General features: G+C 72.7%; 50 protein-coding genes, 1 pseudogene and 1 riboswitch (1 of these 52 running past the window's edge). Of the genes and pseudogenes, 7 read left to right on the top strand and 44 right to left on the bottom strand.

Annotation, left to right across the window (positions count from 1 at the left end; genetic code table 11):
- From ACWGKU_RS00255 to pyrR, 14 genes are all read right to left on the bottom strand, one after another.
- Positions 1-1,479: the 5' portion of a primosomal protein N' gene (locus ACWGKU_RS00255; protein ID WP_452178347.1), read on the bottom strand. It extends 606 nt beyond the left edge of the window; 1,479 of the gene's 2,085 nt are visible here — the first part of the coding sequence; it begins with the start codon at positions 1,477-1,479; the stop codon falls past the left edge of the window.
- A 148-nt stretch (positions 1,480-1,627) separates the two neighbouring features.
- On the bottom strand, positions 1,628-2,836 hold the full coding sequence (gene metK / locus ACWGKU_RS00250) for a methionine adenosyltransferase (RefSeq protein WP_359897416.1): 1,209 nt from the start codon (positions 2,834-2,836) through the stop codon (positions 1,628-1,630).
- 152 nt (positions 2,837-2,988) lie between these two features.
- Positions 2,989-4,218, bottom strand: a complete 1,230-nt coding sequence (gene coaBC, locus ACWGKU_RS00245) for a bifunctional phosphopantothenoylcysteine decarboxylase/phosphopantothenate--cysteine ligase CoaBC (protein WP_452178346.1) — start codon at positions 4,216-4,218, stop codon at positions 2,989-2,991.
- Positions 4,219-4,434: 216 nt separating this feature from the next.
- Complete coding sequence (gene rpoZ, locus ACWGKU_RS00240; protein WP_030240625.1) at positions 4,435-4,701, bottom strand: DNA-directed RNA polymerase subunit omega; 267 nt, start codon at positions 4,699-4,701, stop codon at positions 4,435-4,437.
- A 37-nt stretch (positions 4,702-4,738) separates the two neighbouring features.
- Entirely contained in the window at positions 4,739-5,296 is a 558-nt protein-coding gene (gene gmk / locus ACWGKU_RS00235; protein WP_359897418.1) for a guanylate kinase, read from the bottom strand.
- A 48-nt stretch (positions 5,297-5,344) separates the two neighbouring features.
- Positions 5,345-5,671, bottom strand: coding sequence for an integration host factor, actinobacterial type (gene mihF / locus ACWGKU_RS00230; RefSeq protein WP_030056187.1), 327 nt, complete (start codon positions 5,669-5,671; stop codon positions 5,345-5,347).
- A 349-nt stretch (positions 5,672-6,020) separates the two neighbouring features.
- Positions 6,021-6,854, bottom strand: coding sequence for an orotidine-5'-phosphate decarboxylase (gene pyrF / locus ACWGKU_RS00225; protein ID WP_380453397.1), 834 nt, complete (start codon positions 6,852-6,854; stop codon positions 6,021-6,023).
- 32 nt (positions 6,855-6,886) lie between these two features.
- Complete coding sequence (locus ACWGKU_RS00220) at positions 6,887-7,990, bottom strand: quinone-dependent dihydroorotate dehydrogenase (RefSeq protein WP_359897420.1); 1,104 nt, start codon at positions 7,988-7,990, stop codon at positions 6,887-6,889.
- A 141-nt stretch (positions 7,991-8,131) separates the two neighbouring features.
- Positions 8,132-11,440, bottom strand: coding sequence for a carbamoyl-phosphate synthase large subunit (gene carB / locus ACWGKU_RS00215; RefSeq protein WP_452178345.1), 3,309 nt, complete (start codon positions 11,438-11,440; stop codon positions 8,132-8,134).
- On the bottom strand, positions 11,433-12,590 hold the full coding sequence (carA, locus tag ACWGKU_RS00210; protein WP_452178344.1) for a glutamine-hydrolyzing carbamoyl-phosphate synthase small subunit: 1,158 nt from the start codon (positions 12,588-12,590) through the stop codon (positions 11,433-11,435). Before carA ends, carB begins: the two co-directional genes overlap by 8 nt.
- On the bottom strand, positions 12,587-13,150 hold the full coding sequence (locus tag ACWGKU_RS00205; protein ID WP_401052508.1) for a PH-like domain-containing protein: 564 nt from the start codon (positions 13,148-13,150) through the stop codon (positions 12,587-12,589). Before ACWGKU_RS00205 ends, carA begins: the two co-directional genes overlap by 4 nt.
- Positions 13,150-14,454 (bottom strand): dihydroorotase, encoded by a 1,305-nt coding sequence (locus ACWGKU_RS00200; protein ID WP_452178343.1) that lies wholly within the window; start codon positions 14,452-14,454, stop codon positions 13,150-13,152. Before ACWGKU_RS00200 ends, ACWGKU_RS00205 begins: the two co-directional genes overlap by 1 nt.
- Positions 14,451-15,428 carry an aspartate carbamoyltransferase catalytic subunit gene (locus ACWGKU_RS00195; protein ID WP_401054179.1) on the bottom strand — a complete coding sequence of 326 codons (978 nt, stop codon included), beginning with the start codon at positions 15,426-15,428 and terminating at the stop codon, positions 14,451-14,453. Before ACWGKU_RS00195 ends, ACWGKU_RS00200 begins: the two co-directional genes overlap by 4 nt.
- A gap of 5 nt (positions 15,429-15,433) precedes the next feature.
- Positions 15,434-16,057 (bottom strand): bifunctional pyr operon transcriptional regulator/uracil phosphoribosyltransferase PyrR, encoded by a 624-nt coding sequence (pyrR, locus tag ACWGKU_RS00190; RefSeq protein WP_359897432.1) that lies wholly within the window; start codon positions 16,055-16,057, stop codon positions 15,434-15,436.
- Positions 16,058-16,387: 330 nt separating this feature from the next.
- On the opposite strand from pyrR, the gene bldD reads away from it, so the two are divergent.
- Positions 16,388-16,891: a transcriptional regulator BldD gene (gene bldD / locus ACWGKU_RS00185; RefSeq protein WP_030056198.1), complete on the top strand. Its 504-nt coding sequence runs from the start codon at positions 16,388-16,390 to the stop codon at positions 16,889-16,891.
- A gap of 154 nt (positions 16,892-17,045) precedes the next feature.
- On the opposite strand, the gene ACWGKU_RS00180 is transcribed toward bldD, so the two are convergent.
- The 6 genes from ACWGKU_RS00180 to ACWGKU_RS00155 form a co-directional block, all read right to left on the bottom strand.
- On the bottom strand, positions 17,046-17,963 hold the full coding sequence (locus tag ACWGKU_RS00180; protein ID WP_401054707.1) for a hypothetical protein: 918 nt from the start codon (positions 17,961-17,963) through the stop codon (positions 17,046-17,048).
- A gap of 133 nt (positions 17,964-18,096) precedes the next feature.
- Positions 18,097-18,921 carry a thioesterase family protein gene (locus tag ACWGKU_RS00175; protein WP_401054706.1) on the bottom strand — a complete coding sequence of 275 codons (825 nt, stop codon included), beginning with the start codon at positions 18,919-18,921 and terminating at the stop codon, positions 18,097-18,099.
- A gap of 142 nt (positions 18,922-19,063) precedes the next feature.
- Positions 19,064-19,501: a transcription antitermination factor NusB gene (nusB, locus tag ACWGKU_RS00170; RefSeq protein ID WP_359897437.1), complete on the bottom strand. Its 438-nt coding sequence runs from the start codon at positions 19,499-19,501 to the stop codon at positions 19,064-19,066.
- A 4-nt stretch (positions 19,502-19,505) separates the two neighbouring features.
- Positions 19,506-20,069: an elongation factor P gene (efp, locus tag ACWGKU_RS00165; RefSeq protein WP_359897438.1), complete on the bottom strand. Its 564-nt coding sequence runs from the start codon at positions 20,067-20,069 to the stop codon at positions 19,506-19,508.
- A gap of 78 nt (positions 20,070-20,147) precedes the next feature.
- Positions 20,148-21,254, bottom strand: a complete 1,107-nt coding sequence (locus tag ACWGKU_RS00160; protein WP_380542680.1) for a M24 family metallopeptidase — start codon at positions 21,252-21,254, stop codon at positions 20,148-20,150.
- A 380-nt stretch (positions 21,255-21,634) separates the two neighbouring features.
- A complete protein-coding gene (locus ACWGKU_RS00155; RefSeq protein ID WP_401054638.1) occupies positions 21,635-22,750 on the bottom strand; it encodes a Nickel transporter NicT in 1,116 nt (371 codons plus the stop codon).
- A gap of 31 nt (positions 22,751-22,781) precedes the next feature.
- A riboswitch (cobalamin riboswitch) is annotated at positions 22,782-22,994 on the bottom strand.
- An 82-nt stretch (positions 22,995-23,076) separates the two neighbouring features.
- On the opposite strand from ACWGKU_RS00155, the gene ACWGKU_RS00150 reads away from it, so the two are divergent.
- Complete coding sequence (locus tag ACWGKU_RS00150) at positions 23,077-23,460, top strand: ArsR/SmtB family transcription factor (RefSeq protein WP_359897441.1); 384 nt, start codon at positions 23,077-23,079, stop codon at positions 23,458-23,460.
- Between the two features lie 58 nt (positions 23,461-23,518).
- On the top strand, positions 23,519-25,192 hold the full coding sequence (locus ACWGKU_RS00145; protein ID WP_452178342.1) for a hypothetical protein: 1,674 nt from the start codon (positions 23,519-23,521) through the stop codon (positions 25,190-25,192).
- 8 nt (positions 25,193-25,200) lie between these two features.
- On the opposite strand, the gene ACWGKU_RS00140 is transcribed toward ACWGKU_RS00145, so the two are convergent.
- From ACWGKU_RS00140 to ACWGKU_RS00065, 16 genes and pseudogenes are all read right to left on the bottom strand, one after another.
- On the bottom strand, positions 25,201-26,679 hold the full coding sequence (locus ACWGKU_RS00140; RefSeq protein ID WP_452178341.1) for a hypothetical protein: 1,479 nt from the start codon (positions 26,677-26,679) through the stop codon (positions 25,201-25,203).
- Positions 26,680-26,923: 244 nt separating this feature from the next.
- Positions 26,924-27,205 (bottom strand): annotated as a pseudogene (locus ACWGKU_RS00135) (AAA family ATPase); the annotation flags it as partial.
- Between the two features lie 70 nt (positions 27,206-27,275).
- Positions 27,276-27,602: a putative quinol monooxygenase gene (locus tag ACWGKU_RS00130; protein ID WP_359897444.1), complete on the bottom strand. Its 327-nt coding sequence runs from the start codon at positions 27,600-27,602 to the stop codon at positions 27,276-27,278.
- A 137-nt stretch (positions 27,603-27,739) separates the two neighbouring features.
- Positions 27,740-28,549 (bottom strand): Fpg/Nei family DNA glycosylase, encoded by an 810-nt coding sequence (locus ACWGKU_RS00125; protein WP_452178340.1) that lies wholly within the window; start codon positions 28,547-28,549, stop codon positions 27,740-27,742.
- A gap of 147 nt (positions 28,550-28,696) precedes the next feature.
- Entirely contained in the window at positions 28,697-29,341 is a 645-nt protein-coding gene (locus tag ACWGKU_RS00120; protein ID WP_452178339.1) for an AAA family ATPase, read from the bottom strand.
- A 295-nt stretch (positions 29,342-29,636) separates the two neighbouring features.
- Positions 29,637-30,065 (bottom strand): type II 3-dehydroquinate dehydratase, encoded by a 429-nt coding sequence (gene aroQ / locus ACWGKU_RS00115; RefSeq protein ID WP_049653999.1) that lies wholly within the window; start codon positions 30,063-30,065, stop codon positions 29,637-29,639.
- An 8-nt stretch (positions 30,066-30,073) separates the two neighbouring features.
- The gene (gene aroB, locus ACWGKU_RS00110; RefSeq protein WP_359897446.1) at positions 30,074-31,165 is read right to left on the bottom strand and encodes a 3-dehydroquinate synthase; all 1,092 of its coding nucleotides are present in this window, start codon (positions 31,163-31,165) and stop codon (positions 30,074-30,076) included.
- The gene (locus ACWGKU_RS00105) at positions 31,158-31,679 is read right to left on the bottom strand and encodes a shikimate kinase (RefSeq protein WP_380351178.1); all 522 of its coding nucleotides are present in this window, start codon (positions 31,677-31,679) and stop codon (positions 31,158-31,160) included. The genes aroB and ACWGKU_RS00105 overlap by 8 nt, the downstream gene beginning before the upstream one ends.
- The gene (gene aroC, locus ACWGKU_RS00100) at positions 31,676-32,860 is read right to left on the bottom strand and encodes a chorismate synthase (protein ID WP_380351179.1); all 1,185 of its coding nucleotides are present in this window, start codon (positions 32,858-32,860) and stop codon (positions 31,676-31,678) included. The genes ACWGKU_RS00105 and aroC overlap by 4 nt, the downstream gene beginning before the upstream one ends.
- A gap of 234 nt (positions 32,861-33,094) precedes the next feature.
- On the bottom strand, positions 33,095-33,925 hold the full coding sequence (locus ACWGKU_RS00095; protein ID WP_452178338.1) for a shikimate dehydrogenase: 831 nt from the start codon (positions 33,923-33,925) through the stop codon (positions 33,095-33,097).
- Positions 33,926-33,967: 42 nt separating this feature from the next.
- Positions 33,968-35,911: an endolytic transglycosylase MltG gene (gene mltG / locus ACWGKU_RS00090; protein WP_452178337.1), complete on the bottom strand. Its 1,944-nt coding sequence runs from the start codon at positions 35,909-35,911 to the stop codon at positions 33,968-33,970.
- Positions 35,912-36,119: 208 nt separating this feature from the next.
- A complete protein-coding gene (gene mltG / locus ACWGKU_RS00085) occupies positions 36,120-37,370 on the bottom strand; it encodes an endolytic transglycosylase MltG (RefSeq protein WP_452178336.1) in 1,251 nt (416 codons plus the stop codon).
- Positions 37,371-37,518: 148 nt separating this feature from the next.
- Positions 37,519-37,998 carry a Holliday junction resolvase RuvX gene (gene ruvX / locus ACWGKU_RS00080; protein WP_387691946.1) on the bottom strand — a complete coding sequence of 160 codons (480 nt, stop codon included), beginning with the start codon at positions 37,996-37,998 and terminating at the stop codon, positions 37,519-37,521.
- A complete protein-coding gene (gene alaS / locus ACWGKU_RS00075) occupies positions 37,998-40,667 on the bottom strand; it encodes an alanine--tRNA ligase (protein WP_452178335.1) in 2,670 nt (889 codons plus the stop codon). Before alaS ends, ruvX begins: the two co-directional genes overlap by 1 nt.
- Positions 40,667-41,119: a DUF6167 family protein gene (locus ACWGKU_RS00070; RefSeq protein ID WP_401048289.1), complete on the bottom strand. Its 453-nt coding sequence runs from the start codon at positions 41,117-41,119 to the stop codon at positions 40,667-40,669. The genes alaS and ACWGKU_RS00070 overlap by 1 nt, the downstream gene beginning before the upstream one ends.
- A 4-nt stretch (positions 41,120-41,123) precedes the next feature.
- Positions 41,124-41,603: a DUF948 domain-containing protein gene (locus ACWGKU_RS00065; protein WP_359897457.1), complete on the bottom strand. Its 480-nt coding sequence runs from the start codon at positions 41,601-41,603 to the stop codon at positions 41,124-41,126.
- Between the two features lie 243 nt (positions 41,604-41,846).
- On the opposite strand from ACWGKU_RS00065, the gene ACWGKU_RS00060 reads away from it, so the two are divergent.
- Both ACWGKU_RS00060 and ACWGKU_RS00055 read left to right on the top strand, forming a co-directional pair.
- A complete protein-coding gene (locus ACWGKU_RS00060) occupies positions 41,847-44,096 on the top strand; it encodes an ATP-binding protein (RefSeq protein WP_452178334.1) in 2,250 nt (749 codons plus the stop codon).
- Positions 44,097-44,148: 52 nt separating this feature from the next.
- Positions 44,149-44,475: a tetratricopeptide repeat protein gene (locus ACWGKU_RS00055; RefSeq protein ID WP_359897459.1), complete on the top strand. Its 327-nt coding sequence runs from the start codon at positions 44,149-44,151 to the stop codon at positions 44,473-44,475.
- A 96-nt stretch (positions 44,476-44,571) separates the two neighbouring features.
- On the opposite strand, the gene rpsD is transcribed toward ACWGKU_RS00055, so the two are convergent.
- The 7 genes from rpsD to ACWGKU_RS00020 all read right to left on the bottom strand — a co-directional run bounded on the left by rpsD (position 44,572) and on the right by ACWGKU_RS00020 (position 52,356).
- Positions 44,572-45,186 (bottom strand): 30S ribosomal protein S4, encoded by a 615-nt coding sequence (gene rpsD / locus ACWGKU_RS00050; RefSeq protein WP_030240707.1) that lies wholly within the window; start codon positions 45,184-45,186, stop codon positions 44,572-44,574.
- 309 nt (positions 45,187-45,495) lie between these two features.
- Positions 45,496-46,938, bottom strand: coding sequence for a replication-associated recombination protein A (locus ACWGKU_RS00045; protein WP_401050590.1), 1,443 nt, complete (start codon positions 46,936-46,938; stop codon positions 45,496-45,498).
- A 57-nt stretch (positions 46,939-46,995) separates the two neighbouring features.
- A complete protein-coding gene (gene ppk2 / locus ACWGKU_RS00040; protein WP_452178333.1) occupies positions 46,996-47,814 on the bottom strand; it encodes a polyphosphate kinase 2 in 819 nt (272 codons plus the stop codon).
- A gap of 170 nt (positions 47,815-47,984) precedes the next feature.
- Positions 47,985-48,491: a GNAT family N-acetyltransferase gene (locus ACWGKU_RS00035; protein ID WP_380546469.1), complete on the bottom strand. Its 507-nt coding sequence runs from the start codon at positions 48,489-48,491 to the stop codon at positions 47,985-47,987.
- Between the two features lie 96 nt (positions 48,492-48,587).
- Positions 48,588-50,378, bottom strand: a complete 1,791-nt coding sequence (gene aspS / locus ACWGKU_RS00030; RefSeq protein ID WP_380546471.1) for an aspartate--tRNA ligase — start codon at positions 50,376-50,378, stop codon at positions 48,588-48,590.
- A complete protein-coding gene (hisS, locus tag ACWGKU_RS00025) occupies positions 50,375-51,637 on the bottom strand; it encodes a histidine--tRNA ligase (protein WP_359897464.1) in 1,263 nt (420 codons plus the stop codon). Before hisS ends, aspS begins: the two co-directional genes overlap by 4 nt.
- 11 nt (positions 51,638-51,648) lie before the next feature.
- Positions 51,649-52,356, bottom strand: coding sequence for an MBL fold metallo-hydrolase (locus ACWGKU_RS00020; protein ID WP_380351198.1), 708 nt, complete (start codon positions 52,354-52,356; stop codon positions 51,649-51,651).
- Between the two features lie 250 nt (positions 52,357-52,606).
- On the opposite strand from ACWGKU_RS00020, the gene ACWGKU_RS00015 reads away from it, so the two are divergent.
- Together ACWGKU_RS00015 and ACWGKU_RS00010 are read left to right on the top strand one after the other, a co-directional pair.
- Entirely contained in the window at positions 52,607-53,452 is an 846-nt protein-coding gene (locus ACWGKU_RS00015) for a peptidylprolyl isomerase (protein ID WP_380546473.1), read from the top strand.
- Between the two features lie 265 nt (positions 53,453-53,717).
- A complete protein-coding gene (locus ACWGKU_RS00010) occupies positions 53,718-54,947 on the top strand; it encodes a DUF349 domain-containing protein (protein ID WP_452178332.1) in 1,230 nt (409 codons plus the stop codon).
- Between the two features lie 67 nt (positions 54,948-55,014).
- On the opposite strand, the gene ACWGKU_RS00005 is transcribed toward ACWGKU_RS00010, so the two are convergent.
- On the bottom strand, positions 55,015-57,525 hold the full coding sequence (locus tag ACWGKU_RS00005) for a RelA/SpoT family protein (RefSeq protein WP_452178331.1): 2,511 nt from the start codon (positions 57,523-57,525) through the stop codon (positions 55,015-55,017).
- Positions 57,526-57,671 lie beyond the last annotated feature (146 nt).

Raw genomic sequence — 57,671 nt, 5'->3', positions numbered from 1 at the left:
GGTCCGCACCGGGAGGCGCGGGAACGCCTTGCCGAGTTCCTCCGCCGTCCGCCGGGCCCCGACCACCTGGGCCCGCAACCGGAAGGACCCGCACTCGGGGCAGTGCCAGTCGTTCTCCGCCTCCCCGCACCAGCCGCAGCACAGCGGGGCGTCCGCCGAGGGCGCCTCCAGCGGCCCTTCGCAGCGCCGGCAGCGCGCGGGGGTCCGGCAGCGCCCGCAGGCCAGCCGGGGCACGTAGCCGCGCCGGGGCACCTGGATGAGCACCGGGTGCCCGGCGGCCAGCGACTCCCGGGCGGCCTCCCAGGCCACCGAGGGCAGCCGGGCGGCCTGGGCGGCGGCGTCCCGGTGCTGGTCCTGGTCGGTGACGGTCCGCACCCGGGGCGCGACCTGCCGCACCGTCTCCCGGTCCGCGACCAGCGGGCGCGCCCAGCCGGTGCTGACCAGTTGGGCGCCCTCCACCGTCACCGCGTGCCCGCCGAGCAGCACCGCCGCGCCCTCCTCGGCGGCGCGCAGCAGCGCCACCTCGCGCACGTGCGGGTGCGGGGCGCGCGGGTCGCTGTGGCTGCCGTCCCCGTCCGACCAGACGACGACCAGCCCGAGGTCCCGGACCGGCGCGAACATGGTGGCCCTGGTCCCGATCACCGCGTGCACCGAGCCGCGGCTCACCGCGAGCCAGCGCTTGTAGCGCTCGCGCGGGCCGAGGTCGGCCTCCAGCGCGACGTGCATCCCGGGGCCGAGCAGTTCGGTCAGGGCCTGGTCGACCCGGGCCACCGAGCGCCCCTCCGGGAGCACGACCAGCGCGCCGCGGCCGCCGGCGAGGGTCGCGGCCACCGCCCGGGCGATCTCGTACGGCCAGCCGGGGCCGGGCAGCGCCGCCCAGACCGCGCGCGGCGCGCCGCCCCCGGCGAGCGCGGCGAGGAAGTCGGGCCCGGCCGGGTAGCGCTGCCAGCCGCCGGGGGCCGGGGCGGCCGGGCGCGGCAGCGGCGGCGGCGAGGGCTCGGCCTCGGCCTTGGCGTGCCGGGGCGGGACGGCAAGCTGGAGCACGTCGGCCAGTGTCCCGGCGTACCGGTCGGCGACGGTCCGGCACAGCCGCAGCAGCTGCGGGGTGAGCACCGGCTCGGGCGAGAGCACCTGGGCCAGCGGGGCGAGCGGTCCGGCGAAGTCGCTCTTCTCCAGCCGGGCGACGATGAACCCGTCGTGCAGTTCCCCGCCCTCGCGCTGGCCCTTCACCACCCGTGCCCCGAACCGCACCCGCACCCGTACGCCGGGCTGGGCCTCCTCGGCCATGGCGGCCGGCACCTCGTAGTCGAAGAGCTTGTCGATGGTGAGCACGCCCTTGTCCACCACGACCCGGGCCACCGGCAGGTGCTCGGCCCGCTTGGCTCCGTGCCAGGTGCGCGGCTTGGCCCGCTTGACCGTCTCCCGGATGAACGCCAGCTGCTCCGGCTCGGCGGCCCCGTTCTCCCCTGTGCTGCTCATCGCCACCAAGTACTACCAGGTCACACCGACAATGCACGAAGCGGCGCCCACCCCCGTTCGGGGGCGGGCGCCGCTTCGGGCGCTACGGACGCACGGGCCGCGGGCGCGCGCCACTGACGACGAGCCGGGGGCGCGGGCGCCGCGGACGTCAGTCCTGGACGGCGGCCTTCAGCTGCTCCACCCGGTCGGTGCGCTCCCAGGTGAACTCCGGCAGCTCACGGCCGAAGTGGCCGTACGCCGCGGTCTGCGAGTAGATCGGGCGCAGCAGGTCCAGGTCGCGGATGATCGCGGCCGGACGCAGGTCGAAGACCTCGGAGACGGCCTTCTGGATGGTGAGGACCGGCACGGTCTCGGTGCCGAAGGTCTCCACGAACAGGCCGACCGGCTCGGCCTTGCCGATCGCGTACGCGACCTGCACCTCGGCGCGGCGGGCGAGGCCGGCGGCGACGATGTTCTTCGCCACCCAGCGCATCGCGTACGCGGCCGAGCGGTCCACCTTGGACGGGTCCTTGCCGGAGAAGGCGCCGCCGCCGTGGCGGGCCATGCCGCCGTAGGTGTCGATGATGATCTTGCGGCCGGTGAGGCCGGCGTCGCCCATCGGGCCGCCGATCTCGAAGCGGCCGGTCGGGTTGACCAGCAGGCGGTAGCCCTCGGTGGTCAGCTTGATGCCCTGCTCGGCCAGCGCCTTCAGCTCCGGCTCGACCACGAACTCGCGGATGTCCGGGGTGAGCAGCGACTCCAGGTCGATGTCGCTGGCGTGCTGGGTGGAGACGACGACGGTGTCCAGGCGGACGGCCTTGTCGCCGTCGTACTCGATGGTGACCTGGGTCTTGCCGTCGGGGCGCAGGTAGGGGATGGTCCCGTTCTTGCGCACCTCGGTCAGGCGGCGGGAGAGGCGGTGCGCCAGGGTGATCGGCAGCGGCATGAGCTCGGGCGTCTCGTCGGACGCGTAGCCGAACATCAGGCCCTGGTCACCGGCGCCCTGCTTGTCCAGGTCGTCCTCGTCGCCCTCGACACGGGCCTCGTACGCGGTGTCGACGCCCTGCGCGATGTCGGGCGACTGGGCACCGATGGACACCGAGACGCCGCAGGAGGCGCCGTCGAAGCCCTTCTTGGAGCTGTCGTAGCCGATCTCCAGGATCTTGTCCCGGACGAGCTGGGCAATCGGCGCGTACGCCTTGGTGGTCACCTCGCCGGCCACGTGCACCTGGCCGGTGGTGATGAGCGTCTCCACGGCGACCCGGGACGTCGGGTCCTCCCGCAGGAGAGCGTCAAGGATGGTGTCGCTGATCTGGTCAGCGATCTTGTCGGGGTGTCCCTCGGTGACGGACTCCGAGGTGAACAGGCGGCGAGACACAGCGCTCCCTGGGGTTGCAGCGGCTGCTGACTGAAGTTCCCCGGGGCGACCCGGGGAACTCCGGAAAGACTTGATTCCTGGAGTCTAACGGTCTGGTTCCGCCGAACGTCACCCGCTTCAGGAATTCTCGACCGCCGCGCGAGCGGTTCTGATCAGTTGCCGCCCGTTTCCAGCCGCTTTGCGACCAGATCCCAGACCACGTCCGCGAGCGCCTCCTTCGGGCCCACCGGAACGGCCGTCTCACTGCCGTCCGAGCCCAGCACCACGGCCTCGTTGACGTCGGTGCCGAAGGCCTTGCCGTTGCCCACCTCGTTCACCACGAGCAGGTCACAACCCTTGCGGGCGAGCTTGGCCCGACCGTTGGCGAGCACGTCGTCGGTCTCCGCCGCGAAACCCACCACGAGTTGACCCGGACGGGGCCGGTGGGCCGACAGTTCGGCCAGGATGTCCGGATTGCGGACCAGGGCGACGGGCGCCGGCTCGACGCCCTCGACCTTCTTGATCTTGCCGGTCGCGTACTCGGCGGGCCGGAAGTCCGCCACCGCCGCGGCCATCACCACGGCGTCCGCGTCCTGGACCGCCTTCAGCGCCGCCTCGCGCAGCCCCAGCGCGGTCGACACGTGCACCACGTCCACCCCGGCCGGGTCCGGCAGCTCGGCGTTGGCCGAGAGCAACGTCACCCGGGCCCCGCGCGCCGCGGCCGTCACGGCGAGCGCGTAGCCCTGCTTGCCGGAGGACCGGTTGCCCAGGTAGCGCACCGGGTCCAGCGGCTCGCGGGTGCCGCCGGCCGAGACCACCACGTGCCGGCCCGCCAGGTCGGTCGGCACCGCCCCGCCGCGGCGCAGCACGGCCCGGCAGGCGTCGAAGATCGCCGACGGCTCGGGCAGCCGGCCCTTCCCGGTGTCCTTGCCGGTCAGCCGCCCGACGGCCGGCTCCAGCACGATCACGCCCCGGCGGCGCAGCGTGGCCACGTTGTCCCGGGTGGCCGGGTGCTCCCACATCTCGGTGTGCATGGCGGGCGCCACCACGACCGGACAGCGGGCGGTGAGCAGGGTGTTGGTGAGCAGGTCGTCGGCGAGGCCGTGGGCGGCCTTGGCGATCAGGTCGGCGGTGGCCGGGGCGACCACCACCAGGTCGGCCTGCTGCCCGATCCGCACGTGCGGCACCTCGTGCACGCGCTCCCAGGTCTCGGTGGCGGCCGGGCGGCCGGACAGCGCCGCCCAGGTCGCCTCGCCGACGAAGTGCAGCGCGGCGGAGGTCGGCACGACGGTGACCTGGTGACCGGACTCGGTGAAGCGGCGCAGCAGCTCGCACGCCTTGTACGCGGCGATCCCGCCGCTCACGCCGAGGACCACGCGGGGGGCGTCCGCACTCAGGGTCATCTACCGGCCTTTCTCCGCCTCGGGAACGCATCGGGAACGCGTCGCGGCCGTGCCGCGAACGCGCCCACCCTACGGCCCCCCGGCCGGCCCCCGCACCGCGCCCTGCCCTCCGGCGAGCGCCGAAGGGCCGTCGGGGAACACCCGAGGGCCGCCGGGAACGCCGAAGGGCCCGGCGGAAACGATTCCGCCGGGCCCTTCCGAAACTCTGCGACTGCCTCAGGCAGCCTCGATCGCCTCGGCGGTCAGCATGCCCGCGTTGATCTCGCGCAGCGCGATCGACAGCGGCTTCTCGTGCACGTGGGTGTCGACCAGCGGGCCGACGTACTCCAGCAGGCCCTCGCCGAGCTGGGAGTAGTACGCGTTGATCTGGCGCGCGCGCTTGGCGGCGTAGATCACGAGGCTGTACTTGGAGTCGGTGGCCTCGAGCAGCTCGTCGATCGGCGGGTTGATGATGCCCTCGGGCGCGGTCATGGAAGAGGACACGCTAAAACCTTCCGAAAGGGTGGAAAAGACAGACAGGTCAGGCTACACCGAGCAAGGCTAGCAGTTCGGCCGCTACCTGCTCGACCGAGGTGTTGACAAGGGTCGTGTCGAACTCGGGCTCGGCCGCGAGCTCGACCTTGGCCGCCTCCAGCCGCTTCTCGATCACGTCCTGCGGCTCGGTGCCCCGGCCGGTCAGCCGGCGGACCAGCTCGTCCCAGCTCGGCGGAGCCAGGAAGACCAGCTGCGCCTCGGGCATCGACTCGCGCACCTGCCGGGCGCCCTGGAGGTCGATCTCCAGGAGCACCGGCTCGCCGCGCTCCAGCTTCTCCTGCACGGCCGCGCGCGGGGTGCCGTAACGGTTCCCGGCGAACTCGGCCCACTCCAGCAACTCGCCGTTGGCGACCAGCTTGTCGAACTCGTCGTTGTCGACGAAGTGGTACTGGACCCCGTTCTTCTCGCCCGGCCTCGGGCGCCGGGTCGTCGCCGACACCGAGAGCCAGACCTCGGGGTGCATCTTCCTCATATGAGCGACGACCGTGCTCTTGCCGACCCCCGAAGGGCCGGAGAGCACGGTCAGCCGCGGACGCTCACTCATGCACCGATTATCCCGGATCGCGGGGGATCCTGGGACCACGGGGCACGGTCAGGCGGCGCCACCGCCGAACTCCCGCTCCAGGGAAGCGATCTGGTTCGTACCGAGGCCGCGGACACGCCGGCTCTCGCTGATGCCGAGGCGCTCCATGATCTGCTTGGCACGGACCTTGCCGACGCCCGGAAGGGACTCCAGCAGGGCCGAGACCTTCATCTTGCCGATGACGTCGTTGTCGGCCTTTCCGGCCTTGATCACCTCGTGCAGGGAGGCGCCGGAGTGCTTGAGCCGGTTCTTGACCTCGGCGCGCTCCCGGCGAGCCTCGGCGGCCTTGGCGAGCGCGGCGGTGCGCTGTTCAGGGGTAAGGGGCGGAAGGGCCACGCCGTTCACCTCAGGGTGTGGATGGATGGATTGAGCTAGGACTGGTTCGGTACCGAGGACACCGTCCGCAAGGGGAACCACAAGGCCCTGACCTGCGGGAGCCACGGAAATAGCGGCTCGCCGATGACCTATCGCCGGACACTACCCGGATTGCGGCGCCACGTCAGGAAAAGAACACGAAAAGTCCTGGTCAGCCAAGGCCGACCAGGACTTTCCAGGGCAAAATGACCGCGATTGCGAGACTTTGGCGGTGCCGATGTGACGGCGCTCACGTCGGTTCGGCGGCCACCGCGCGGTCCTGCGGACACTCCGCAGGGTCACCGCGCGGCTACCTGAAGGACGGGTTCCGCTACTTGACGGCGTCCGCGAACTCGCCGACGAAGCGCTCCGCCGCCTCCCGCAGCGCCGGCACCGAGGGGCCGTGCTTGAGCACGTCCCGGCTGACGCTCGGCACCACGTTGATCACCGAGGCGCCGAACACCCGCGGCAGGTCGGCCATGGTCGCGCCCTGGGCGCCGATCCCGGGGGCCAGCAGCGGGCCGTTGATGGCCAGTTCCACGCCCGCGTCGGCCAGCGTCGCGCCGACCACCGCGCCGAAGGAGCCGAGCGGCGCGGCGCCCTCGTTCTCGGCCGCCAGCTGACGCAGCACCGAGGCCGCGACCGGCTCGCCGTCCGCGCCCACCGCGCGCTGCACCTCGGCGCCCTCCGGGTTGGAGGTGAGCGCCAGCGCGAACACGCCGCAGCCCTGCTCCCGGGCCAGGTCCAGGGCCGGGCGCAGCGAGCCGAAGCCCAGGTACGGGCTGACCGTCACCGCGTCCGAGAACAGCGGGCTGCCCGGCGACAGGAAGGCCTCGGCGTACGCGGCCATGGTGGAGCCGATGTCACCGCGCTTGGCGTCCATCAGGACCAGCGCGCCGGCCGCCCGGGCCTCCTCCACGGTCTTCTCCAGCACCGCGACGCCCTTGCTGCCGAAGCGCTCGAAGAAGGCCGCCTGCGGCTTGAGCACGGCCACCCGGTCGGCCAGCGCCTCGACCACGGTGCGGCTGAAGGTCTCCAGCCCGGCGAGGTCGTCGCCGAGCCCCCAGGCGGCGAGCAGGGAGGCGTGCGGGTCGATGCCGACGCAGAGCTGGCCGCGGGTGTCGAGGGCCTGGCGCAGCCGGGCGCCGAACGGGGCGAGGGTCATGTCGTCTCTTTCCGGAGGGGTGGGGAGGGGGTTCAGGAGCTGCGCACGGCGCTGCCGACGGCGTCGGCCAGGCTGCGGAAGCCGCCCGCGCGGACCTTGGCGGACAGGCCCTTGTGGATCCGCCGGCACCAGAACGGGCCCTCGTAGATGAAGGCGCTGTAGCCCTGGACCAGGTCGGCGCCGTGGACGATCCGCTGCCAGGCGTCCTCGGCGGTCTCGATGCCGCCGACCGAGACCAGGGTCAGCCGGCCCTCGGTGCGGGCGCGCAGCCGCTGGAGCACCTCCAGGGCACGGGCCTTGAGCGGGGCGCCGGACAGGCCGCCCATGCCGATCTCCGCGACCCGCCCGGCGTCGGTGCGCAGGCCCTCGCGGCCGATCGTGGTGTTGGTGGCGATGATGCCGTCCAGGCCCAGCTCCAGGGCGAGGTCGGCGACCGCGTCGACGTCCTCGTCGGCCAGGTCGGGGGCGATCTTGACCAGCAGCGGCACGCGGTGGGCGGTGCTGCGGTCGGCGGCCTCGCGGACGGCGGCGAGCAGCGGCCGCAGGTGGTCCACGGCCTGGAGGTTGCGCAGCCCGGGGGTGTTCGGCGAGCTGACGTTGACCACCAGGTAGTCGGCGTACTTGGCCAGCCGCTCGGTGGACTTCACGTAGTCGGCGACGGCGTCGGCCTCCTCGACCACCTTGGTCTTGCCGATGTTGACGCCGATCACCGGGGTGGAGCTGGTGTGCGGGCGGGCGGCCAGCCGGGCCGCGACCCGGGCCGAGCCCTGGTTGTTGAAGCCCATCCGGTTGATCAGCGCGCGGTCCTCGACCAGGCGGAACAGCCGGGGCGCCGGGTTGCCGGGCTGGGGCTCGCCGGTGACGGTGCCGATCTCGACGTAGTCGAAGCCGAGCATCGACAGGCCGTCGATGCCGACGCCGTTCTTGTCGAAGCCGGCCGCCAGACCGAACGGGCCGGGCAGGTCGAGGCCGAGGGCGCGGGTGCGCAGGGCCCGGTCGCGCGGGGCGAGCACCAGCCGCACCAGGGTGCGCAGGCCGGGCACCGAGGAGCCGAGGCGGATCCAGAAGAAGGCGAGGTGGTGGGCCTTCTCGGGGTCCATCTTCTTGAAGACCAGGTCGAACAGAAGCTTGTACAAGGGTGGTTCAACTCCCGGAGCGGAGAGAGCAGATGGGCGCGGGCGCCGCCCGTCGGAGGAAGGGTGGCGGTGGGTGACGGGCGGGGCGGTCATGGCAGTGGGGGGCACCCGGCTGTTCCGGTGCCCCCCACTGCGGTGGTGCTACTTGCGGCCGGCGTTGATCAGCTCGGCGTGCTCCTGGAGCGACATCACCCCGACCTCGTCGCGCAGCAGCGCGTCCATGCCCTGCACGGCCGCGCCCATCGCCTGGACGGTGGTCAGGCAGGGCACCGCGCGGGCCACGGCCGCGGTGCGGATCTCGTAGCCGTCGAGGCGGCCGCCGGTGCCGTACGGCGTGTTGATGATGAGGTCGACCTCACCGTCGTGGATCAGCTGGACGATGGTCCGCTCGCCGTTCGGGCCCTCGCCCTCGCTGTGCTTGCGCACCAGCGTGGACGGGATGCCGCCGCGCTGGAGCACCTCGGCGGTGCCGGCGGTGGCGAGCACCTCGAAGCCGAGGTTGACCAACGCGCGGGCCGGGAAGACCAGGTTGCGCTTGTCCCGGTTGGCCACCGAGACGAAGACCTTGCCCTTGGTCGGCAGCGCGCCGTACGCACCGGACTGCGCCTTCGCGTAGGCGGTGCCGAACACCTTGTCGATGCCCATGACCTCACCGGTCGAGCGCATCTCCGGGCCGAGCACCGTGTCCACCCCGCGGCCGTGGATGTCGCGGAAGCGGCTCCACGGCATCACGGCCTCCTTGACCGCGATCGGCGCGTCGGCGGGCAGCGTGCCGCCGTCGCCCTCGGCCGGGAGCAGGCCCTCGGCGCGCAGCTCGGCGATGGTGGCGCCGAGCGAGATCCGGGCGGCGGCCTTGGCCAGCGGCACGGCGGTCGCCTTGGAGGTGAACGGAACGGTGCGGGAGGCGCGCGGGTTGGCCTCCAGCACGTAGAGGATGTCGCCGGAGAGGGCGAACTGGATGTTGATCAGACCGCGGACGCCGACACCGCGCGCGATGGCCTCGGTGGAGGTGCGCAGGCGCTTGATGTCGTGGCCGCCGAGGGTGATCGGGGGCAGCGCGCAGGCGGAGTCGCCGGAGTGGATGCCGGCCTCCTCGATGTGCTCCATGACGCCGCCGAGGTAGAGCTCGGTGCCGTCGTAGAGCGCGTCGACGTCGATCTCCACCGCGTCGTCGAGGAAGCGGTCGATGAGCACCGGGTGCTCGGAGATCAGGCCGGCGTGGCGCTCCAGGTAGGAGGCGAGCGAGGCCTCGTCGTAGACGATCTCCATGCCGCGGCCGCCGAGCACGTAGGACGGGCGGGCGAGCACGGGGTAGCCGATCTCGTCGGCGATCGCCTTGGCCTCCTCGAAGGAGAAGGCGGTGCCGTGCTTGGGGGCCGGCAGGCCGGCGTCGCGCAGGACGCGGCCGAAGGCGCCGCGCTCCTCGGCGAGGTCGATCGCCTCGGGCTGGGTGCCGACGATCGGCACGCCGTTGTCCTTGAGCGCCTGGGCCAGGCCCAGCGGGGTCTGGCCGCCGAGCTGGACGATCACACCGGCGAGCGGGCCGGCCTGCTGCTCGGCGTGGACGATCTCCAGCACGTCCTCCAGGGTGAGCGGCTCGAAGTAGAGCCGGTCGGAGGTGTCGTAGTCGGTGGAGACGGTCTCCGGGTTGCAGTTGACCATGACGGTCTCGTACCCGGCCTCGGCGAGCGCGAAGGAGGCGTGCACGCAGGAGTAGTCGAACTCGATGCCCTGGCCGATGCGGTTCGGGCCGGAGCCCAGGATGATCACGGCGGGCTTGGTGCGCGGGGCGACCTCGCTCTCCTCGTCGTAGGACGAGTAGAAGTACGGGGTCTTGGCGGCGAACTCGGCGGCGCAGGTGTCGACGGTCTTGAACACCGGGCGGATGCCGAGGGCGTGGCGCACCTCGCGGACCACGTCCGGCTTCAGGCCGCGGATCTCGCCGATCTGCTGGTCGGAGAAGCCGTGCCGCTTGGCGTGGCGCAGCAGGTCGGGGGTGAGCTCGGCGGCCTCGGCCAGCTCGCCGGCGATCTCGTCCAGCAGGAAGAGCTGGTCGACGAACCACGGGTCGATCTTGGTGTACTCGAAGACCTCCTCCGGGGTGGCGCCGGCCCGGACGGCGTCCATCACGGTGTTGATCCGGCCGTCGGTCGGCACGACCGCCTTGGCCAGCAGCTCCGCCTTGTCGCCGACGGGGCCGGCCCAGGAGAACTGGGAGCCCTTCTTCTCCAGCGAGCGCAGCGCCTTCTGCAGCGCCTCGGGGAAGTTGCGGCCCATGGCCATGGCCTCGCCGACGGACTTCATGGTGGTGGTCAGGGTGGCGTCGGCGCTCGGGAACTTCTCGAACGCGAACCGCGGCACCTTGACGACGACGTAGTCGAGGGTCGGCTCGAAGGAGGCCGGGGTCTGCTCGGTGATGTCGTTGGGGATCTCGTCCAGGGTGTACCCGACGGCCAGCTTGGCGGCGATCTTGGCGATCGGGAAGCCGGTGGCCTTGGAGGCGAGCGCCGAGGAGCGGGAGACCCGCGGGTTCATCTCGATGACGATGACCCGGCCGTCCTCGGGGTTGACCGCGAACTGGATGTTGCAGCCGCCGGTGTCGACGCCGACCTCGCGGATGACGGCGATGCCGATGTCGCGCAGGATCTGGTACTCGCGGTCGGTGAGGGTCATCGCCGGGGCGACGGTGATCGAGTCACCGGTGTGCACGCCCATCGGGTCGAAGTTCTCGATGGAGCAGACGACCACGACGTTGTCGTGCTTGTCGCGCATCAGCTCCAGCTCGTACTCCTTCCAGCCGAGGATGGACTCCTCCAGGAGCACCTCGGTGGTCGGCGAGAGGGTCAGGCCCTGGCCGGCGATGCGGCGCAGGTCCTCCTCGTTGTGGGCGAAGCCGGAGCCGGCGCCGCCCATGGTGAAGGAGGGGCGCACGACGACCGGGTAGCCGCCGAGCGTGTCGACGCCGGCCAGCACCTCGTCCATGGTGTGGCAGATAACCGAGCGGGCGGACTCGCCGTGGCCGATCTTGGCCTTGACGGCCTCGACGACGCCCTTGAAGAGCTCGCGGTCCTCGCCCTTGTTGATCGCCTCGACGTCGGCGCCGATCAGCTCGACGCCGTACTTCTCCAGCGTGCCCGCCGCGTGCAGCGAGATCGCGGTGTTGAGCGCGGTCTGGCCGCCCAGGGTCGGCAGCAGCGCGTCGGGGCGCTCCTTGGCGATGATCTTCTCGACGAACTCCGGGGTGATCGGCTCGACGTAGGTGGCGTCGGCGATCTCCGGGTCGGTCATGATCGTGGCCGGGTTGGAGTTGACCAGCACGACCCGCAGGCCCTCGGCCTTGAGGACCCGGCAGGCCTGCGTACCCGAGTAGTCGAACTCGGCGGCCTGGCCGATCACGATCGGGCCGGAGCCGATCACCAGGACGGACTTGATGTCAGTGCGCTTAGGCACGCTGGCCCTCCATGAGCTTCACGAAGCGGTCGAACAGGTAGGCGGCGTCGTGCGGACCGGCGGCCGCTTCGGGGTGGTACTGCACGCTGAAGGCGGGGACGTCGAGTGCCTGCAGGCCCTCGACCACGTCGTCGTTGAGGCAGACGTGGGAGACCTCGACCCGCCCGTAGGGGGTGTCGCTCACCTTGTCCAGCGGGGCGTTCACGGCGAAGCCGTGGTTGTGGGCGGTCACCTCGACCTTGCCGGTGGTCCGGTCCTGCACCGGCTGGTTGATGCCGCGGTGGCCGTACTTGAGCTTGTAGGTGCCGAAGCCCAGGGCGCGGCCGAGGATCTGGTTGCCGAAGCAGATCCCGAAGAACGGGGTCCTGCGCTCCAGCACGCCCTGCGCGACGGCGACCTGGTGGTCGGCGGTGGCCGGGTCGCCCGGGCCGTTGGAGAAGAAGACGCCGTCCGGGTTGACGGCGTAGACGTCCTCCAGGGTGGAGTTGGCCGGCAGCACGTGCACCTCGATGCCGCGCTCGGCCATCCGCTGCGGGGTCATCGCCTTGATGCCGAGGTCCAGCGCGGCGACGGTGAAGCGCTTCTCACCGATCGCGGGCACCACGTACGGCTCGGTGGTGGCGACCTCGGCGCACAGGTCGGCGCCCTTCATCTCGGGCGACTGCTGCACCCGGGCGAGCAGGGCGGCCGGGTCGGCCAGCGCCTCGCCGGAGAAGATGCCGCAGCGCATCGCGCCGCGCTCGCGCAGGTGGCGGGTCAGCGCGCGGGTGTCGATGCCGCTGATGCCGACGACGCCCTGGTGGACGAGTTCCTCGTCGAGCGGGCGCAGGGAGCGCCAGTTGGAGGCGACCCGGGCGGGGTCGCGCACGACGTAGCCGGCGACCCAGATCTGCTTGGACTCGTCGTCCTCGTCGTTCCAGCCGGTGTTGCCGATCTGCGGGGCGGTCATCACGACCACCTGGCGGTGGTACGACGGGTCGGTGAGGGTCTCCTGGTAGCCGGACATGCCGGTGTTGAAGACCGCCTCGCCGAAGGTCTCGCCGATGGCGCCGTAGGCCTGTCCGCGGAAGGTCCGGCCGTCCTCCAGGACGAGCACGGCAGGCACTCGTTCCCGCCGTTGGCGCTGCGTGGTGGGGGCAGGTGCGGTCATTGCGCGGCCTCTTCCGTCTTCGTCTTCGTACGTGTTGCGAGTCGAGCGATCGCCTCGACCCAGGCGGCGTGCTCGTCGGGGTGGTCGGCCCGGAAGCCGGAGTCCAGCTCGGTGCCCTCGTGCGCCCAGCTGACGACGAGCAGCCCGGAGGGGACGACCTTGCCGGCGATCCCGGAGTCCGTGCGGGCACCGGTCAGGTGCTCGGCCGGGATCCAGAAGTCGACGTCACCGGGGCGCTGCACCAGCAGGCCGTCCTCGCCGAGGGTGAGGTCGGCGCGGCTGCGGGTGCCCAGGCCGTGGGCGACGACCCGGTCGAGCCAGTTCCCGGCGGTGGTCGTGCCGTGGTACCGGCCGCTGGTCTCCAGGATGGTGCGTCCGGCGCGGTCCGGCACGGCCGGCAGCGGCGGGATGCCGGACTGCAGGGTGCGCCGCCAGTTCCATCCCTGGCGCATCAGCCAGTAGACCAGGCCGATCACGATCAGCAGGCCGATGGACCAGCCGATGTAACCGGGCCAGTCGGTGACCTTCGCCTGCTCCTGGGCGAGCGTGGCGTGGAGCATCACTCCGTGCCGCCCTGCTCGGCGAGCTCCCCGGCCAGCACGGTGGCGCGCCCGCGCAGGAAGGTGGCGTGCACCCGTCCGGGCAGGTCCAGGCCCTTGTAGGGGGTGTTGCGGCTGCGGGTGGCGAAGCTGTCCGGGTTCACGGCTCCACGGTACGCGGGATCGAACAGCACCAGGTTGGCGGGCTCACCCACCGAGATCGGCCGGCCGTGGCCGCTGAGACGGCCGATCCGGGCCGGGCGGTGCGACATCCGGTCCGCGACGGCCTCCCAGTTCAGCAGGCCGGTGTCGACCATGGTCTGCTGCACGACCGACAGCGCGGTCTCCAGGCCGACCATGCCCATCGCGGCCACGGCCCACTCGCAGTCCTTGTCCTCGGCCGGGTGCGGCGCGTGGTCGGTGGCGACGGCGTCGATGGTGCCGTCGGCCAGCGCCTTGCGCAGCGCCTGGACGTCCTCGGCGGTGCGCAGCGGCGGGTTCACCTTGTACACCGGGTCGTAGGTGCGGACCAGCTCGTCGGTGAGCAGCAGGTGGTGCGGGGTCACCTCGGCGGTGACGTCCCAGCCCTTGGACTTGGCCCAGCGGACGATCTCGACCGAGCCGGCGGTGGAGAGGTGGCAGACGTGCAGCCGGGAACCGACGTGCGCGGCGAGCAGCACGTCGCGGGCGATGATCGACTCCTCGGCGACGGCCGGCCAGCCGCCGAGCCCGAGCTCGCCGGAGACCTGGCCCTCGTTCATCTGGGCGCCCTCGGTCAGCCGCGGCTCCTGGGCGTGCTGGGCGACGACGCCGTCGAAGGCCTTGACGTACTCCAGGGCGCGGCGCATCAGCACCGCGTCGTCCACGCACTTGCCGTCGTCGGAGAAGACCCGGACGCCCGCGGCGGACTCGTGCATCGCGCCGAGCTCGGCGAGCTTCTTGCCCTCCAGGCCGACGGTGACGGCGCCGACCGGCTGCACGTCGCAGTAGCCGGACTCCTGGCCGAGCCGCCAGACCTGCTCGACCACGCCGGCGGTGTCGGCCACCGGGGTGGTGTTGGCCATCGCGTGCACGGCGGTGAAGCCGCCCATCGCGGCGGCCCGGGTGCCGGTGAGCACGGTCTCGGCGTCCTCGCGGCCGGGCTCGCGCAGGTGGGTGTGGAGGTCGACCAGGCCGGGCAGGGCGATCAGCCCGGTGGCGTCGATCTCGATGTCCGCCTCGACCGTCAGGCCGGTGCCGATCTCCTTGATCACGCCGTCGGCGAGGTGGAGGTCCTGCGGGGCGCCGCCCAGGATCTTGGCGTTGCGGATCAGGTAGCTGGTCACTGGGCGGTCTCCACGGAGTCGGTGCGGGCGGTGTCGGCGAGGGTGGCTCCGCCGAGCAGCAGGTACAGGACGGCCATCCGGACGGAGACGCCGTTGGCGACCTGCTCGATGGCGGTGCAGCGCGGCGAGTCGGCGACCTCGGCGGTGATCTCCATGCCGCGGACCATCGGGCCGGGGTGCATCACGATCGCGTGGTCCGGCAGCTGGGCCATCCGGCGGCCGTTCATGCCGTAGCGGCGGCTGTACTCGCGCTCGGTCGGGAAGAACGCGGCGTTCATCCGCTCGCGCTGCACCCGCAGCATCATCAGCGCGTCCGTCTTGGGCAGCACGGCGTCGAGGTCGTAGCTGATCTCGCAGGGCCAGTTCTCGACCCCGATCGGCAGCAGCGTGGGTGGGGCGACGAAGGTGACCTGCGCGCCGAGGGTGTTCAGCAGGTGGACGTTGGATCGGGCGACCCGGCTGTGCAGGACGTCGCCGACGATGGTCACGTGGCGCCCGGCCAGGTCGTTGCCGCTGCCCGGGTTGAGGTGGCGGCGCATGGTGAAGGCGTCGAGCAGCGCCTGGGTGGGGTGCTCGTGGGTGCCGTCACCGGCGTTGATCACACTGCCGTGCAGCCAGTCGGACTGGGCCAGCCGGGCCGGCGCGCCGGAGGCGTGGTGGCGGATGACCACCGCGTCGGCGCCCATCGCCTGGAGGGTCAGCGCGGTGTCCTTGAGGCTCTCGCCCTTGGAGACCGAGGAGCCCTTGGCGGAGAAGTTGATGACGTCGGCCGAGAGGCGCTTCTCGGCGACCTCGAAGGAGGTCTTCGTCCGGGTGGAGTCCTCGAAGAAGAGGTTGACGACGGTGCGGCCGCGCAGCGTGGGCAGCTTCTTCACGGCCCGGCCGGAGAGCTGGGCGAGCTCCTCGGCGGTGTCCAGGATCAGCAGCGCGTCGTCGCGGCTGAGATCGGCGGCGGAGACGAGGTGGCGCTTCACGCGGGTTACTCCGGGAGGTGCGGTTCGGAAGACTGGGGTGCCAGGGCCTGCGAGCTGCGGGCGGCGAAGTCGCGGTCGCCGACCAGGACGGCGTCCACGCCGTCGCTGTCGGACAGGCGCACCTGAACGGCCTCGCGCAGCGAGGTGGGGAGGTTCTTGCCGACGTAGTCGGCGCGGATCGGCAGCTCGCGGTGGCCGCGGTCGACCAGGACGGCGAGCTGGACGGCGCGCGGGCGGCCGATGTCGTTCAGCGCGTCGAGCGCGGCGCGGATGGTCCGGCCGGAGAAGAGCACGTCGTCGACGAGGATGACGAGCTTGCCGTCGATGCCGCCGGGCGGGATCTCGGTGTGCTCCAGGGCACGGGCGGGCTTCAGCCGCAGGTCGTCCCGGTACATGGTGATGTCCAGGGTGCCCAGCGGGATCTCGCGCCCGGTGATCTGGGCCAGCCGGCCGTGCAGGCGGCGGGCGAGGTGGACGCCCCTGGTGTGGATGCCGAGCAGCACGACGTCCTCCGCGCCCTTGGCGCGCTCGACGATCTCGTGCGCTATCCGGGTGAGGACCCGGGCGATGTCCGTGCCGTCCAGCACCTGGTGCGGTGCCCGGGGCGTCGGTTCATGGTGGGTGGTCATGCCGAAGCGGACCTCCTTCCCCGCCTCACGGGACGGGTCTTAAAGGATGTCTGGGACTGCCCCCGCCGACCGGGCGTGGGCTTCGGGCCATCCTAGCAGCGCGCCGGATCGCAAACAGACGGCCATCATTCCGCTTCCCGGGGTTAACACTCCGGACGCGCCGACGATGCGGGCCATTCGCACGACTGCCCCATTCGGCTTGACGCAACTACCTTACTCTACGTAACCTCACAGTGAGTTACGAGACGGACGTCGGACCCACCGGTAACGGCGTCGGCAATCGCCCGTGACCCACCACTGAACGCGAAGCAATCTCGTCCGGGGAGATCAATGTCCAGCGACTACGCGAAGCAACTCGGAGGCAAGCTCCGAGCGATCCGCACTCAGCAGGGTCTCTCCCTGCACGGTGTCGAGGAGAAGTCCCAGGGGCGCTGGAAGGCAGTCGTCGTCGGCTCGTACGAGCGCGGTGACCGTGCGGTCACCGTGCAGCGGCTGGCCGAACTGGCGGAGTTCTACGGCGTCCCGGTGCAGGAGCTGCTGCCCGGCGGTACGCCCGGCGGCGCGGCCGAGCCGCCGCCGCGCCTGGTCCTCGACCTGGAGAGACTGACCCAGGTCCCTTCCGAGAAGGCCGGCCCGCTGCAGCGCTACGCGGCGACCATCCAGAGCCAGCGCGGTGACTACAACGGAAAGGTGCTGTCGATCCGTCAGGACGACCTGCGCACCCTGGCCGTCATCTACGACCAGTCGCCGTCGATCCTCACCGAGCAGCTGATCTCCTGGGGCGTGCTGAACCCCGACGCGCGCCGCGCGGTGCGCGAGGAGGACGCGAGCTGAGGCTCGCCGCACCGGCTCCCGCCGGCGGATCCAGGGACGACCCGGCCTGATTTCCGGTCGTACCCGCAAGCAGAAACGTCACGGCGCGGCTCCCCTGACCGGGGGCCGCGCCGCGGTGTCGGGGCCCCCGGGACGGGGCCCCGAGGCGGAGCCGTCAGCAGACCGTTCCCAGGCTGTAGCCGGGCTGCGCCGCGACGCCGTCCAGCCGGACCGGCCGCTCGGCCGGCGCCCACTCCTGCCCGCCGCTCGACCAGGCCCAGGAGGCCTGCAGGTACTCCCCGCAGGAGGCGGCCGAGCCCTGCGAGCCGTGCAGCACCGCGACGCCCGGCAGCTCCAGGGCCAGCCCGGTGCAGAGCACCGCGCAGACCAGCTCCAGGTCCTCGTCGTTGATCCGGACCACGCCGTCCTCCCACTGGAGGACCCGAGCCGCGGCGGTCAGCCTCCCGCCGGGCGCGTCCACCCGCAGGCGCAGCTCGTACACGCCGGCCCCCGCGCCGACCAGCATCCGGCGGAACACCTCGCCCCCGCGCTGGTAGGCGGCGCGCACCCAGGCGGCGTGCTCCTCGTCGGGCGCGCCCGCGCCCCCGCACAGGCCCCCGTCGAGCAGCAGGTCGGCGTGGCAGAGCGTCAGCCCGTTCTCCCGGGCGCGCACCAGGCGAGGCACGAAGTCCCCGGCCAGCTCCTCGCCCTGATAGGCCAGCAGCTGGGTCTGCAGGGCCGGGTTGACCAGGTAGCGGTCGCGGGCGGCGGGCTCGGCCGGGTCCAGCCCGTGCAGCACGCAGAACTCCTCGAAGTCCTGCGGGTGGAACATCCGGGCCCGGACGGTGTCGAACCGCTCCAGCGCCTCGGCCAGCAGCTCGGCGGTGTCGGCCAGGTAGCGCTCGTGGTCGGGGGCGTCGGAGATCCCCCAGGCACGCGCCCGGGCGAAGTCCGCGGCGTTGGTCAGCACCCCGATGACAAAAGCCTGCTCGGCGCCGCCGGCCCGCTGTGGCCGGTGCGACGCCCGCACCGCGGGCCGCGAGCCGCCGGCGGTGCAGTCGGAGTTACGGCGGGCGCGACCCTTTTGACTCATCGGTGGCTCCTGGCTTCGGGGGTTGACGGTCCGCGGCACGCTCGCCGCTGACCGTCTTCCTCCCCATCCGCGCGCGCCGCACACGTACGGCGTGTCACAGGAATGTAACCACCGGTAATGCGGGGCCGCCGGGTCAGGGGCGGGGCGCCCGGGCCAGCTGGCGGGACTGCGCGACCAGGCGGCCGGACTCGTCCCAGACCTCCGCGTCCTCCTCGAAGTAGCCACCGGCCAGGTTGCGGGTCGCGTGGGTGACCCGCAGCCAGCCGGGCACGGGCCTGGCGCGCAGGTGGACGGTCAGCTCGATGGTGGGCGCCCAGCCCGGCATGCCGAGGTCGAAGGTGACCGGCGGCAGCGCGTCGGCGACCAGCAGGAGCAGCAGCGGGTCGGGCTCGCGGCCGTCGGCGAGCCGGAACCAGCCCTGGATCCGCCCGTTGCCGGAGGGCTGCCCGAGCGCCCAGCCGATGGTGGCCGGGTCCAGCCGCAGGTCGAACCGCTCCAGCAGGGCGGCCTGGGCGATCAGCTCCTTGGGCGCGTGCTCGACGCCGACGCACTGGTCCGGCGGCGGCAGCTGCGGCGGCCGCGCGCTGGTGCGCACCTCGCCGTCGGCGGTGGCGAGGTCGCCGTGGCTGGCCACCACCCGCAGCCGCTCGACGCCGTCCTGGCTGAGCGAGGCGGTGCCGGTGGACAGGCCGCGGCCGGTGCGCAGCACCTCGGTGCGGACGGTGGCCGGGCCGGGGGTGGAGGCGGACAGGTAGTAACCGCTGATCGACACCGGGTCCGGGTGGGTGCCGTGCTCCAGCGACAGCGCGTGTCCGGCCACCGCGAGCAGCAGTCCGCCGTTCACCCCGCCGCCGATCTGCCAGCCGGCGCCGAGCTCGGCGTCGTAGCGGCCGGCCTCCTCGGGGTGCCTGGTCAGGGCGATGCCCTGGTCGAACTCGCTGCGGATCGCGGTGGTCATCTGGGGGGACCTGCCCTTCACGCGTGGTTCCGGACGTCAAGTTACTGACAAGTAGGTCCCCACCCTACGCCGACCGGGTGAAACGCGGAACGGCCGCCGGACACCTGTTCGGGTCCGACGGCCGTCCGCGAGGTCCACCTGCCTACCGGCGGATGCTCGGCTTCAGCTCCAGGAAGCGGGCGAGCATGCCGTTGACGAAGGCCGGGGAGTCGTCCGTGGAGAACTCCTTGGCGATCTCGACGGCCTCGTCCAGGACGACGGCGTCCGGGACGCCGTCCTCCCAGATCAGCTCGTAGGCACCGAGCCGCAGGACGTTGCGGTCCACGATCGGCATCCGGTCGAGCGACCAGCCGACGGAGTACTGCTCGATCAGGTCGTCGATGCGACGAGCGTGCTGGACGTACCCCTCGATGAGCTCCATGGTGTACTCACCGACCTGCGGGGTGCCCTCGTCGGGCCTGGGCTCGCGGGCGCGGGCCACCCAGTCGGCGAGGACCTGCTGCGGGTCGACCCCGCGGTGGTCGGCCTCGAAGAGGATCTGGAAGGCCCTGGTGCGGGCCTTGCTGCGTGCGGCCGACACGGACTTACTTCACCCGGCCGAGGTAGCTGCCGTCGCGGGTGTCGACCTTGACCTTCTCACCCTTGGTGACGAAGAGCGGCACCTGGATCTCGGCGCCGGTCTCCAGGGTGGCCGGCTTGGTGCCACCGGTGGAGCGGTCGCCCTGGACGCCCGGCTCGGTCTCGGCGATGGTCAGCTCGACCGCGGCCGGGAGCTCGATGTAGAGGACCGAGCCCTCGTTCTGCGCGACGAGGGCCTCGAAGCCCTCCAGCAGGTACTTGGCGGCGTCGCCGACGACCGACGGCTCGATGGTCAGCTGGTCGTAGGTGTCCATGTCCATGAACACGAAGTTCTCGCCGTCCTTGTACGAGAACTGCATGCCGCGCTTGTCGACGTTGGCGGTCTCGACCTTGGTGCCCGCGTTGAAGGTCTTGTCGACGACCTTGCCGGTCAGGACCTCCTTGAGCTTGGTACGCACGAAGGCCGGGCCCTTGCCGGGCTTGACGTGCTGGAACTCGACGACGGACCAGAGCTTGCCGCCCTCCAGCTTGAGGACCATGCCGTTCTTGAGATCGTTCGTGGAAGCCACGGGCGCACTAACTCCTGTATAGCTGTCAAGGAACCAAGGGATTGCGTCCTGCCTTCCACGGCCCCCGGGGGGCCGCGGTCACAGGGCGAGGAGCTCCTTGGTGGTGATGGTGAGCAGCTCGGGCCCGCCCTCTTCGAGGGGGCGCACGACGAGCGTGTCCTCGATCCGGACGCCGCCCCTGCCCGGGAGGTGGACCCCCGGACCGACGGTGACCGGCACGCGGCTGTCCAGTTTACCCATGTCCGACGGACCGAGGCGCGGCGCCTCCCGGATCTCCAGCCCGACGCCGTGGCCCACCGGGTGCGGGGAGGCCTCGGTGTGGCCGGCCGCCTCCAGGACCTGCCGGGCGGCCCGGTCGGGCACGCACTGCTCCACGCCCGGTCCGAGCGCCTCCCGCCCGGCCCGCTGGGCCCGGAAGACCAGCCGGTGCAGCTCCACCTGCCAGGGCGCGGGGGCCGCGCCGATCACGAAGGTGCGGGCGGTGGAGACGCCGTAGCCGCGGTACTGGGCGCCCATCACCACGGTCAGGAAGTCGCCCTCCTCCACCCGGCGGTCGGTGGGCTGGTGGGCGGCCTGGCCGGAGTGGCTGCCGGTGCCGACCGAGACCGGGAAGGCGGCCCGGTCGGCGCCGTGGTCGATCATCCGGCGCTCCAGCTCCATCGCCAGGTGCCGCTCGGTGCGGCCGACCAGGATCGACTCCAGCAGCTCGCCCAGCGCCTGGTCGGCGATCTCGGCGGCGATCCGCAGGTCGGCGATCTCGTGCTCGTCCTTGACCACCCGCAGCCGCTCGACCGTCTGACCGAGGTCCACCAGCCGGGCCCCCTCGGTCAGGCCCCCCACCGCCCGGTGCCGGGTGACGGTCAGGTCGTGCTCCTCCACCGCCAGTCCCGACACCCCGGACCGCGCGGCGACGGCCGCGACGGCCAGCGCGGAGTCCGACCCGGCCGCCACCGGCAGCCGGGTGACGTCAGGGGCGATCAGGTGCTCCCCGGAGTCGTCCGGCGGCAGGTCGTCCGGCAGCGCGAGCAGCGCCCGCTCCCTGGTCAGCAGCAGGCTCGCCCCGCAGGGCGCGCAGCCCGTCAGGTACCGCACGTTCGCCGCACGGGTGATCAGCGCCGCATCGGCCCCGGCCGCACTGCAGTGCTCCCTCACCCGCTCCCGCCGCCCCGCGTACGCATCCGCCATGCGTCGAGCCTACGAACCCCCGGCCCGAAGCGCCCGCCGAGCACCCCCGGCAGAACCCCCAATACCCCTTGCACGCCCCCCTGTGCGACCGCGGCACCGTCCCCCTCGGGCCCGCACCCCGCCCCCCACGCAGCGTGCCGCCGAGGAGCCCCGCACCCCCCGGCGGTCCCTCGAACCCCCGCCGTCCGCTACGTTCCGTCACGGATCTGTCACTGCCGGTCCTGTGCGAGTACGACCCGGTCGCCGGCCGGCACGTCGCCTTCCGCGAGGAGCGCCGACCCGGGGCGCACCCGGCCCCCGGAACGCGAACGGCGCCTCCCCACCGCGGGGAAGCGCCGTTCCGGCGTGCGCGGGCAGGCCGCTGCTCGCGGCCGGGTGGCTCAGGAGCCCTCGGGCGTCCAGCGCTTCTCGACCCCGGCGAGCTTCCAGTACCCGATCGCGATCGCCCAGACGACCACGAACAGCCCGGCGATGGCGTAGCCGACGTTGTCCAGCGAGATGTCGGCGATGAACCCGGTGACCGGGTCGGTCAGATCGAGCTTCTCGTGCAGCACCCCGACCAGCTCGATGGTGCCGATGATGAAGGCCACCGCGATCGACAGACCGGTGATGGTCAGGTTGTAGTACACCTTCCGCACCGGGTTGGCGAAGGCCCACTGGTACGCGAAGTTCATGAACGTCCCGTCCAGGGTGTCGAACAGGCTCATCCCGGCCGCGAACAGCAGCGGCAGGCAGACGATCGCGTACCAGGGCAGCCCGGAGGCGGCACCCGAGCCGGCCATCACCATCAGGGTGACCTCGGTCGCGGTGTCGAAGCCCAGGCCCAGCACCATGCCCACCGGGAACATCTGCCCGGGCCGGGTGATCGAACGGGTCGCCCGGTTCAGCACCCGGGCCATGAAGCCGCGCGAGTCGAGGTGCGCCTCCAGCTCCTTCTCGTCGAACTTCCCGGCCCGCATCGAGCGGAACACCCTGAGGATGCCGAGCAGCGCCGCCAGGTTGAGCGCGCCGATCAGGTAGAGGAACACGCCGGAAGTGGTCGTCCCGATCACGCCGAGCCACTTGTGGGTGGTCGACTCGTCGTCCATCAGGGTGTTCGCCAGCTGCGCGCCGCCCGCCACCAGGGCGGCCATCACCACCACCATCGAGGAGTGCCCGAGGGCGAACCAGAAGCCCACCGAGACCGGCCGCTTGCCGTCCGCCATCAGCTTGCGGGTGGTGTTGTCGATCACCGCGATGTGGTCGGCGTCGAAGGCGTGCCGCATCCCGAGGGTGTACGCGGTGATACCCAGGCCCACCCCGAAGACCTGGGTACCGACCGCGTACTTCTCGGGTGCGACCAGGAAGATCAGCGTGCCGAAGGCCACCACGTGCATGGCCACGATCACCGCCATCAGCCCGGCGGTACGGACGGTGTCCTCGCGCCGCCACTGGAAGCTGGGCAGCGCGGAGGGGGCCGGTTCGGCCCCGGCGGCAACGGTTTCGGGCAGGGTCATCTGCGGATCACGCTCCAGCACCTCGTGGAAAACCTCGTGAGATGCCGTGGCCGGTCTCCTGGCTGACGGGACGCCCGTACCCGCCTTCCCAAGCGCGCGAGGCGCCCAGTGGCTCCGTGGGTACGGACGACGTTCCTCCGCGGACGGAGGAACGACCCGATCACAGTGGCGAGGGCCGCTCCGGGCTGGGACCCCTGAGGGTCCGTCACCGGTCTTCCCGAGCACCACGGCGGGGAACACCGTAGGGGCCACGCCCCGACCCGTGCAAGGTTGCGCACCTGCGCAGGTGTCCAGGATCACAGACCGCCGCCTGCGAGAATGTCCGCATGCATCTCGTACCGGCCGACCGCGCGGGCCACCGCACCATCGACGGGCACCGGGTCTGCGAGGCCATCGCCGCGATCGGCGACCCGGCCCACGTCCGGTCCTGGGCCGAGCGGTTCTCCCTGCTCGCCGACCCCGGCCGGCTCGCCCTGCTGCTCGCCCTCCACCGGGCCGGGCCGCTCGCCGTCACCGACCTCGCGGTCGCCACCGGCATGCGCGACCCCGCCGTCTCCCAGGCCCTGCGGCTGCTCCGCACGGCCGGCGTGGTCACCGGCGACCGGGACGGACGCGTGGTGCGCTACCAGCTCGTGGACGAGGCCATGCGCCCCCTCCTCGACGAGTGCGCCGCCGGCGAACACCACGAGCCCACCGCGGCCACGGGCTGACCCACTGGCCCGGCCCCGGAACCGCGCCGCGGCCGGAACGGATGAGTACGATCATGACGTGCCGTCCCGCCCCCACGCCTGGCCCGCCGACCGGTGGAACACCCGACCGGTCAGGGCCCGCGTGCTGGCGGTCGCCCGCACCCTCACCTCGGCCACCCGGGTCCTGGACGTCCTGACCCTGCTGAACCCGGACGGCATCGAGCGGTACTTCACCGTCAACCCCGGCTCCGCCTTCGCCGACCGCGCCCTGGACGAGTACCTGCACGGCCTGCCCGGCTTCACCGTGCTGGACTGGGAGGACGCCGTCAGCCGCCGCTTCGACCTGGCCGTCGCCTGCGCCGTCCACTCCTCCATGCACCGGCTGGACGCCCGCCTCGTCGTCCTCCCGCACGGCGTCGGCTACAACCGGCTGGTCACCGAGTCCACCGGCGACACGGTCACCGCCGCCGGTCTGTCCCGCAACGAACTCACGCACCGCGGAAGGGTGTTCGTGGACGTCCTCGGCCTCTCCCACCCCGAGCAGCTGGACCGGCTGCGGGACTCCTGCCCCGAGGCGCTGGACGTCGCCCGGGTTGTCGGCGACCCCTGCTTCGACCGGATGCTCGGCAGCCGGCGCTCCCGCGACGGCTACCGCGCCGCGCTCGGTGCCACCGGCGGCCGACGGCTCGTCGTCGTCAGCTCCACCTGGAGCGAGCACTCCTTGTTCGGCCGCCGCCCGGACCTCCCCCGGCGGCTGGTCCGCCGGCTCCCCGCCGACGAGTACACGGTGGCCGTCGTCCTGCACCCCAACGTGTGGAGCCGCCACGACCCCGAGGCGCTGCTCGACGACGCCCGCCGGATGGGCCTGCGCCTGATCCCGCCCCACCAGGGCTGGCAGGCCGCGCTCGTCGCCGCCGACTGCGTGATCGGCGACCACGGATCGGTCACCGTCTACGGCGCCGCCCTGAACCACCGCACCCTGCTCGTCGCCACCGGCGCCGCCGAACTCGACCCCCGCTCCCCCGGCTACGCCTTCGGCCAGGCAGCGCCCGTCCTCGACCCGGACGGGGACCTCGCCGCCCAGGTCGAACAGGCCCTCGCCCGGGCCCCGGCCGACCTGAGCGCGATCACCGACCGCTCGCTCGCCCACCGCGGCGAATCCGCCCGGCTGCTGCGCCCGCTGCTGCACTCCTTCCTGGCCGGGCTGGACGAGCCCGGGGACGAACCGGCCCTGCCGCCCTACCCCAGGCCGGCCCCGTGCCCCGGCACCGTCGACCGGCCCACCGCGTACGACGTCGAGGGCCGGAGCGAGGGCACCGAGGTCAGCCTGCGGCGCTACCCCTTCGACCCGCATGACCACGCCCCGCGCGGCTTCCACGCCCTCACCGACGAGCACCCGGGCGACGCCCTGCGCTACACCGCCGAGGTCCTGACCCGCACCGAGGTGCACGCCGAACGCCCCGCCGCCCGCTGGCTCGCCGACTCCGCCGCCGAACTCCCCGGCCTCGCCGTCGCGGTGGCCGCCCTCGGCCCGGCCCGCCACCTGCTCCGACTGCGCGGCGGCCTGCTGCTGGAGGCCCGCGCCGAACCGGACTGGACCTGCCCCGACCCCGCCGTCGACCCGCTGCTGCTCGGCTCCGCCGTGGCCTGCTGGCTCGCCGACGGCGGCGACCCGGCCGGCCTCCCCCGGCACGGCCTCACCGTCCGCACCGGCGAGCACCGCACCCGGGTGTCCTTCCGCACCGGACCCTGAGAAGGGCGCTACTCCGGCAGCTCCCGCAGCCGCGCCCGGCTGCGCTCCGCGAGCTCCGCGTCGTCCAGCTCCTCGGCGAGGGCGAGCAGCAGGGTGTGGGCCTGCGCCTCCTTCGCGTACTGGCCGCGCTCCTCGGCCCGCCGGGCGCAGTCGCCCGCGTGGGCGGCGGCGAGCTCCGGCTGCCCGAGCGCCCGGTGGGCCCGGGCGCGGACCAGCGGCAGCTTCATCAGCATGTCCTCGTCCCGCGTCCGATCGGCCTGCGCGGTGGCCTCGGCCAGCCGGGCCAGCGCCTCCTGCGCGCGGCCGTCGGCGATCAGCGCCTGCGCCAGGTTGTAGCTCTGGACGATCTCGCCGTGCTCGTCGCCCCGGTTCGCCGCCAGAGCCAGCGTGAACCGCCGCACCGCGTCGCCCGGGCGGCCGTCGGCCAGGCAGAGCAGACCGTCCGTCTCGTGGAGCACCCCCACCACCCGACGGTCGGTCACCAGCGGGACCTGCTCCGCGGCGAGCGCCAACTGCTCGGCGGCGAGCCGGTATTCCATGCGGTCGAAGTGGGCCCGGGCGAGCTGGTTGCGCATCCGGACCACGGCGGCCGGCTGGTTGTCCCACTGGGCCGACTCGATGCCGAGCCGGTGGGTGGCGATCCAGTCCTGGTAGAGCCTGCGGTCGTGGTACAGCAGCCAGAGCGACTCGCACAGCCGCCACACCTCGCCGTGCCACCCCTGCCGGGCCGCCTCTTCCACCACCGCGCGGAAGTTGGCCCGTTCCGCGTACAGCCACTCCAGGGCCGCGGTGTCGGAGGCGAAGCGGGGCAGGTCGTCGCCGCTCGGGTCCTGCAGGCGGAGCCTGCTCCCGGCCATCGCACGGTCGGCGACCGAGGCCCTGCCCCGGTAGTAGGCCACGACGGCGGCGAGGAGTTCCCCGCGGCCGGCCAGTTCCCGGGTCCGGCCGTAGGCGTGCAGCCGCACCACGTCGTGGGCCCGGAAGCGGTCCTCGCGGTCGCCGTCCACCACCTCGTCCAGCACGTGGACGCCCCGAAGCTCCCCGATCGCCTGCCCGGCCAGCTCGACGCCGACCGCACGCGCCAGTTCGGCGGAGACGAAGGGGCCGGGGTGCACGCCGATCAGGTGGTAGAGCGCCCGGCCCGGCGCCGACAGCCGCTCGTAGACCAGGTCGTAGGTCGCGCCGAGATCGCTCTCCTCGTCCTCCAGCATCGCCAACCTGCCCTCCCGGTCGTGCAGTTCGGCCACCACCCGGCCGACCGGCAGGTGGTCCCGGTCCAGCAGCTGGCTCCCGACCGCGTTCAGCGCGAGCGGCAGCCCGCCGCACAGCTCGACCAGTTCCGCCAGTTCCCCGTCGGTGCCCCGCCCCGGGCCCACCCAGCCGCGCACCAGCTCGGCGCCCGCCCTCGCGCTCAGCGGGCCGAGCCGGCGCACCACGGCGCCGTCCGTCCGCAGCGCGGGCAGCCGCCGCCGGCTCGCGACCACCACCAGCCCGCAGGCCGGGAGCAGCGCACGGACCTCCGCGGCGTGCTCGACGTTGTCCAGGAAGAACAGGCACCGGCGCTCGGCGGTGGCGGTGCGGAACGCCGTGAACCGCTCGGCCTCCGCGGCCGGGGGCTCGGTGCCGAGGGCGCAGGAATCCGGCCAGCAGCTCGGGGAGGTCCACCCCGCCCTGGTGCCGGTAGGCCTTCAGGTCGGCGTAGAGGTCCCCGCCCGGGAAGTGCTCCCGGTGCTCCTCGGTGAACCTCGCGATCAGCTCGGTCTTCCCGACCCCGCCGAGGCCGGTGAACACCACGACCCCGAGTCCGCCCTCCACGACCCGTCCCAAGGCCTCGGTCAGCGCGGCGAGTTCCGGCTCCCGGTTGACGAACGGGCCGTGCGGGGACCGGATCTGATGCGGCCTCGGCACCGCCCGCGGCTGGTGCAGGTGCAGCGCCCCGATGCTCCCGGCCTGCACCACGTGGCCGCCCACCGTGGCGCCCGACACGGTGTTGGCCACCTCCTGCCGCTCCATCCGCCTGCTCCCTCCGGCCGGTCGGCCCCAGCCTACGGGCTGGGCACCCGGCCGGAGGGGCACTCGGACGTCACCGGGGGGTGATCTCGCCCATCTCCGCCCAGCCGTCCAGGCCGGGGATCTCGGTCGAGACGATCCGCGGCTTGGCGGCCACCGCGTACGACAGCTCCTCCATGGCCTTGGCGAAGTGCGCGGACTCCACGTGCTCCTTGCCCGCGTCGCCGTCGCGGAACGCCTCGACCAGGACGAACTCGTTGGGGTCGTCGACGCTGCGGGACCACTCGAAGAAGAGGTTGCCGGGCTCCTGGCGGGTGGCCCGGGTGAACTCGTCGACCAGGCCCAGCCACTCGTCGGCGCGCTCGGGGCGGACCGGGAACTTGACCGTGATGAAGATCATGGGACTTCCTTTCGCTCCACGTTCACACGTGGCCGTGCGGACAGGGGCGCGCGGCTCGGCGCGCTCGACGTCCATCGTCGCAGCTCAGAAGGGCTGTCCATGACACGGGGGCAGCACGCGTCACGATCGGGCGCCCGTCACGCCGACTGGCAGCCCGGGCACCAGAAGAGGTTGCGGGCGGCGTGCTCCTCCGTCCGCACGTCGGTGCCGCAGACCAGGCAGGGCATGGCGGCCCTCCGGTAGACGTACACCTCGCCGCCGTGGTCGTCCACCCGGGGCGGGCGGCCCATCGCCTCGGGGGTGTGCTCCGGGCGGACGGTGTCGATCCGGCCGGCGGTGACGCCCTCGCGCATCAGGGCGACCAGGTCGGCCCAGACCGCGTCCCACTCCCGGCGGGTGAGGTCGCGCCCGGCCCGGTGCGGGTCGATGCCGTGGCGGAACAGCACCTCGGCCCGGTAGACGTTGCCCACCCCGGCCAGCACCTTCTGGTCCATCAGCAGTGCCGCGACGGTCGTCCGGCTGCCCGATATCCGGCGCCAGGCGGCCTCCGGGTCGGCGTCGGCGCGCAGCGGGTCGGGGCCCAGCCGGGCGGCGACGGCGGCCTTCTGGCCCTCGGTGACGAGCGCGCAGGTGTTGGGGCCGCGCAGGTCGGCGTAGCCGTCCTCGTTCTCCAGCCGCAGCCGGATCAGTCCGACCGGCTCGGGCGCCGGGCCGGTGCCGAAGGTGAAGCCGCCGTAGAGGCCGAGGTGGACGTGCACCCAGGCGCCCTCCTCGAAGCCGAGGAAGAGGTGCTTGCCGGTGGCCTCCGCACCGGTGAGCAACTGCCCGTCGATCACCTTGGCCTCGTCGGCGAACCGGCCCTGCGGGCTGGAGACCCGCACCGGGCGGCCGCCGAAGGCCTTCCGGTTCTCGGTGGCGAGGCGGTGGATGATGTGGCCTTCGGGCACGGGCGTCGGCTCCTCCGGGCGCGGCGACATGACCCGTCCATCATCGCAGCCGGCTCCGACAGCTCCGCGACGCCGCAGGCCGGCGGGCCGGGAAGGCGCGACCCGGCGGACCGGGAAGGCACGGCTCCCGCGGGCCGGGGCGGCGGTTCAGCGGACCGGGATGCCCATCAGCCGGGCCAGGATGACGCGGTCCAGCTCGGCGGCCGTCCCGGCGACGTCCAGGGAGGAGTTGTCGATGATCGGCAGCCCGGAGTTGTACCAGCCGGCCATCCGCCCGTGGATGCGGGCGACCTCCTCGTCCCCGAGGCGGCGGTTGCCGCTGCGCCGGGCGTTGCGGTGCAGGACGGAGTCCAGGCTGGGCAACAGGACGACCGGGATCATGCCGGGGCCGATGTGCCGCTTCCAGCCGCCGAGGCCGATCGCCGGGCGGTCCGGGAAGACGGCGTCGTCGATGATGCAGGAGATGCCGTTGGCCAGGTAGTTGCGGCAGGCGAAGCCGCAGGTGCGGCGGGCCAGCCGGTACTGCGCCTCGGAGGCGTTGTTCCAGCCGGACTGGGGGTTGGCGAAGCCGGACTGCACCCACTCGCGGACGTCGTCCAGGCTGATGTGCGCGGTCGGGGTGGGCCGCCGCTCGGCCCAGTGGCGGGCGACGGTGGTCTTGCCGGCCCCGGCCGGTCCGATCAGCAGGACGGCGATCGGCCCGGTGGCCGCGTGCTGCCGCGGCGGGTGGGTGGGCAGTTGGACGGGCGCGCCGGACGGCAGCACGAAGTGCCCGGTTCCGCCGGCGGGCACCGGGGCGCTCGGCGCGGGTGCGGCCGCGGGGGCCGGGGCGGAACGGGCGACGGGCCCGGGAGCGGCGGGGGCCGCGGGCGCCGGCCGGACCGGCGGGGACGGAGGGGCGAGCGGCGCCCCCGACGACGTCCCCCGTGTCCCGCCCCCCGGCGGCACCGGTGGAGCGACGGGACGCGGCGGGACCTGCCCACCTCCGGCGTACTGCGTCACGGCACCTCCCGACACCTCTCAGCGGGGACACTACACGGCGGCCCGGCGGCGGGCACAGTCCGCCGCCGGGCCACCGCCCGTACCCTCAGCGGGTGGTGAGCCGCTCGGCCAGCGCGCGCAGCGCCAGCTCGTAGGAGCCGAGCCCGAAGCCGGCGATGGTGCCGGAGGCCACCGCGGCGATCACCGAGGTGTGCCGGAAGGTCTCCCGGGCGTACGGGTTGGAGATGTGCACCTCGATCAGCGGCGCGGTGCGCTGGGCCGCGGCGTCCCGCATCGCGTACGAGTAGTGGGTGAACGCGCCGGGGTTGATCACCACCGGCACCTGCCCGTCGGCCGCCTCGTGCAGCCACTCCACCATCTGCTGCTCGGAGTTGGTCTCGTGCACCTCGACCTCGAAGCCGAACTCCTTGCCCAGCGCGGTGCAGCGCTCGACCAGTCCGGCGTACGAGGTGGCGCCGTAGACGTCCGGCTCCCGGCTGCCCAGCCGGCCCAGGTTGGGGCCGTTGAGCACCATCACCCTGGTCACGCCGAGACCTCCGCGTACGCGGCGACCAGCAGCGACGGGTCGGGGCCCTCCAGCACCGAGGTCTTGCCCAGGCCGTCCAGCACGATGAAGCGGATCAGGTCGCCGCGCGACTTCTTGTCGATCTTCATCGCGTCCAGCAGCTTCGGCCAGGCGTCCGCCCGGTAGCTCAGCGGCAGGCCGACCGAGGCCAGCACGGTGCGGTGCCGGTCGGCCGTCTCGTCGTCCAACCGCCCGGCCAGGCGGCCGAGTTCGGCGGCGAAGACCATGCCGATGGAGATCGCGGCGCCGTGCCGCCACTTGTACCGCTCGTTGCGCTCGATGGCGTGACCGAGGGTGTGGCCGTAGTTGAGGATCTCGCGGCGGCCGGACTCCTTGAGGTCCCCGGAGACCACGTCGGCCTTGACCTGGATGGCCCGGCGGATCAGCTCGACGGTGTGCGGCCCGGCCGGCGTCCTCGCGCCCTCCGGGTCGGCCTCGATCAGGTCGAGGATGGCCGGGTCGGCGATGAAGCCGCACTTGATGACCTCGGCCAGGCCGGAGACGTAGTCGTGCTTGGGCACGGTCTCCAGGGTGCCGAGGTCGGCCAGCACGCCCACCGGCGGGTGGAAGGCGCCGACCATGTTCTTGCCCTCGGCGATGTTGATGCCGGTCTTGCCGCCGACGGCCGCGTCGACCATGCCGAGCAGCGTGGTGGGCATGGAGATCCAGCGCACCCCGCGCAGCCAGGTGGCCGCGACGAAGCCGGCCAGGTCCGTGGTGGCGCCGCCGCCGAGGCCGACCACGACGTCGCTGCGGGTGAAGCCGGTCTGCCCGAGCACCGACCAGCAGTACGCGGCGACCTCGACGCTCTTGGCTTCCTCGGCGTTGGGCACCTGCAGCGCGATGGCCTCGTAGCCCTCGCCGACCAGGTCGTCGCGGATCGCGTCGGCGGTGGCGGCCAGCGCCTCCGGGTGGATGATCGCGACCCGCTTGGCCCGGGCACCGATCAGCGGCGCCAGCTCACCGAGCAGCTGGTGCCCGATCAGCACGTCGTACGGGTCGTGGCCGGCGCTGCCGCCGACGTGGATCCTGACGGTGGTGTCAGTCATGGGGGGTCTTCAGCTCCAGTGCTTCCAGTACGGCGTCCGCGACCTGCTCCGGGCTGCGCCCGGCGGTGTCGACCACGGCGGTGGCCACCTCCAGGTAGAGGGGGCGGCGGGCCTCCATCAGCTCGCGCCAGCGGGCCCGCGGATTGACGGCCAGCAGCGGGCGCGGGGCGTCCAGGCCGACCCGCTTGACGGCGTCGGCGAGCGGGACCTCCAGGAGGACCACCGGCAGCTCGTGCAGCAGCGCACGGGTGGCCTCGGCCAGCACCGCGCCGCCGCCGAGCGCCAGGACCCCGTCGTGCCCCTCGGCCGCCGCGCGCACGGCCGCCGCCTCCAGCGCGCGGAAGTGCGGCTCGCCCTCGTCGACGAAGATGTCCGGGATCGGCTTGCCGACGGTCGCCTCGATGTCGGCGTCGGTGTCCCGGAAGCCCACGCCCAGGCGCTCGGCCAGGACCCGCCCGACGGTGGACTTGCCACTGCCGGGCGGGCCGACCAGCACCACAACGGGACTGGTCATCGGATGATCAGGTTGTCGAGGTAGCTCTGCACGTTGCGGCGGGTCTCGGAGACGTTGTCGCCGCCGAACTTCTCGTTCACCGCGTCCGCCAGCACCAGCGCGACCATCGCCTCGGCGACGATGCCCGCGGCCGGCACCGCGCAGACGTCCGAGCGCTGGTGGTGCGCCTTGGCCGGCTCGCCGGTGCGCACGTCCAGGGTCTGGAGCGCCCGCGGCACGGTGGCGATCGGCTTCATCGCGGCGCGCACCCGCAGCACCTCACCGGTGGACAGGCCGCCCTCGGTGCCGCCGGAGCGGCCGGAGGTGCGCTTGACGCCCTCGGCGGTCGGGACGATCTCGTCGTGCGCCTTGGAGCCCGGCACCCGGGCCAGCTCGAAGCCGTCGCCGACCTCGACGCCCTTGATCGCCTGGATGCCCATCAGCGCGGCGGCCAGCCGCGCGTCCAGCCGGCGGTCCCAGTGCACGTGCGAGCCGAGGCCCACCGGCACGCCGTACGCCAGCACCTCGACCACGCCGCCCAGGGTGTCGCCGTCCTTGTGGGCCTGGTCGATCTCGGCGACCATCGCCTTCGAGGCGTCGGCGTCCAGGCAGCGCACCGGGTCGGCGTCCAGCCGCGCCTCGTCCGAGGGCAGCGGCACCACACCGGCCGGCGCCTTGGCGGCGGCCAGCTCGACCACGTGGCTGACGATCTCGATGCCGGCCACCTCGCGGAGGTACGCGCGGGCGACGGCGCCCAGCGCGACCCGGGCGGCCGTCTCCCGGGCGCTGGCGCGCTCCAGGATCGGCCGGGCCTCGTCGATCGAGTACTTCTGCATGCCGGCCAGGTCGGCGTGGCCGGGCCGGGGGCGGGTGAGCGCCTCGTTGCGGGCCAGGCCCGCCAGCACCTCGGGGTCGACCGGGTCGGCCGACATGACCTGCTCCCACTTCGGCCACTCGGTGTTGCCGACCATGACCGCGACCGGGCTGCCCATGGTCAGACCGTGCCGGACGCCGCCGAGGAAGGTCACCTCGTCCTGCTCGAACTTCATCCGCGCCCCGCGGCCGTAACCGAGCCGGCGGCGCGCCAGCGCGTCGGCCACCACAGCGGTGGTGACCGGTACACCGGCGGGCAGGCCTTCCAGCGTCGCGACGAGTGCGGGGCCGTGCGACTCCCCCGCCGTCAGCCAGCGCAACGTACCCAACGGAGCTCCTTCATCAGCGGACCGGACCTCGGCACCGCCGGGGCCCGCCCCGGGCGTGCCTTGTGCCTGAATCCTTTCATGCCCCAGCAGCACCTGGGGGCACAGTCCGCGTGCCGGACGGCAACCGGCCACCATCCGGCCGGGAACCACCCGGGGAACCGGCCGGAGGGCGGGCCCGGCCCCCGGCCGGAGGACCGGGCCCACGACCGGCGCCCCGGCACTCGGCGCGGGGGCTCAGTGCCCGGCGAGCGCCTTCTCCCCCGCCTCGCGCATCGCCGCCAGCGGCCCGGGCGTCCGCCCGGTGAAGGCCTCGCTCTGCAGCACCGCCTGGTGCACCAGGAGGTCCAGCCCGCCCAGGACGGTCGCCCCGCGCCCGGCGCAGGCGGCGGCCAGCGCCGTCGGCCACGGGTGGTACAGCACGTCGAACAGTGCGCCCGGCTCGGCGGGCAGCGCGTCGGCGAAGACGTCCGTCGCGCCCGCCGGCGTGGTGGAGACGGTCAGCGGCCGGGCCAGCGCCTCGGCGCCGCGCTCCCAGTCGGCGGTGCGGACGGCCAGGCCCAGCCGGTCGCCCAGCTCGGCCATCTCCCGGGCCCGCTCGGAACTGCGCACGTAGACCGTCACCTCGCCGGTGCAGATCTGGGAGAGCGCGGCCAGCGCCGAGGAGGCGGTGGCCCCGGCGCCCAGGACGGCCGCCTCGGGCACCTCGGTGATCCCGCGCTCGCGCAGCGCGTTGACCAGCCCGGGGACGTCGGTGTTGTCCCCGGTGCGCCGACCGTCGGCGGTGAACACCACGGTGTTCACCGCGTCCACCGAGCGGGCCGTCGCGCTGACCTCGTCGAGCAGCGGGATGACCGCCCGCTTCAGCGGCATGGTGAGCGACAGCCCGGCCCACTCGGCCTCGTCCAGCGCGGCGACGAACCCGGGCAGCCCGGCCTCGTCGACCTCGAAGCGGTCGTAGCGCCAGCCGTCCAGTCCGAGCGCCGCGAAGGCGGCCCGGTGCAGGTCCGGCGAGAGCGAGTGGGCGATCGGCGAACCGAGAACGGCCGCCCGGTGCTTGCTGGTCAACGCTGCCTCTCCGCGAACTGGCGAACTGTCGTCCGGCCGTGGCTACTTCTTGGTGGTGCAGTGACCGCGCGCCTCGTCGAAGCCCTGCCCGGCCAACTGGCAGTACTCCTTGACGTTGGCGTAGTGCTCCTTGCTCGTCTCGGCGAACCGGGTCTGGATCGGGGACATCGCGATGAAGTACAGCCACTTTCCGTCCGCCGGGTGCAGCGTCGCGTTGAGCGCCTCGTCGCCGGGGTTGGAGATCGGACCGGGCGGCAGGCCCGGGTTGATGTAGGTGTTGTACTTGTTGGACGCGTCGTCCATGTCCTTCTTGTCGAGGTCCTTGCGGTTCAGCGAGTACTGGAGCGTGGTGTCCATGCCCAGCCGGTGGTTGATCTCGCCGCCGGCCGCCAGCCGGTTCTGGATGGTCTTGGCCATCTTGGCGAAGTCTTCCGGGTTGTTGCCCTCGCGCTGGAGGATGCTCGCCTCGATGAGCACCTCGTAGCCGGTCTTCAGCCCCACCGAGGCGGCCTGGGCGTCCAGGCCGGCGTACTTCTCGGTGGCGTTCTTCACCATCTGCTTGAGCAGGTCCTCGGGCTTCATGCCCTCGGCGATGTTGTAGCGGGTCGGCCAGAGGAAGCCCTCGATGTTGCCGTTGGCGTACGGCGGCAGGCCGAGGTCGTTGACCTGGGCCTTGGCGACGCCCGCCGTGGTGCCCGCCTGCAACTTCAGCTTGGTGTCGATGAGGGTGTAGATCTCGGTGGAGTTCTTGCCCTCGGGGACGACGATCGCCGCGCCGCCCGCCTGGGCGAGCAGCTCCTTGAGCGCGGCCGCGGCCGGCATCTCCTTCTTCAGCCCGTAGTAGCCGTACTGGATGGTGCCGCACTTGGGCTCGGCCTTGCAGGCCGCGGAGAAGGCGTCGACGCTCTTGACCACGCCGGCGTTCTTCAGCGCCAGGCCGATCTGCCCGCCGACCGCGCCCTTCTTGACCTCCACCTGGACGGAGCCGGTGCCCTCGCCGGTGAAGTCCTCCGGCGGGCCGAAGTGGTCCTGGTAGAAGCCGTAGCCCCACCAGCCGGCCCCGCCCACGGCGCCGAGCAGCACCAGCGCGACCAGCAGACAGGCGCCGCCGTTGCGGCGGCCCGACTTCTTGCCCTTCTCCTTGCGCTTCTTCTGGGCCTCGCGGGACTCGTCCCGCTCCCCGAGGAAGCCGGCCTCCCCGGCCTCCCCGGCCTCGGCGTGCTCGTCGAGGTAGCCGTCGTCCTCGTGGCGGACGTCCTGGTGGCCGTCCCACTCGTCCGTCCCGGCCTCGCGCGCGGCACCGACCGGGTCGGCGCCGGCCTCCAGCGCGGCGGCCTCGGCCTCCCAGTCGATCCCGTCCGGGCCGGGGCCGGAGGCCGGCGCGGGCTCCGGGGCCGGCTGCCGCCGCCGTCGCCGCGGCGTCTGCTGCTGCTGGGGATCCTGCTGGGGCTGGGCGTGCTGCTGGGGCAGGGGCTCCTGCTGCTGAGGGGTCTGCTGCGGGGGCGCCTGCTGCTGGGGCGCCTGCTGGCCACCGGGGAAGCCCTGCTGGTAGCCCTGCTGCTGCATAGGCGCCTGCTGCTGGGGCATCTGCTGCTGCGGATAGCCCTGCTGCACCTGCTGCTGCGGCTGCACGTACCCCTGCTGGGGGTAGCCCTGCTGCGGCACCTGCTGTTGCACCTGCTGGGGGTAGCCCTGCTGGCCGCCCGGGTAACCCTGCTGCGGCATCTGCGCCTGCTGCTGCTGCTGCTGCGGATAGCCCTGCTGCGCCATCATCTGCTGCTGCATCTGCGGCGTCATCTGCTGCTGGGCGTACCCCTGCTGCACGTCCCCGTACGGCTGCTGCTGGGCCGCCTGGCCCTGCTGCGGGTACTGCTGCTGCCACTGGCCGTCCTGCTGGCCGGGGACCGGCTGCCGGCCGTCGTACCCGGGATCACCGGGGTGCCACGGCTCGCCCTGGGGGCCGTAGCCCCCACCCAGATCGGTCATCGATCCCCTTAACCGACGGTGACGACCGGAGGATCGAACCGGCCGCCCGGGACGACGCGGTCCCGGCTGATTCTCGAACCGGCGTGCTAGCGCAGCGCCTGGAGGGAGACGTTACCGTACCGCAGCCTTACCCCCGCCCGGGCGGACGCACGGTCGGTGAGCGATCTCACCGACGGCACACGACACCGTTACGGTGCCCCCGACACCGTCACGGCGTCCCCGCACCGGCCCCGCCGGCGCCCCCCGGGCCGGAGGACGCCGGGGAGGACGGGTCCGCGGCCGGGGCACCGGGCTTGGCCGCCGCCCGGCTGGCGTTGAACTCGGCCACGTTGCGTTGATGAACGTCGAAGCTGTCGGTGAAGCGGGTGTCCCCCGGTTTCACGGTGACGAAGTACAGCCAGTCCCCCGGCGTCGGGTCCAGCGCGGCCAGGATCGCCTGCCGCCCGGGGTTGGAGATCGGGCTCGGCGGCAGCCCGGGGTGCAGGTAGGTGTTGTACGGGGAGTCCAGCTTGGTGTCGGTCACCGAGGTGTTCAGGGTCGAGCGGCCGAGCGCGTAGTTGATGGTGGAGTCCAGCTGCAGGGGCATGCCCTTGGCCAGCCGGTTGTAGATCACCCGGGCCACCTTGCCCATGTCCTCGGTGTTGTCGGCCTCGCCCTGGACCATGCTGGCCACGGTGATCAGCCCGTACACGCTCTGCCCGAGGTTCTGCGCGACTACGGTGGCGTCGTCCCGGCCGAACTCCTTGCCGGCCCGGTCCACCATCTGCTTCAGCAGGTCGAAGGCGGTGGTGCCCTCGGTGACGCTGTACGTCGCCGGGAACAGGTAGCCCTCCGGGCTGCCGTTGGTGAAGTCGGGCAGGCCGAGTTCGGCGCCCTGATCCTGGGCGGTCTTCCGGGCGGTGCCCTCGGGCAGGTTCAGCTTCCGGTCGATGGCCGCGTAGATCTGGTAGCCGCGCCAGCCCTCGGGGATGGTCAGACCGTTGGCGTTGGCCGGGTCGATCAGGATCGCCAGCGCCGCCGCGGCCGACATCTTCTGCTTCAGCGTGTACGTCCCGGGCTGGATCCGCCCGGCCGCCGCCGCGCTGCCCTTCGCGGCCCGGGTGAAGGCGAGCGAGCTGGCCACCACCCCGTTGCGGACCAGCGCGGAGGCGATCTGGGAGAGGCCGGCGCCCTCCGGGACGGAGACCTGGACGCTGCCGGTGCCCTGCCCGGCGAAGTCGGCGGCGGCCGGGGGTTTGCGCTGCGCCTGGAGCCAGGTGTACCCGGTCAGCCCGATCCCGCCGAACACCGCGATCAGCGCGAACGCGGTGAGCCCGCAGGCCAGTCCGTTGCGCCGTCGGTGCGGATCCGGCGCATCGAAGCGCGGGCGGGGCGCGCCCGGCGGACGGCCCTCCGGTTCCAGCACCGGAGCGCCCAGATGCCCGGGCGTGAGCCCCGGGTGGAAGTCCTGGTCGGTCATGGCTCGCGCCCCCTCGGTGGTCCCGGATCGATCCGGATCAATATGAATCGATGCGAATCGATCCATAACGGACACGGAAGCGAACGAAAAAGGGTCCGTGCGGACGCGTCCGCACGGACCCCTCAAACGGGACGTTAGATCAGACCGGTCAGCCGACCGCCTCGACGCTCTCACCGGGCGGGCGTCCGCTCACCCGTTCGGACTCAAGGGCGGTCTGGAGGATCACCACCGCGGCGGCCTGGTCCACCACCGAGCGGCCCTTCTTCGCCTTGACCCCCGAGGCGCGCAGCCCGTGGGTCGCGGTGACGGTCGACATCCGCTCGTCCACCAGCCGCACCGGCACCGGATAGAGCCGGTCGGCCAGCCGGGCCGCGTACGCCCGGACCTTCTCCGCCGCCGGGCCCTCCTTGCCGCTGAGCGAGCGCGGCAGCCCGACGATCACCTCCATCGCGCCGTACTCGTCGACGATGGCGGCGATCCTGGCCTGCGACTTCACCCCGGCCGGGACGGTCTCCACGGGCGTGGCGAGCACCCCGTCGGGGTCGCAGGACGCGACCCCGATCCGGGCGTCCCCGACGTCGACGGCGATCCGCCGCCCACGCCGGAAGGGCCTCTCCTCCTGCTCCATCAGCTGGCGCGCTCCGCGACCAGGCCGCGCACCGCGGCGATGGCCTCGCCGACCGCGGCCGGGTTGGAGCCGCCGCCCTGGGCGACGTCGTCCTTGCCGCCACCGCCGCCGCCGAGGGTCTTGGCGGCGGTCCGGACCAGCTCGCCGGCCTTGATGCCACGGCCGCGGGCGTCCTCGTTGGTGGCGATCACGGTCAGCGGGCGGTCGTTGGCGACGGTGAAGGCGGCGACCACGGCCGGGCGCGCGCCGAGGCGGCCGCGCACGTCCAGGACCAGCTTGCGCAGCTCGTCCGCGCCCACGCCGTCGGCGACCTGCGCGGCGACCACGGCGATGCCGTGCACGTCCTCGGCCGAGTCGGCCAGACCCGCCGCGGCGGCCAGCACCTTCTCGGCGCGGAAGCGCTCGATCTCCTTCTCGGCGTCCTTGAGCTTGGCGAGCATGCCCGAGATCTTCTCCGGCAGCTCCTCCGGGCGGCCCTTGACCAGCTCGGTGAGCTGGGCGACCACGGTGTGCTCACGGGCCAGGAAGCGGTACGCGTCGGTGCCGACCAGCGCCTCGACGCGGCGCACGCCGGAGCCGATCGAGGACTCGCCGAGCAGCTTCACCAGGCCCAGCTGGGCGGTGTTGCCGACGTGGGTGCCACCGCACAGCTCCTTGGAGAAGTCGCCGATGGTGACGACCCGGACCTCGTCGCCGTACTTCTCGCCGAACATCGCGATGGCGCCGGCCTTGCGGGCCTGGTCCATCGTCATGACCTCGGCGGTGACCTCCAGCTCGCGGCCCAGCACGTCGTTGATCTTCTGCTCGACGTCGACCAGCACGCTGCCGGGAACGGCGGCGGGCGAGCCGAAGTCGAAGCGGAAGCGGCCGGGGGCGTTCTCGGAGCCGGCCTGGGCGGCCGTCGGGCCGAGCGCGTCGCGCAGCGCCTGGTGGGTCAGGTGGGTGGCCGAGTGGGCACGGGCGATCGCCCGGCGGCGCTCGATGTCGATCGTGGCGTACGCCGAGGCGCCCAGCACGACCTCGCCGAACAGCACCCCGCCGGAGTGCACGACGACGCCCGGGACGGGCTGCTGCACGTCGCGGATCTCCACCACCGCGCCGGACTCCAGCCGGATCCGGCCCTGGTCGGCGAGCTGGCCGCCGCCCTCGGCGTAGAACGGGGTGCGGTCGAGGATGATCTCGACCTCGTCGCCCTCGGAGGCGGCCGGCGACGGGACGCCGTCCACCAGCAGGCCGACCACGGTGGCCTCGCCCTCGGTGAGGGCGTAGCCGGTGAAGACGCTCGCGCCGGACTTGTCGGCGACCTCGCGGTACGCGGCGACGTCGGCGTGGCCCATCTTCTTGGCCTTGGCGTCCGCCTTGGCCCGGTCCCGCTGCTCCTGCATCAGGCGGCGGAAGCCGGACTCGTCCACCTGAAGGCCCTGCTCCTCGGCCATCTCCAGGGTGAGGTCGATCGGGAAGCCGTAGGTGTCGTGCAGCTTGAACGCCTGCTCGCCGGAGAGCACCGCGCCGCCGGCCTGCTTGGTCTCGGTGACCGCGACGTCCAGCAGGCTGGTGCCGGCCTTCAGGGTCTGGAGGAAGGCGCCCTCCTCGCCGACGACGACCGTCTCGATGCGCTTGCGGTCGCTCTCCAGCTCGGGGTACTGCGGGGCCATCGCCTTGATCGCGACGTCGATGAGCTCCTTGGCCACCGGCTCGGTGGCGCCCAGCAGGCGCATGTTGCGGATGGCGCGGCGCAGGATGCGGCGCAGCACGTAGCCGCGGCCCTCGTTGCCGGGGGTGACGCCGTCGCCGACCAGCATCAGCGCGGTGCGGATGTGGTCGGTGACCACGCGCAGCGAAACGTCCGACTTGTGGTCGGCGCCGTAGGTGTGGCCGGTGAGCTCGGCGGCGCGGTCGAGGATCATCCGGCTGGTGTCGATCTCGAAGAGGTTGTCGACGTCCTGCAGGATGGCGGCGAGGCGCTCCAGGCCGAGGCCGGTGTCGATGTTCTTGCTCGGCAGGTCGCCGAGGATCTCGAAGCCGTCCTTGCCGTCGCCGTGGCCGCGCTCGTACTGCATGAAGACCAGGTTCCAGATCTCCAGGTAGCGCTCGCCGTTGACGGCCGGGCCGCCCTCCTCGCCGTACGCGGGGCCGCGGTCGTAGTTGATCTCCGAGCACGGGCCGCACGGGCCGGGGACGCCCATCGACCAGAAGTTGTCCTTCATGCCCAGGCGCTGGATGCGCTCCGAGGGCACGCCGATGACGTCACGCCAGATCTGCTCGGCCTCGTCGTCGTCCTTGTAGACGGTGATCCAGAGCTTCTCCTTCTCCAGGCCGTAGCCACCGTCCGCGACGGGGGTGGTGAGCAGGTCCCACGCGAACTTGATGGCTCCTTCCTTGAAGTAGTCGCCGAAGGAGAAGTTGCCGCACATCTGGAAGAAGGAGCCGTGCCGGGTGGTCTTCCCGACCTCCTCGATGTCCAGGGTGCGCACGCACTTCTGGACGCTGGTGGCGCGCGAGAACTGCGGCTTGACCTCGCCCAGGAAGTAGGGCTTGAACGGCACCATGCCGGCGTTGACGAGCAGCAGGGTGGGGTCGTCGGCGACCAGGGACGCCGACGGAACGACGGTGTGGCCGCGCTCCTCGAAGAAGCGCAGCCAGCGGCGGCGGATCTCAGCCGACTCCATTAGTGGTCCTTCCGGTTCGGGGTGCCGCCCCGCGGCGGCAGGGCGCGGCGGGGCGTTTCTTCAGTGGTCCGGGGCGTGGTGCGGGAGCTGCGGGACGGAGGCAGGGCGGCGGCCGGGCTACCGGGCGCCGCCGAGATAGCTCGGTACTGCGGCTCGCCGGAGGGGGGCGGCGCGGAACGCTTCCCCAGGAGGGACCGGCGGTCGCCGCGGGGCTCCACCACGGCGGTGCCGTGCAGCCCGAGGTCGTCCTTCAACTGCTCCTCGCGCTCGGCCATGCCGGCCTGCACGTCCCGGGCGAACTGCTTGGCCAGGTCGCCCAGGTGCAGCGCGCCGCGGGCGGCGGTGCCGGAGAGGCTGTCCGGGGTGAGCCGGTGCACGGCCTCGTTGGCCTTGTTCATGGCCCAGACGGTGGCGCCGGCGCCGACCGCCATCCAGAAGATGCGTCGCACCATGCCGTCAGCCCCTCACCGCGCGCCGGACCCGGGAGAACAGGCCGCTCCTGGGCGCGGTCGCGGCGCGCACCTCGGCCCGGATCAGCCGGGCCAGCTCCTCGCGCTCGCCGGCCTGCGCCGGCACCGGCGGCAGGCCGCCCTGCTGCCGGGCGACGGCCTTGCGCACGCCGTAGCTGAACGCCGCGACCTTCACCAGCGGTCCGCCCAGGGTGGCGGCCACGGTGGAGGAGAGCGCGTTGGCGTTGGCGGCGGCGTCCTGCACGTTGGCGGTGATCTCGTCGACCCGCTCCAGCTGCTCGTTGGCGCTGCGCACCGCGGCGCCCGCGTCGGTCAGCAGCGGAACGGCCTGTTCGGTGACCGCGGAGACCAGGACGGCGGCCTCCTTGAGCACCCGCGAGAGGCGGACCAGCACCACGGCGAGCAGGGTGACCAGGACCGCCCAGAACACGGCGACGAGCAATCCGGCCAGCTCTCCCACGGACACCTTTGCGCGCTCCCTCGCCTTGCAGTTCTCCTGGGCCTGTCAGACAGGCCCCAGCAGGAAACCCTATCGCGCCCAGGCCCGGTTTCCGGACCGGGTTGTTCGCCCGGCGATCCGGTCGGGTGTGCGATCCGCGCGCGTAACCTACCGATCGGTCACCTCGTTCTGCCTGGCAGGCCGTCGCCCGTACGGCCCGACGCACGTCCGGACCCCGACCGGTCCGGCCTGGAGCACGGGGAGCAGCCTTTGGCCGGGGACTGGACAGCACCGCCCGGGGAGCCCGCGGCGGGGCCGCACGGGCCGGAGCCCGGCCGGCTGCCGGCCGAGGTGACCGGCTTCGTCGGGCGGCGGGGCGAACTGGCCGAGCTGGCCGGGCTGCTGGACTCGGCCCGGCTGGTGACCGTCACCGGGCCGGGCGGCGTGGGCAAGAGCCGGCTGGCCCTGCGCGCGGCGGCCCGGGCGGCCGACGCCTTCCCGGACGGCACCTGGCTGGTGGACGTGGCCCCGGTGCAGGACCCGCTGCTGCTCGGCCACGCCGTCCTGGAGGCGCTGCGGCTCGCCGACGGCTCCGCCCGTCCGCCGCTGGACGTCCTGATCGAGCGGCTGGAGGGCCGGCGTCTGCTGCTGGTGCTGGACGGCTGCGAGCACCTGGTGGAGGCCTGCGCCGAGTTGGCCGACGCGCTGCTGCGGGCGCTGCCCGGCCTGCGGCTGCTGACCACCAGCCGCACCACCCTGCGGGCCTCGGGCGAGCACCTGCTGGCCCTCACGCCGCTGCCGGTCGGCCCGGCGCCCTCCGGCCCGGTGCGGCCGGACGCGCTGCCGGACGCGGTGCGGCTGTTCGTCGAACGGGCCGGGGCGGTGCTGCCGTCCTTCGAGGTGACGGAGGCCAACGCGGAGGCGGTCGCGCTGCTCTGCCGCCGGCTGGACGGCATCCCGCTGGCCCTGGAGCTGGCCGCCGGCCGGCTGCGCGCGCTGTCGGTGGAGCAGGTCACCGCCCGGCTGGACGACCGTTTCCGGCTGCTCACCTGCGGCTCCCGGACGGCCCTGCCGCGGCACCGGACGCTGCGCACGACGGTCGGCTGGAGCCATGAGCTGTGCACCGTGCAGGAACGTTTACTCTGGGCCCGCCTGTCGGCCTTCGCCGGCGGATTCGACCTGGAGGCCGCCGAGTACGTCTGCGCCGGCGAGGGCATCGAGGCCGAGGAGGTCCTCGACCTGCTCGACGAGCTGGTCGCCCAGTCCGTGGTGCTGCGCGAGGACAGCGCCTTCGGCGTGCGCTTCCGGCTGCTGGACACCCTGCGCGAGTACGGCGGCCAGTGGCTGCGCGCCGCCGGCGAGGAGCAGCGGCTGCTGCGCCGCCACCGGGACTGGTACTTGGGCGTCGCCACCTGGGGCGAGGTCGAGTGGTTCGGCCCCCGGCAGGCGGAGACCGCCGAGCGCACCGGGCTCGCCCACGGCAACCTGCGCGCGGCGCTGGAGTTCTGCCTCGCCGAGCCGGGCGAGGAGCAGATCGCCCTGCTGCTGGCCGGCACGCTCTGGTTCTACTGGATCGGCTGCGGCCACCTCGGCGAGGGCCGGCACTGGCTGGACCGCGCGCTCGCGCTGGACCGCGAGCCCACCGAGGCCCGGGCCAAGGCCCTCTGGGTGACCGGCTACATGGCCACCCTCCAGGGCGACCTCGGCTTCGCCCGCCCGGCACTGGAGGAGTGCCGCCGGCAGGCCCTGGACACCGGCGACGACCGGGCGCTGGCCTACGCCGTCCACCGCCAGGGCTGCGTCGCCCTGGTCGGCGACGACCCCGACCGGGCCGCCGAACTGTTCGAGGAGGCGCTCTGGCACTACCGGACCATCGGCGAGCTCAACAGCAACGTGGTGATGGCCATGCTGGAGCTGGGCCTGGCCCACCTCTTCCAGGGCGATCCGGACAGCGGCGAGCTCTGGTTCGGCCAGGCCCGCGAGCTGTGCGAGGAGCACGGCGAGCAGTGGGCCTACGGGTACGTGCTCTACGCGATGGCGTACTCGCACTGGCTGGACGGCGCCGTGCAGCCCGCCCGGGCGCTGGCCCGGGAGTGCGTGCGGCTGAACCACCTCTTCCGCGACCGGCTCGGCATCGTGCTGGGCATCGACCTGCTGGCACTGCTGGAGACCGAGCCGAGCGGACCGGGCGAGCCGGGCGAGCCGGGCGAGCCGGGCGACCTGCGCGAGGCCCGGGTGCTGCAGGGGGCCGCGCACCGGATCTGGCGCACGGTCGGCAACCCGTTCCTGGGCTCGCGGAACTTCTTCGGCCCCCACCAGGAGTGCGCCGAGCGGGCCCGGGCCGGGCTGACCGCCCAGGAGTACGAGGAGTGCTACGAGGCCGGGACCCTGCTGGACCTGGACGCGGCGGTCGCCCGGGCGCTCGGCGGCGGGGGCCGGGCGCAGGGCGCAGGGCCCGGAAACGGCGCGGGACCCCCGCTCGGTGCCGCCCGCGCCGGCGCCCTCGACGGCGCGGAATAGTTGAAACTTGCCGATTGCTTGAGGAGGCAAGGAACTGCCCGGAAGGAGCATCATGGCCGTCCACAACGCCGCCAACGAGTACCGCATGGCGAAGTTCTACTTCGATTCCAAGGCGTACACCGACGCGGCGCGCACGCTCGAAGGTGTCCTGGCCGAGGAGCCGACCAACCTCTCCGTCCGGATGCTGCTGGCCCGCAGCTACTTCCACTCGGCCCAGCTCCGCCGCGCCGAGGCGGAGCTGCTGCGGATCCTGGAGGCCGACCCGGCCGAGGACTACGCCCGGCTGATGCTCGGCCGCACCCTGGAGCGCCAGGGCCGGCCCGAGGAGGCCCGCCCGCACCTGCGGCTGGCCGCCGCGATGACCGGCGAGAGCATCTGACGGCAGCGGGAAGGACAGCACGGAAAAGGGGCGAGCCCCCGTCGCCTCGAAAGGCGGCGGGGGCTCGCTCGTGGTGTCGCGAAGAGCGGAACCGGGTCAGCGCGAGTAGTACTCGACGACCAGCTGCTCGTCACAGATCACCGGGACCTCCTTGCGCTGCGGCGCACGGTCCAGGCGGAAGGCCAGGGCCTTCAGGTTGACCTCGAGGTACTTCGGGGTCTGGCCCTCACCCGCGTAGCCACCCTCACGGGCGACCTGGAAGGGGACCTTCTCCTTGCTGCGCTCGCGGACGGTCACCACGAAGCCCGGCTTCATCTGGAACGACGGCTTGTTGACCTTGCCGCCGTTGACCTCGATGTGGCCGTGGACGACCATCTGGCGGGCCTGGTAGATGGTGCGGGCGATGCCCGAACGCAGCACCAGCGAGTCCAGACGGGTCTCCAGGTCGGCGACGAGCGCCTCACCGGTCTTGCCCTCGGCCTTCTTCGCGCGGTCGAACGCGCGCGCCATCTGCTTCTCGCTCAGGTCGTACTGGGCGCGCAGACGCTGCTTCTCGAGCAGACGGACCTTGTAGTCCGAGTTCTGCTTGCGGCCACGGCCGTGCTGGCCGGGCGGGTACGGGCGGGCCTCGAAGTACTTGACGGACTTCGGGGTCAGCGGCACGCCGAGCGCACGCGCGATCTTGACCTTGGGACGCTTCTGGTTCGCCATGAACCAAACCTTCCTTGCTTACGAATACGGCTTCACCAGGTGTTGACGGAGGTCGCATCTCGCGACCCGGAGACAACCCATCGCCGAGGCGATGCGGTCAGCCGCTCTCCGGAGCCGGGCACGAACGTGCTGGTCACACGGACCGGCCCAGAATCTGGGCCGCCCGCGACACCGAAACGGTGCGCGACGCTCCTGGTGCGGGCCCCTCGGAGGGGGCCTACGGCCGGTGTCCCGCTGGTGCGGCCGGTCGGTGGGGTCTCCCCCGCCGCCGTCCCGGGACATGGCACTCCGACCGAGTATACCGGTGGATCACTCGCCCTTTTCCCCGGGCCGCTCCTCGGCCTTCTGCTCCGGCTTCGCGGGCGCCTTCCCGTCCTTCTTCCCGGCCTTGCCCTCCACCCTGCGCTCCCCCCGCAGCCGCCCGCGCGTCCACTCCACCACGTCCGCGTACCGGGCCTCGCCGCCGCGCCTGGTCGGGCGGTAGTACTCCTTGCCGTGCACCGCGTCCGGCGCGTACTGCTGGGCGGCGATGCCCTCCGGCAGGTCGTGCGGGTACCGGTAGCCCTGGCCGTGGCCGAGCTTGCCCGCGCCGCCGTAGTGCGCGTCGCGCAGGTGGGGCGGGACGGCGCCCGCCAGGCCCTGCCGGACGTCCGCCAGCGCCGCGTCGATCGCCAGGTAGGCGGCGTTGGACTTGGGCGCCAGGGCCAGCGCGATGGCCGCCTGGGAGAGGATGATCCGGGCCTCCGGGAAGCCGATCAGGGCCACCGCCTGGGCCGCCGCCACCGCCGTCTGCAGGGCCGTCGGGTCGGCCAGGCCGACGTCCTCGCTGGCCGAGATCATCAGCCGGCGGGCGATGAACCGCGGGTCCTCCCCCGCCTCGATCATCCGGGCCAGGTAGTGCAGGGTGGCGTCCACGTCGCTGCCGCGGATCGACTTGATCAGCGCGCTCGCCACGTCGTAGTGCTGGTCGCCGTCCTTGTCGTAGCGCACCGCCGCCTGGTTGACCGCCGTCTCGGTGGTGGCCAGCGTGATGCTCGACTCGCCCTTCTCCAGCGCCGCACCGGCCGCCGCCTCCAGGGTGGTGAGCGCCCGCCGGGCGTCCCCGCCGGCCAGCCGCACCAGGTGGTCCTCGGCCTCCGCGGACAGCTCCAGCGCGCCCTCCAGGCCGCGCTCGTCGGCCACCGCGCGGCGCAGCAGCGCCCGGATGTCCTCGTCGGTCAGCGACTCCAGGGTGAGCAGCAGCGAGCGGGACAGCAGCGGGGAGATCACCGAGAAGTACGGGTTCTCGGTCGTCGCCGCGATCAGGGTCACCCAGCGGTTCTCCACGGCCGGCAGCAGCGAGTCCTGCTGGGCCTTGGAGAAGCGGTGGATCTCGTCCAGGAAGAGCACCGTCTCCCGGCCGGACATCCCGACCGCCCGCCGGGCGCCGTCGATCACCGCCCGGACCTCCTTGACCCCGGCGGTGATCGCGGACAGCTCCACGAAGCGGCCCTCGACCGCCTGGCTGATCACGTGCGCCAGGGTGGTCTTGCCGGTGCCGGGCGGCCCCCAGAGGATCACCGAACTGGTCGCCGCCGGGCCCCGCGAGCCCGCGACCAGCCGGCGCAGCGGCGAGCCGGGCTTCAGCAGCTGCCGCTGCCCCGCCACCTCGTCCAGGGTGCGCGGACGCATCCGTACGGCCAGCGGCGCCCGGCCGGGCTCCCTGGTCTGGCGTTCCTCGGCTGCGGCGGTGAAGAGGTCCGGTTCGTCCACACCGGAAGCCTATGCGAGGCCCCGGACAGCCCGGCAAGGCACGCGACGGGCCCCGCCCTACTCCAGCCCGGCGGCGTGGTCCGGGACGTACTTCTGCAGGTCGCGCGGGGGCCGCTGGTAGCCGCGCGACGCGGGGCGGGGCGGCAGTTCGACCTGCCGGGCCTTGATCTCGCGGTACGGCACGGTGGACAGCAGGTGGGCGATCATGTTGATCCGGGCCCGGCGCTTGTCGTCGCTCTCCACCACGTGCCAGGGCGAGTCCGGGGTGTCGGTGTGGATGAACATCTCGTCCTTGGCCCGCGAGTAGTCCTCCCAGCGGGTGATCGACTCGACGTCCATCGGGGAGAGCTTCCAGCCCTTCATCGGGTCGCCCAGGCGGTCCCGGAAGCGCCGCTCCTGCTCGGTGTCGCTCACCGAGAACCAGTACTTGCGCAGCAGGATGCCCGACTCGGTCAGCATCCGCTCGAAGGTCGGGCACTGGTGCAGGAACTGCCAGTACTCCTCGTCGTTGCAGAAGCCCATCACGCGCTCGACGCCCGCGCGGTTGTACCAGCTGCGGTCGAACAGCACGATCTCCCCGGCGGCCGGCAGGTGCTCGACGTACCGCTGGAAGTACCACTGGGTCTTCTGCCGTTCGGTCGGCGTGGGCAGCGCCGCGACCCGGGCGATGCGCGGGTTCAGGTACTCCGTCACCCGCTTGATCGCTCCGCCCTTTCCGGCGGCGTCGCGTCCCTCGAAGACCACCACCAGCCGGGCGCCCTCGGCCCGCACCCACTCCTGGAGCTTCACCAGCTCCTCCTGGAGCCGCAGCAGCTCCCGCTCGTACGGCTTCCTGGCCAGTTTCCCCGGCTTCCCGGTCCGCCGCTGCTCGGCCACCCTCGGGTCCTCCGTTCGGTCGAATGCTGATGAGCATTCACCGTAGGCGCCGACGGCCGGATCCGCAGGTCGGCGAGGCCGTGGCGACCGGGCCGGTCTCGTGGACCGGCCCCGGGAGAGGCGCCCGAGGGAGCGGCGCTCGGGGTGGGGCAAGAGCCTGGAGGCAGGCTCTATACGGCGACGAAGGGCTCGGGGTAGCGGCAGAGCCCGCGCGGGGCACCGTCGTACGCCGCCAGCGGCAGCGCCTGGAAGTACGCCTCCGGCACCTCGAACGGGCCGGTGACCTCGTGTCGCCCGGCCGGCGCGAAGCCGAACCGCCCGTAGTACTCCGGATCGCCGAGGACGACCACGAGCTTCTCGCCCGCCTCCTCGGCCGCCGCCAGCACGGCCCGGACGACCAGCTCGCCGACGCCCCGGCGCTGCCACTCGGGCGCCACCGCGACCGGCGCGAGCGCCAGCGCCTTGCCGTCGCCGACCCGCAGCCGGGTCAGCAGCGCGTGTCCGATCACCAGCCCGGCACCGTCGACCGCCACCACGGACAGCCCGGGCAGCCAGGCGGGATCGCGGCGCAGCGCGTCCACCAGATCCGCCTCGTCCGGCCCCGGGAACGCGGCCATGTGGACGCGTCTGGTCGCCGGGACGTCGTCCGGACATTCGACTCTCGTCGTGACCTGCATTGAGTCAACCCTCCCTGTGTCACACACCGTTGTGGACCGGCCCCGGACGACGGGCGAGCCGTCCGGGGCCGTTGCAGGTTAGCGGATGACGCGACGTCAGGACTTGGGCTGAGCCTCGCCCTTGGCGTCCTCGCGGACCTTCGGCTGGGCGTCCACACCGGCCTCGCGACGCTGCGCCGGGGTGATCGGGGTCGGGGCGCCGGTCAGCGGGTCGCCGCCGGTGGACGTCTTCGGGAAGGCGATGACGTCCCGGATGGTGTCGTACCCGCCCAGCAGCGTGACGATGCGGTCCAGGCCGAAGGCGACGCCACCGTGCGGCGGCGGGCCGTAGTTGAAGGCGTCCAGCAGGAAGCCGAACTGCGAGGCCGCCTCCTCCTCGGAGAGGCCGATCGCGTCGAACGCCCGCTTCTGCACGTCGCGCTGGTGGATACGGATCGAACCGCCGCCCAGCTCCGAGCCGTTGAGGACCAGGTCGTAGGCGTTGGAGAGCGCCGAGCCCGGGTCGGTGTCGAAGGTGGCCAGCGACTCCGCGGTCGGGGCGGTGAACGGGTGGTGCACCGCGTGCCAGCCCTGGAACTGTCCCTTGTCGTCCTCGATCGGCTCGAACATCGGGAAGTCGACGACCCAGAGGAAGGCCCACTGGGACTCGTCGATCAGCTCGCAGCGGCGGCCGATCTCCAGACGGGCGGCGCCGAGCAGCTCCTGCGAGGCGCGCTCCTTGCCGGCCGCGAAGAAGATCGCGTCGCCGTTCTTGGCGCCCGCGGCGGCGGCGAGGCCGGCCAGGTGCTCCTCGGAGAGGTTCTTGGCGACCGGGCCGCGCAGCTCGCCGGTCTCGGCGTCGATGAGGACGTAGGCCAGGCCCCTGGCGCCGCGCGCCTTGGCCCAGTCCTGCCAGGCGTCCAGCTGCTTGCGCGGCTGCGAGGCACCGCCGGGCATGACCACGGCGCCGACGTACGGGGCCTGGAAGACGCGGAAGTCGGTGCCCTTGAAGTACGCGGTCAGGTCGGTGAGCTCCTGGCCGAAGCGGACGTCCGGCTTGTCCGAGCCGTAGCGGCCCATGGCGTCCGCGTAGGTCATCCGCGGCAGCGGGTTGGGGATCTCGTAGCCGTGGACCTCGCGCCAGACGGAGCCGATGATCTTCTCGCCGAGGGCCAGGATGTCCTCCTGGTCGACGAACGAGGCCTCGATGTCCAGCTGGGTGAACTCCGGCTGCCGGTCGGCGCGGAAGTCCTCGTCGCGGAAGCAGCGGGCGATCTGGTAGTAGCGCTCCATGCCGGCCACCATCAGCAGCTGCTTGAACAGCTGGGGCGACTGCGGCAGGGCGTACCAGTGGCCGGGCTGGAGGCGGACCGGGACCAGGAAGTCGCGGGCGCCCTCGGGGGTGGAACGGGTGAGGTACGGCGTCTCGATGTCGAGGTAGTCGTTCTCCTCCATCACCCGGCGGATGATGTTGTTGACCTTGGAGCGCAGGCGCAGGCCCTTGGCCGGGCCCTCGCGGCGCAGGTCCAGGTAGCGGTAGCGCAGCCGGACCTCCTCGTTGACCGTGCCCGGCTCGTACTCGGCGACCGGGAAGGGCAGCGGGGCGGCCTCGGAGAGCACCTCGATCGCGCTGACGACGACCTCGACCGCGCCGGTCGGGATGTCCGGGTTCTCATTGCCCTCGGGGCGGACCCGGACGTCGCCGACGACCTTGACGCAGTACTCGGCGCGCAGGCCGTGCACCGAGTCGAGGTCGCGGACCACGATCTGCACGGTGCCGGAGGCGTCGCGCAGATCGATGAAGGCGACGCCGCCGTGGTCGCGGCGGCGGGCGACCCAGCCGGCCAGGGTGACGGTGGTGCCTGCGTGCTCCGGGCGGAGCGTGCCCGCGTCGTGCGTGCGGATCACAGCTGCTTCTCCTTCAGGGTGGTGACGAGTGCGTCGAGGGCGACGGGGGCCTGTTCGCCGGTGCTCAGGTCCTTGAGCTGGACGACGCCCTCGGCGAGGTCCCGGTCCCCGGCGATCAGGGCGAAGCGGGCGCCGGACCGGTCGGCGGACTTCATGGCGTTCTTGATGCTCTTGACGCCGAAGGCGAGGTCGGTGGCGACGCCGGCCCGGCGCAGCTCGACCACCTTGGCGAACAGGATGTTCTTGGCCTCCTCGCCGAGCGCGACGGCGTAGACGGAGGTGGCGGCCGGCAGGTCGAGGTCCACGCCCTCGGCCTCCAGGGCCAGGAAGGTGCGGTCCACGCCGAGGGCCCAGCCGACGGACGGCAGCGCGGGGCCGCCGATCATCTCGGACAGGCCGTCGTAGCGGCCGCCGCCGCCGATCGCGGACTGGGCGCCGAGGCCGTTGTGCACGAACTCGAAGGTGGTGCGGGTGTAGTAGTCCAGGCCGCGGACCAGCTTCGGGTCGTCGACGAAGGCGACGCCGTTGGCGGTGAGCAGCTCGCGGACCTTCTCGTCGTACGCCTTGCACTCCTCGCACAGGTAGTCGCGGAGCATCGGGGCGTCGGTGAGCTGGGCCTGCACCGACTCGCGCTTGTCGTCGAGGACGCGCAGCGGGTTGATCTCGGCGCGGCGGCGGGTCTCCTCGTCCAGGTCCAGGCCCGAGAGGAACTCGATCAGGGCGGCGCGGTAGACCGGGCGGCACTGCTTGTCGCCGAGGCTGTTGAGCAGCAGCGAGTAGTTGCCCAGGCCCAGCGAGCGGAAGGCGTCGTCGGCCAGGATGATCAGCTCGGCGTCCAGCGCCGGGTCCTCGGCGCCGATCGCCTCGGCACCGACCTGGGAGAACTGGCGGTAGCGGCCCTTCTGGGCCCGCTCGTAGCGGTAGTACGAGCCGGAGTACCAGAGCTTGACCGGCAGGTTGCCCTGCTTGTGCAGGTTGGCCTGGAGGGCGGCGCGCAGCACCGAGGCGGTGCCCTCCGGGCGCAGCGCCAGCTCGTCGCCGCCCTTGGTGGTGAGGGTGTACATCTCCTTGGAGACGATGTCGGTGGACTCGCCGACACCGCGGGAGAACAGCTTCACGTCCTCGAAGACCGGGGTCTCGACGTAGCCGTAGCCGGCCCGGCGGGCGGGCGCGGCGATGCGCTCGCGGATCGCCAGGAACGTCGCGGAGCTGGGGGGCAGCAGGTCGTAGGTGCCCTTGGGGGCGGTGAAGGTGCTCAACTTCTCTTCCGTCACATTCCTCGTCGCGGGAAAGCCGGGGCGCCGGCCGCCCCCGCTGCCTGTCGGAGGTAGGGGTTGGTGGCGCGCTCGCGGCCGATGGTGGTCTGACCGCCGTGGCCGGAGAGGACCACGGTGGAATCGTCGAGGGGCAGGCACACCCGGGCCAGCGAGTTCATGATCGCCGCGCTGTCCCCGCCCGGGAGGTCGGTACGCCCGATGGAGCCGGCGAACAGCAGGTCGCCCGAGAACAGCACCGGGGGGAGGTCCTCGGCACCGGGCGTCCGGAAGGTCACCGACCCCCCGGTATGGCCCGGGGCGTGGTCCACGGTGAGCTTCAGGCCGGCCAGCTCCAGCACGCTGCCGTCGGTGAGCTCGCGCACGTCGTCGGGCTCGCCGACGGTGAGCTCGCCCATCAGCTGGGTGCCCAGGGAGCGGCCGAGCGCCTTCTCCGGGTCGGACATCATGTACCGGTCCTCGGGGTGGATCCAGGCCGGGACGCCGCGGGCGCCGCAGACCGGGACCACCGAGGCCACGTGGTCGATGTGGCCGTGGGTGAGCAGCACGGCGACGGGCTTCAGCCGGTGCTCGCGGACCATGTCCTCGACGCCGCGGGCCGCCTGGTGGCCGGGATCGACGATGACGCACTCCTCGCCCGCCGCCGGAGCGACCAGGTAGCAGTTGGTGCCCCAGGCTCCAGCGGGGAATCCGGCGATGAACACGCGCGTCCTTCGGGTGTGCGGCGGTCGGCTGCGGCGGCTACCAGTGGTGATCGCTGCCAGTGGTGATGTAGGTGCAGCCTACCGGCGCCGCGGGTCCGGTTGCGAACCAGATAGCGGTGACGGGGCGCGGCGGCCCGGCAGGTTCACCGGGTTCTTACAGGCCCGGTCCCTACACTTGGCCGCCGAGGGATGCGATGATCCGCTCCGGAATCCATCCACTTTTCCCGCACATCCGTAGGAGACACGGCCGGTGGTCAGCAGCGAACAACGGCGGCGGCAGCTCGCCCGAGACAAGTACGAGCGCCAGTTGGAGCGCCGGGTCGCGGCCGCGGCCGCACGCAGGCGGCGCAACACGATCCTGGGCGCCTCGCTCGCCGTCGTGGTGCTGGCCGGCGGTGGCACCCTGATCGCCACCGGCGCGTTCAGCTCGGACGACAAGGGCGACAAGAAGGCCTCGGCGAACAGCGCCCAGGCGGCGCCGACCAGCACCGACGAGCCGACCACCCCGACCCGCAAGCCGGTCGAGGGCTGCGCCGCTCCGGCGCCGGGCGCGCCCAACGGCAAGCAGTGGCAGGCCGAGCCGCCCATGACGATCGACCCGAGCGGCTCGTACGCCATGACGCTGGACAGCAACTGCGGCAAGGTGACGATCGCGCTGGAGGCCGCGAAGGCCCCGCACACCGTGAACTCCTTCGCCTTCCTGGCCGGCGAGCAGTACTTCGACCACACCAAGTGCCACCGGCTCACCACCGACGGCATCTTCGTGCTCCAGTGCGGCGACCCGACCGCCAGCGCGACCGTCCCGGGCGGCACCGGCGGCCCCGGCTACAAGTTCGCGGACGAGAACCTGACCGGCGCGACCTACCCGGCCGGCACCGTGGCGATGGCCAACTCCGGCCCGGGCACCAACGGCAGCCAGTTCTTCCTGGTCTACAAGGACACCAAGCTGCCGCCGAACTACACCCCCTTCGGCAAGATCACCGGGGGCCTGGACGTGGTGCAGAAGATCGCCGCCGCGGGCACCCTGGAGGGCTCGCCGGACGGCCACCCGATGGCCGACGTCACCTTCAACTCCGTTACGGTGGCGAAGGGTTGACCTACTCCGGGGCCCTGCGGGGGCGGCCTGCGCGCCGTCCCCGCAGGGCCCCGGACCGAAATCGCCCGGCCCGGATGCGGACAGCACCGGTCCCGGTCGCCTATGTTGGCGTTGTATAGGGTGCCCGCACCCGCCTGGCCGTCACCCTCGGCAGCAAGGCACGGCGGACGGGGACGGCGGACTCTTTCGGTCCGTCGCACATCAACTGTGGACGACGGACGCGCGCCGCCCCGGCGCGGGCGCGACGTCATGTGGAGGACGCGCTATGAGCAGCGACCCGTGGGGCCGTGTGGACGAGCAGGGCACGGTCTACGTCAGGACGGCCGACGGTGAACGCGTCGTCGGTTCCTGGCAGGCCGGCTCGCCCGAGGAGGCCCTCGCCTACTTCGAGCGCAAGTACCAGGGCATCGAGGTGGAGATCGGCCTGCTGGAGAAGCGGGTGCGCACCACCGACCTGGCCGCCAAGGACGCCCAGACCGCGCTGGAGCACCTGCGCGCCCAGGTGGTCGAGGGACACGCGGTCGGCGACCTGGAGGGCCTGGCCAAGCGGCTGGACACGCTCGCCGGCGAGATCGAGAGCCGGCGCGAGGAGCGCAAGGCCGCTCGCGCCAAGGCCCAGGACGAGGCCCGTACGGCCAAGGAGGCCCTGGTCACCGAGGCCGAGCAGCTCGCCGAGTCGACCCAGTGGCGGGAGGCCGGGGACCGGCTGCGCGCCCTGGTGGACACCTGGAAGGGCCTGCCGCGGCTGGACCGCAAGAGCGACGACGAGCTGTGGCACCGCTTCTCGCACGCCCGCTCGGTCTTCTCCAAGCACCGCAAGGCGCACTTCGCCACCCTGGACGCCGAGCGCGAGAAGGCCCGGCAGACCAAGGAGGCGCTGGTCACCGAGGCCGAGGCGCTGTCCTCGTCCACGGAGTGGGGCAGCACCGCGGCCGCCTACCGCGACCTGATGGCGCGCTGGAAGTCCGCCGGCCGGGCCCAGCGGGACATCGAGGACGAGCTGTGGGCGCGGTTCCGCGGCGCCCAGGACGTCTTCTTCCAGGCCCGCTCCTCGGTGTTCAGCGAGCGGGACGCCGAGCAGGTGGAGAACCAGAAGCTCAAGGAGGCGCTGGCCGCCGAGGCCGAGGCGATCCTGCCGATCACCGACCTCAAGACCGCCAAGGCCGCGCTGCGCGAGGTCAACGAGCGCTGGGAGGCCATCGGCCACGTGCCGCGCGAGGTCCGTCCGAAGCTGGACGGCCGGCTGAACACGGTCGAGCGGGCCATCCGCGAGGCCGAGGACGCCGAGTGGAGGCGGTCCAACCCGGAGGCCAAGGCCCGCGCGGCCGGCATGGTCGGCCTGTTCCAGGCCAAGGCCGACAAGATCCAGGCCGACCTGGCCAAGGCCCGCGCGGCCGGCAACGCGTCCAGGACCGCCAAGCTGGAGTCCGAGCTGGCCGGCGTGCAGACCCTGCTGGAGCAGGCGCACCGGAGCCAGGAGGAGTTCAGCGGCTGACCGCCCCGAGCGCTGAACGGCGAAGGCCCCCGGGAACGCTCCCGGGGGCCTTCCGCGTACCCGCGCGCTACTTGCGGGCGGAGGTGACGCGGTAGACGTCGTACACGCCCTCGACGCCGCGCACCGCCTTGAGCACGTGGCCCAGGTGCTTCGGGTCGCCCATCTCGAAGGTGAAGCGGCTCATCGCCACCCGGTCCCGGGAGGTCTGCACCGCCGCCGACAGGATGTTGACGTGCTGGTCGGAGAGCACCCGGGTGACGTCCGAGAGCAGCCGGGAGCGGTCCAGCGCCTCGACCTGGATGGCCACCAGGAAGACCGAGGACTGGGTGGCCGCCCACTCGACGTCGATCATGCGCTCCGGCTGCTGGCTCAGCGCCTCCACGTTGACGCAGTCGGCGCGGTGCACCGAGACGCCGTTGCCGCGGGTCACGAAGCCGACGATCGGGTCGCCGGGCACCGGGGTGCAGCAGCGGGAGAGCTTGACCCAGACGTCCTCGACGCCCTTGACGATCACGCCCGGGTCGCCCTTGGCCCGGCGGCGCGCCGCGCGGCGGTTGTCGTGGGTCGGGGTGGCGGTCTCCGCCAGGTCCTCGGTCGCCCCCTCCTCGCCGCCGAGCGCCTGCACCAGCTTCTGCACGATGTTCGGCGCGGCGACGTGGCCCTCGCCGATCGCGGCGTAGAGCGAGGAGATGTCGGGGTAGCGCATCTCGTGGGCCAGGGTGACCAGCGAGTCGCCGGTCAGGATCCGCTGGATCGGCAGGCCCTGCTTGCGCATCGCCCGGACGATCGCCTCCTTGCCGTGCTCGATCGCCTCCTCGCGGCGCTCCTTGGAGAACCAGGCCCGGATCTTGTTGCGGGCGCGCGGGGACTTGACGAAGCCCAGCCAGTCCCGGGAGGGTCCGGCGTTCTCCGCCTTGGAGGTGAAGACCTCGACGGTGTCGCCGTTCTCCAGGGTCGACTCCAGCGGCACCAGCCGCCCGTTGACCCGGGCGCCTATCGTCCGGTAGCCGACCTCGGTGTGCACCGCGAAGGCGAAGTCGACCGGGGTGGCCCCGGCCGGCAGGGCTATCACATCACCCTTGGGGGTGAAGACGAAGACCTCGTTGCTGGCCAGGTCGAAGCGGAGCGACTCCAGGAACTCGCCCGGGTCGGCGGTCTCCTTCTGCCAGTCCAGCAGCTGTCGCAGCCAGGCCATCTCGTTGACGGCGCCGGCCTTGTCCTCCTTGCGGACCTGGGTCGGGGTGTCGGTGCGGACCTTGGACGCCCCGGCCACCGCGCGCTGCTTGTACTTCCAGTGCGCGGCGATGCCGTACTCGGCCCGCCGGTGCATGTCGAAGGTGCGGATCTGCAGCTCGACCGGCTTGCCCCCGGGACCGATCACCGTGGTGTGCAGCGACTGGTACATGTTGAACTTGGGCATCGCGATGTAGTCCTTGAACCGCCCCGGCACCGGGTTCCACCGCGCGTGGATGGTGCCCAGCGCCGCGTAGCAGTCGCGGACGGTGTCGACCAGGACCCGGATGCCCACCAGGTCGTAGATCTCGGCGAAGTCCCGGCCCCGGACGATCATCTTCTGGTAGACCGAGTAGTAGTGCTTCGGCCGGCCGGTGACGGAGGCGGTGATCCGGGCACCGCGCAGGTCCGCCTGGACCTGGTCGATGACGGTCGCCAGGTACTCGTCCCGCTTGGGGGCGCGCTCGGCGACCAGCCGGACGATCTCGTCGTACATCTTGGGGTAGAGGATCGCGAAGGCGAGGTCCTCCAGCTCCCACTTGATGGTGTTCATGCCCAGCCGGTGCGCCAGCGGGGCGTAGATCTCCAGCGTCTCGCGGGCCTTCTTCTCCTGCTTCTCCCGCTTGAGGTAGCGCATCGTGCGCATGTTGTGCAGGCGGTCGGCGAGCTTGATCACCAGGACCCGCGGGTCCTTGGCCATCGCCACGACCATCTTGCGGACGGTCTCGGCCTGCGCGGCCTCGCCGAACTTGACCCGGTCCAGCTTGGTGACGCCGTCCACCAGCAGGGCCACCGAGTCGCCGAAGTCCTTGCGCAGGGTCTCCAGGCCGTAGTCGGTGTCCTCGACGGTGTCGTGCAGCAGCCCGGCCATCAGGGTCGGGGCGTCCATGCCGAGCTCGGCCAGGATCGTCGCGACGGCCAGCGGGTGGGTGATGTACGGGTCGCCGCTCTTGCGCTTCTGTCCGCGGTGCCACTTCTCGGCCACCGCGTACGCCTTCTCGATGTCGCGCAGCAGCGCCGGGTCGGCCTTGGGGTCGTTCGCCCGGATCGAGCGGAACAGCGGCTCCAGGACGGGGTTCAGCACGCTGGAACGCTGGCCGCCGAGGCGGGCCAGGCGGGCGCGCATGCCACCGGTGGAACCGCGGCCGGAGGGGCCGAGCGAACGCGAGGAGGTCGGCGCCGGGCGTGCCGGGGTGGCCCCCGAGGGCGTGGGACGGTCTTCGGGGGCGGCCGCTGCGGCCGTGGGCACAACCTCGTCGGGCAAGGACAACTCCTCGGGGCACCGGGGCCGGCCCCTGCCGGGGCCCGGACGTTCGGGGACAACCGGGAGGGGATGAATCTTCATGGTACCGAGCCGGGCGCCGGGGTGTTCATCCGGCCGGGCCAGGAAACGGGAGGACGGGCGTGGGATGTTCCGGACGCCGGCCTCCCGCCGGATGCGTCAGACCGTGAGCACCGTATACCCCGGTGCGCCGGCCCGGTGGCCCGGCA

The organism is Kitasatospora sp. NPDC054768 (assembly GCF_053612025.1).
The sequence above is the reverse complement of the archived record's forward strand: the minus strand, read 5'-3'. Positions and strand labels throughout refer to the sequence as shown.

Coding starts and splice junctions, on each gene's coding strand:
- rpsD (WP_030240707.1), bottom strand. CDS start 45,186: ATGGCGAACCAGAAGCGTCCCAAGGTCAAGATCGCGCGTGCGCTCGGC.
- ACWGKU_RS00130 (WP_359897444.1), bottom strand. CDS start 27,602: ATGATCTTCATCACGGTCAAGTTCCCGGTCCGCCCCGAGCGCGCCGAC.
- mltG (WP_452178337.1), bottom strand. CDS start 35,911: ATGACCGATCTGGGTGGGGGCTACGGCCCCCAGGGCGAGCCGTGGCAC.
- ACWGKU_RS00205 (WP_401052508.1), bottom strand. CDS start 13,150: ATGCTCCACGCCACGCTCGCCCAGGAGCAGGCGAAGGTCACCGACTGG.
- ACWGKU_RS00150 (WP_359897441.1), top strand. CDS start 23,077: ATGCATCTCGTACCGGCCGACCGCGCGGGCCACCGCACCATCGACGGG.
- ACWGKU_RS00180 (WP_401054707.1), bottom strand. CDS start 17,963: ATGAGTCAAAAGGGTCGCGCCCGCCGTAACTCCGACTGCACCGCCGGC.
- gmk (WP_359897418.1), bottom strand. CDS start 5,296: ATGAGTGAGCGTCCGCGGCTGACCGTGCTCTCCGGCCCTTCGGGGGTC.
- ACWGKU_RS00175 (WP_401054706.1), bottom strand. CDS start 18,921: ATGACCACCGCGATCCGCAGCGAGTTCGACCAGGGCATCGCCCTGACC.
- ACWGKU_RS00035 (WP_380546469.1), bottom strand. CDS start 48,491: ATGCAGGTCACGACGAGAGTCGAATGTCCGGACGACGTCCCGGCGACC.
- ACWGKU_RS00105 (WP_380351178.1), bottom strand. CDS start 31,679: ATGACCAGTCCCGTTGTGGTGCTGGTCGGCCCGCCCGGCAGTGGCAAG.
- aroQ (WP_049653999.1), bottom strand. CDS start 30,065: ATGGTGCTCAACGGCCCCAACCTGGGCCGGCTGGGCAGCCGGGAGCCG.
- aroB (WP_359897446.1), bottom strand. CDS start 31,165: ATGACTGACACCACCGTCAGGATCCACGTCGGCGGCAGCGCCGGCCAC.
- bldD (WP_030056198.1), top strand. CDS start 16,388: ATGTCCAGCGACTACGCGAAGCAACTCGGAGGCAAGCTCCGAGCGATC.
- pyrF (WP_380453397.1), bottom strand. CDS start 6,854: ATGACCCTCGCCCCGTTCGGCGCCCGGCTGCGCCAGGCCCTCGACACC.
- alaS (WP_452178335.1), bottom strand. CDS start 40,667: ATGGAGTCGGCTGAGATCCGCCGCCGCTGGCTGCGCTTCTTCGAGGAG.
- carA (WP_452178344.1), bottom strand. CDS start 12,590: ATGACCGCACCTGCCCCCACCACGCAGCGCCAACGGCGGGAACGAGTG.
- ACWGKU_RS00155 (WP_401054638.1), bottom strand. CDS start 22,750: ATGACCCTGCCCGAAACCGTTGCCGCCGGGGCCGAACCGGCCCCCTCC.
- mltG (WP_452178336.1), bottom strand. CDS start 37,370: ATGACCGACCAGGACTTCCACCCGGGGCTCACGCCCGGGCATCTGGGC.
- ruvX (WP_387691946.1), bottom strand. CDS start 37,998: ATGGAGCAGGAGGAGAGGCCCTTCCGGCGTGGGCGGCGGATCGCCGTC.
- ACWGKU_RS00160 (WP_380542680.1), bottom strand. CDS start 21,254: ATGGCGGATGCGTACGCGGGGCGGCGGGAGCGGGTGAGGGAGCACTGC.
- ACWGKU_RS00070 (WP_401048289.1), bottom strand. CDS start 41,119: ATGGTGCGACGCATCTTCTGGATGGCGGTCGGCGCCGGCGCCACCGTC.
- ACWGKU_RS00010 (WP_452178332.1), top strand. CDS start 53,718: ATGAGCAGCGACCCGTGGGGCCGTGTGGACGAGCAGGGCACGGTCTAC.
- coaBC (WP_452178346.1), bottom strand. CDS start 4,218: ATGACCCTGAGTGCGGACGCCCCCCGCGTGGTCCTCGGCGTGAGCGGC.
- ACWGKU_RS00055 (WP_359897459.1), top strand. CDS start 44,149: ATGGCCGTCCACAACGCCGCCAACGAGTACCGCATGGCGAAGTTCTAC.
- ACWGKU_RS00005 (WP_452178331.1), bottom strand. CDS start 57,525: ATGAAGATTCATCCCCTCCCGGTTGTCCCCGAACGTCCGGGCCCCGGC.
- pyrR (WP_359897432.1), bottom strand. CDS start 16,057: ATGACCACCCACCATGAACCGACGCCCCGGGCACCGCACCAGGTGCTG.